Source organism: Rudanella lutea DSM 19387 (assembly GCF_000383955.1).
In the GTDB taxonomy this organism is placed as follows: Bacteria; Bacteroidota; Bacteroidia; order Cytophagales; family Spirosomataceae; genus Rudanella; species Rudanella lutea.
The window spans coordinates 2742394-2796845 of record NZ_KB913013.1 but is presented as its reverse complement, the minus strand read 5'-3'; the positions used below and the strand labels follow the sequence as shown (position 1 = coordinate 2796845).

At 53.3% G+C, this 54452-nt stretch carries 68 protein-coding genes and 1 tRNA gene (2 of these 69 only partly in view); 23 read left to right on the top strand and 46 right to left on the bottom strand.

Annotation, left to right across the window (positions count from 1 at the left end; genetic code table 11):
- The 8 genes from RUDLU_RS0111635 to RUDLU_RS0111600 form a co-directional block, all read left to right on the top strand.
- Nucleotides 1–155, top strand: the 3' end of a protein-coding gene (locus RUDLU_RS0111635) for a peptidylprolyl isomerase (RefSeq protein ID WP_019988560.1). 286 nt of this gene lie to the left of the window's left edge; the window shows 155 of its 441 coding nt (coding positions 287–441); the start codon falls outside the window, past its left edge; its stop codon occupies nt 153–155.
- Between the two features lie 100 nt (nt 156–255).
- A complete protein-coding gene (locus RUDLU_RS0111630; protein WP_019988559.1) occupies nt 256–1458 on the top strand; it encodes an O-antigen ligase family protein in 1203 nt (400 codons plus the stop codon).
- Complete coding sequence (asnB, locus tag RUDLU_RS0111625) at nt 1386–3290, top strand: asparagine synthase (glutamine-hydrolyzing) (RefSeq protein ID WP_169578042.1); 1905 nt, start codon at nt 1386–1388, stop codon at nt 3288–3290. Before RUDLU_RS0111630 ends, asnB begins: the two co-directional genes overlap by 73 nt.
- Nucleotides 3283–4428, top strand: coding sequence for a glycosyltransferase family 4 protein (locus RUDLU_RS0111620; protein WP_019988557.1), 1146 nt, complete (start codon nt 3283–3285; stop codon nt 4426–4428). Before asnB ends, RUDLU_RS0111620 begins: the two co-directional genes overlap by 8 nt.
- 5 nt (nt 4429–4433) lie before the next feature.
- Nucleotides 4434–5678 carry a glycosyltransferase family 4 protein gene (locus tag RUDLU_RS0111615; protein WP_019988556.1) on the top strand — a complete coding sequence of 415 codons (1245 nt, stop codon included), beginning with the start codon at nt 4434–4436 and terminating at the stop codon, nt 5676–5678.
- Nucleotides 5647–6246, top strand: coding sequence for a sugar transferase (locus tag RUDLU_RS0111610; RefSeq protein WP_169578041.1), 600 nt, complete (start codon nt 5647–5649; stop codon nt 6244–6246). The genes RUDLU_RS0111615 and RUDLU_RS0111610 overlap by 32 nt, the downstream gene beginning before the upstream one ends.
- A complete protein-coding gene (locus RUDLU_RS0111605; protein WP_019988554.1) occupies nt 6246–6857 on the top strand; it encodes an acetyltransferase in 612 nt (203 codons plus the stop codon). The genes RUDLU_RS0111610 and RUDLU_RS0111605 overlap by 1 nt, the downstream gene beginning before the upstream one ends.
- A gap of 130 nt (nt 6858–6987) precedes the next feature.
- Nucleotides 6988–8127 carry a DegT/DnrJ/EryC1/StrS family aminotransferase gene (locus RUDLU_RS0111600; protein WP_019988553.1) on the top strand — a complete coding sequence of 380 codons (1140 nt, stop codon included), beginning with the start codon at nt 6988–6990 and terminating at the stop codon, nt 8125–8127.
- Between the two features lie 34 nt (nt 8128–8161).
- Here the strand turns inward: RUDLU_RS0111600 and RUDLU_RS0111595 are convergent, their stop codons facing one another.
- Nucleotides 8162–8605, bottom strand: coding sequence for a thioredoxin family protein (locus RUDLU_RS0111595; RefSeq protein WP_019988552.1), 444 nt, complete (start codon nt 8603–8605; stop codon nt 8162–8164).
- A 257-nt stretch (nt 8606–8862) separates the two neighbouring features.
- Here RUDLU_RS0111595 and RUDLU_RS0111590 point away from each other — a divergent pair, with 257 nt between their 5' ends.
- From RUDLU_RS0111590 to RUDLU_RS0111575, 4 genes are all read left to right on the top strand, one after another.
- On the top strand, nt 8863–9690 hold the full coding sequence (locus RUDLU_RS0111590) for an SDR family NAD(P)-dependent oxidoreductase (protein WP_019988551.1): 828 nt from the start codon (nt 8863–8865) through the stop codon (nt 9688–9690).
- A gap of 62 nt (nt 9691–9752) precedes the next feature.
- Nucleotides 9753–10907, top strand: coding sequence for an acyltransferase family protein (locus RUDLU_RS0111585; RefSeq protein ID WP_044129420.1), 1155 nt, complete (start codon nt 9753–9755; stop codon nt 10905–10907).
- Between the two features lie 116 nt (nt 10908–11023).
- A complete protein-coding gene (locus RUDLU_RS0111580) occupies nt 11024–12337 on the top strand; it encodes a DUF2851 family protein (RefSeq protein ID WP_019988549.1) in 1314 nt (437 codons plus the stop codon).
- Nucleotides 12338–12399: 62 nt separating this feature from the next.
- Entirely contained in the window at nt 12400–12747 is a 348-nt protein-coding gene (locus RUDLU_RS0111575; protein WP_019988548.1) for a DoxX family protein, read from the top strand.
- A gap of 15 nt (nt 12748–12762) precedes the next feature.
- Here RUDLU_RS0111575 and RUDLU_RS0111570 read toward each other — a convergent pair whose 3' ends face one another.
- The gene (locus RUDLU_RS0111570) at nt 12763–13827 is read right to left on the bottom strand and encodes a spore photoproduct lyase family protein (protein ID WP_019988547.1); all 1065 of its coding nucleotides are present in this window, start codon (nt 13825–13827) and stop codon (nt 12763–12765) included.
- Nucleotides 13828–14168: 341 nt separating this feature from the next.
- Here RUDLU_RS0111570 and RUDLU_RS0111565 point away from each other — a divergent pair, with 341 nt between their 5' ends.
- Nucleotides 14169–14891 carry a pyridoxine 5'-phosphate synthase gene (locus RUDLU_RS0111565; RefSeq protein ID WP_027302983.1) on the top strand — a complete coding sequence of 241 codons (723 nt, stop codon included), beginning with the start codon at nt 14169–14171 and terminating at the stop codon, nt 14889–14891.
- A gap of 36 nt (nt 14892–14927) precedes the next feature.
- Nucleotides 14928–15971: a tRNA 2-selenouridine(34) synthase MnmH gene (gene mnmH, locus RUDLU_RS0111560; protein WP_019988545.1), complete on the top strand. Its 1044-nt coding sequence runs from the start codon at nt 14928–14930 to the stop codon at nt 15969–15971.
- Here mnmH and RUDLU_RS0111555 read toward each other — a convergent pair.
- Both RUDLU_RS0111555 and RUDLU_RS0111550 read right to left on the bottom strand, forming a co-directional pair.
- Entirely contained in the window at nt 15952–16584 is a 633-nt protein-coding gene (locus RUDLU_RS0111555; protein ID WP_245581665.1) for a hypothetical protein, read from the bottom strand. The genes mnmH and RUDLU_RS0111555 overlap by 20 nt on opposite strands.
- Before the next feature lie 92 nt (nt 16585–16676).
- Nucleotides 16677–17318 carry a Uma2 family endonuclease gene (locus tag RUDLU_RS0111550; protein ID WP_019988543.1) on the bottom strand — a complete coding sequence of 214 codons (642 nt, stop codon included), beginning with the start codon at nt 17316–17318 and terminating at the stop codon, nt 16677–16679.
- 134 nt (nt 17319–17452) lie between these two features.
- Here RUDLU_RS0111550 and prfA point away from each other — a divergent pair, with 134 nt between their 5' ends.
- Together prfA and RUDLU_RS0111540 are read left to right on the top strand one after the other, a co-directional pair.
- Nucleotides 17453–18523, top strand: a complete 1071-nt coding sequence (gene prfA / locus RUDLU_RS0111545) for a peptide chain release factor 1 (protein WP_019988542.1) — start codon at nt 17453–17455, stop codon at nt 18521–18523.
- 212 nt (nt 18524–18735) lie between these two features.
- Entirely contained in the window at nt 18736–19707 is a 972-nt protein-coding gene (locus RUDLU_RS0111540) for an NAD-dependent epimerase/dehydratase family protein (RefSeq protein WP_019988541.1), read from the top strand.
- Nucleotides 19708–19730: 23 nt separating this feature from the next.
- On the opposite strand, the gene RUDLU_RS0111535 is transcribed toward RUDLU_RS0111540, so the two are convergent.
- Nucleotides 19731–20519: an SDR family oxidoreductase gene (locus tag RUDLU_RS0111535; protein ID WP_019988540.1), complete on the bottom strand. Its 789-nt coding sequence runs from the start codon at nt 20517–20519 to the stop codon at nt 19731–19733.
- A gap of 105 nt (nt 20520–20624) precedes the next feature.
- Between RUDLU_RS0111535 and RUDLU_RS0111530 the strand changes: the two genes are divergently transcribed.
- From RUDLU_RS0111530 to RUDLU_RS0111510, 5 genes are all read left to right on the top strand, one after another.
- Nucleotides 20625–21362: a DUF547 domain-containing protein gene (locus tag RUDLU_RS0111530; RefSeq protein WP_044130257.1), complete on the top strand. Its 738-nt coding sequence runs from the start codon at nt 20625–20627 to the stop codon at nt 21360–21362.
- A gap of 154 nt (nt 21363–21516) precedes the next feature.
- Nucleotides 21517–22980: a DASH family cryptochrome gene (locus RUDLU_RS0111525; RefSeq protein WP_019988538.1), complete on the top strand. Its 1464-nt coding sequence runs from the start codon at nt 21517–21519 to the stop codon at nt 22978–22980.
- Between the two features lie 205 nt (nt 22981–23185).
- A complete protein-coding gene (locus tag RUDLU_RS0111520) occupies nt 23186–23770 on the top strand; it encodes a LemA family protein (protein WP_027302981.1) in 585 nt (194 codons plus the stop codon).
- A gap of 92 nt (nt 23771–23862) precedes the next feature.
- Complete coding sequence (locus RUDLU_RS0111515) at nt 23863–24288, top strand: TPM domain-containing protein (RefSeq protein ID WP_019988536.1); 426 nt, start codon at nt 23863–23865, stop codon at nt 24286–24288.
- Nucleotides 24289–24294: 6 nt separating this feature from the next.
- On the top strand, nt 24295–25104 hold the full coding sequence (locus RUDLU_RS0111510; RefSeq protein ID WP_044130256.1) for a TPM domain-containing protein: 810 nt from the start codon (nt 24295–24297) through the stop codon (nt 25102–25104).
- Nucleotides 25105–25189: 85 nt separating this feature from the next.
- On the opposite strand, the gene RUDLU_RS0111505 is transcribed toward RUDLU_RS0111510, so the two are convergent.
- From RUDLU_RS0111505 to eno, 6 genes are all read right to left on the bottom strand, one after another.
- Complete coding sequence (locus RUDLU_RS0111505) at nt 25190–25783, bottom strand: YceI family protein (protein ID WP_027302979.1); 594 nt, start codon at nt 25781–25783, stop codon at nt 25190–25192.
- Nucleotides 25784–26016: 233 nt separating this feature from the next.
- On the bottom strand, nt 26017–26586 hold the full coding sequence (locus RUDLU_RS0111500; RefSeq protein ID WP_027302978.1) for a hypothetical protein: 570 nt from the start codon (nt 26584–26586) through the stop codon (nt 26017–26019).
- 80 nt (nt 26587–26666) lie between these two features.
- The gene (gpmI, locus tag RUDLU_RS0111495) at nt 26667–28247 is read right to left on the bottom strand and encodes a 2,3-bisphosphoglycerate-independent phosphoglycerate mutase (RefSeq protein WP_019988532.1); all 1581 of its coding nucleotides are present in this window, start codon (nt 28245–28247) and stop codon (nt 26667–26669) included.
- A 90-nt stretch (nt 28248–28337) separates the two neighbouring features.
- Nucleotides 28338–28835: a low molecular weight protein-tyrosine-phosphatase gene (locus RUDLU_RS0111490; protein ID WP_019988531.1), complete on the bottom strand. Its 498-nt coding sequence runs from the start codon at nt 28833–28835 to the stop codon at nt 28338–28340.
- Between the two features lie 102 nt (nt 28836–28937).
- Nucleotides 28938–29249, bottom strand: coding sequence for a hypothetical protein (locus tag RUDLU_RS0111485; protein ID WP_019988530.1), 312 nt, complete (start codon nt 29247–29249; stop codon nt 28938–28940).
- Between the two features lie 102 nt (nt 29250–29351).
- Nucleotides 29352–30629: a phosphopyruvate hydratase gene (gene eno / locus RUDLU_RS0111480; RefSeq protein ID WP_019988529.1), complete on the bottom strand. Its 1278-nt coding sequence runs from the start codon at nt 30627–30629 to the stop codon at nt 29352–29354.
- Nucleotides 30630–30953: 324 nt separating this feature from the next.
- Between eno and RUDLU_RS0111475 the strand changes: the two genes are divergently transcribed.
- Both RUDLU_RS0111475 and RUDLU_RS0111470 read left to right on the top strand, forming a co-directional pair.
- The gene (locus RUDLU_RS0111475; protein WP_157580163.1) at nt 30954–31724 is read left to right on the top strand and encodes a hypothetical protein; all 771 of its coding nucleotides are present in this window, start codon (nt 30954–30956) and stop codon (nt 31722–31724) included.
- Between the two features lie 18 nt (nt 31725–31742).
- The gene (locus RUDLU_RS0111470; protein ID WP_019988527.1) at nt 31743–33347 is read left to right on the top strand and encodes a hypothetical protein; all 1605 of its coding nucleotides are present in this window, start codon (nt 31743–31745) and stop codon (nt 33345–33347) included.
- Nucleotides 33348–33413: 66 nt separating this feature from the next.
- Here RUDLU_RS0111470 and carA read toward each other — a convergent pair whose 3' ends face one another.
- The 35 genes from carA to porT form a co-directional block, all read right to left on the bottom strand.
- Nucleotides 33414–34514: a glutamine-hydrolyzing carbamoyl-phosphate synthase small subunit gene (gene carA, locus RUDLU_RS0111465; protein ID WP_019988526.1), complete on the bottom strand. Its 1101-nt coding sequence runs from the start codon at nt 34512–34514 to the stop codon at nt 33414–33416.
- 103 nt (nt 34515–34617) lie between these two features.
- Entirely contained in the window at nt 34618–35229 is a 612-nt protein-coding gene (rplQ, locus tag RUDLU_RS0111460; RefSeq protein ID WP_027302975.1) for a 50S ribosomal protein L17, read from the bottom strand.
- An 84-nt stretch (nt 35230–35313) separates the two neighbouring features.
- Nucleotides 35314–36303 (bottom strand): DNA-directed RNA polymerase subunit alpha, encoded by a 990-nt coding sequence (locus RUDLU_RS0111455; RefSeq protein ID WP_027302974.1) that lies wholly within the window; start codon nt 36301–36303, stop codon nt 35314–35316.
- Between the two features lie 146 nt (nt 36304–36449).
- Nucleotides 36450–37055 (bottom strand): 30S ribosomal protein S4, encoded by a 606-nt coding sequence (gene rpsD, locus RUDLU_RS0111450; protein ID WP_019988523.1) that lies wholly within the window; start codon nt 37053–37055, stop codon nt 36450–36452.
- A gap of 75 nt (nt 37056–37130) precedes the next feature.
- Nucleotides 37131–37526 carry a 30S ribosomal protein S11 gene (gene rpsK / locus RUDLU_RS0111445; protein WP_019988522.1) on the bottom strand — a complete coding sequence of 132 codons (396 nt, stop codon included), beginning with the start codon at nt 37524–37526 and terminating at the stop codon, nt 37131–37133.
- Nucleotides 37527–37598: 72 nt separating this feature from the next.
- The gene (rpsM, locus tag RUDLU_RS0111440) at nt 37599–37976 is read right to left on the bottom strand and encodes a 30S ribosomal protein S13 (RefSeq protein ID WP_019988521.1); all 378 of its coding nucleotides are present in this window, start codon (nt 37974–37976) and stop codon (nt 37599–37601) included.
- A 6-nt stretch (nt 37977–37982) separates the two neighbouring features.
- Nucleotides 37983–38099 carry a type B 50S ribosomal protein L36 gene (gene ykgO, locus RUDLU_RS0111435; protein WP_009284800.1) on the bottom strand — a complete coding sequence of 39 codons (117 nt, stop codon included), beginning with the start codon at nt 38097–38099 and terminating at the stop codon, nt 37983–37985.
- A gap of 89 nt (nt 38100–38188) precedes the next feature.
- Nucleotides 38189–38407, bottom strand: coding sequence for a translation initiation factor IF-1 (gene infA, locus RUDLU_RS0111430; protein ID WP_019988520.1), 219 nt, complete (start codon nt 38405–38407; stop codon nt 38189–38191).
- 8 nt (nt 38408–38415) lie between these two features.
- Nucleotides 38416–39243 carry a type I methionyl aminopeptidase gene (gene map / locus RUDLU_RS0111425; RefSeq protein WP_027302973.1) on the bottom strand — a complete coding sequence of 276 codons (828 nt, stop codon included), beginning with the start codon at nt 39241–39243 and terminating at the stop codon, nt 38416–38418.
- Nucleotides 39244–39260: 17 nt separating this feature from the next.
- Nucleotides 39261–40574: a preprotein translocase subunit SecY gene (secY, locus tag RUDLU_RS0111420; protein ID WP_019988518.1), complete on the bottom strand. Its 1314-nt coding sequence runs from the start codon at nt 40572–40574 to the stop codon at nt 39261–39263.
- A gap of 30 nt (nt 40575–40604) precedes the next feature.
- Nucleotides 40605–41093, bottom strand: a complete 489-nt coding sequence (gene rplO / locus RUDLU_RS0111415; protein WP_027302972.1) for a 50S ribosomal protein L15 — start codon at nt 41091–41093, stop codon at nt 40605–40607.
- 188 nt (nt 41094–41281) lie between these two features.
- Nucleotides 41282–41461 carry a 50S ribosomal protein L30 gene (rpmD, locus tag RUDLU_RS0111410; RefSeq protein ID WP_019988516.1) on the bottom strand — a complete coding sequence of 60 codons (180 nt, stop codon included), beginning with the start codon at nt 41459–41461 and terminating at the stop codon, nt 41282–41284.
- Nucleotides 41462–41473: 12 nt separating this feature from the next.
- Nucleotides 41474–41989, bottom strand: a complete 516-nt coding sequence (gene rpsE, locus RUDLU_RS0111405) for a 30S ribosomal protein S5 (protein WP_019988515.1) — start codon at nt 41987–41989, stop codon at nt 41474–41476.
- 7 nt (nt 41990–41996) lie between these two features.
- Nucleotides 41997–42350, bottom strand: coding sequence for a 50S ribosomal protein L18 (rplR, locus tag RUDLU_RS0111400; protein WP_019988514.1), 354 nt, complete (start codon nt 42348–42350; stop codon nt 41997–41999).
- Nucleotides 42351–42476: 126 nt separating this feature from the next.
- Nucleotides 42477–43034 (bottom strand): 50S ribosomal protein L6, encoded by a 558-nt coding sequence (gene rplF / locus RUDLU_RS0111395; protein WP_019988513.1) that lies wholly within the window; start codon nt 43032–43034, stop codon nt 42477–42479.
- A 15-nt stretch (nt 43035–43049) separates the two neighbouring features.
- Nucleotides 43050–43448 (bottom strand): 30S ribosomal protein S8, encoded by a 399-nt coding sequence (gene rpsH / locus RUDLU_RS0111390; RefSeq protein WP_019988512.1) that lies wholly within the window; start codon nt 43446–43448, stop codon nt 43050–43052.
- A 99-nt stretch (nt 43449–43547) separates the two neighbouring features.
- Nucleotides 43548–43817: a 30S ribosomal protein S14 gene (gene rpsN / locus RUDLU_RS0111385; protein WP_019988511.1), complete on the bottom strand. Its 270-nt coding sequence runs from the start codon at nt 43815–43817 to the stop codon at nt 43548–43550.
- Between the two features lie 31 nt (nt 43818–43848).
- Entirely contained in the window at nt 43849–44403 is a 555-nt protein-coding gene (gene rplE, locus RUDLU_RS0111380) for a 50S ribosomal protein L5 (protein ID WP_027302971.1), read from the bottom strand.
- A gap of 39 nt (nt 44404–44442) precedes the next feature.
- Nucleotides 44443–44772: a 50S ribosomal protein L24 gene (rplX, locus tag RUDLU_RS0111375; protein ID WP_019988509.1), complete on the bottom strand. Its 330-nt coding sequence runs from the start codon at nt 44770–44772 to the stop codon at nt 44443–44445.
- Between the two features lies 1 nt (nt 44773).
- On the bottom strand, nt 44774–45142 hold the full coding sequence (gene rplN, locus RUDLU_RS0111370; RefSeq protein WP_019988508.1) for a 50S ribosomal protein L14: 369 nt from the start codon (nt 45140–45142) through the stop codon (nt 44774–44776).
- Nucleotides 45143–45145: 3 nt separating this feature from the next.
- Nucleotides 45146–45448 carry a 30S ribosomal protein S17 gene (gene rpsQ / locus RUDLU_RS0111365; protein ID WP_019988507.1) on the bottom strand — a complete coding sequence of 101 codons (303 nt, stop codon included), beginning with the start codon at nt 45446–45448 and terminating at the stop codon, nt 45146–45148.
- A gap of 13 nt (nt 45449–45461) precedes the next feature.
- A complete protein-coding gene (rpmC, locus tag RUDLU_RS0111360) occupies nt 45462–45659 on the bottom strand; it encodes a 50S ribosomal protein L29 (RefSeq protein ID WP_019988506.1) in 198 nt (65 codons plus the stop codon).
- 80 nt (nt 45660–45739) lie between these two features.
- A complete protein-coding gene (gene rplP, locus RUDLU_RS0111355) occupies nt 45740–46165 on the bottom strand; it encodes a 50S ribosomal protein L16 (protein ID WP_027302970.1) in 426 nt (141 codons plus the stop codon).
- Between the two features lie 99 nt (nt 46166–46264).
- Nucleotides 46265–47125 carry a 30S ribosomal protein S3 gene (gene rpsC / locus RUDLU_RS0111350; protein WP_019988504.1) on the bottom strand — a complete coding sequence of 287 codons (861 nt, stop codon included), beginning with the start codon at nt 47123–47125 and terminating at the stop codon, nt 46265–46267.
- A 6-nt stretch (nt 47126–47131) separates the two neighbouring features.
- Nucleotides 47132–47521 (bottom strand): 50S ribosomal protein L22, encoded by a 390-nt coding sequence (gene rplV, locus RUDLU_RS0111345; protein ID WP_019988503.1) that lies wholly within the window; start codon nt 47519–47521, stop codon nt 47132–47134.
- 90 nt (nt 47522–47611) lie between these two features.
- Nucleotides 47612–47890 carry a 30S ribosomal protein S19 gene (gene rpsS / locus RUDLU_RS0111340; RefSeq protein WP_019988502.1) on the bottom strand — a complete coding sequence of 93 codons (279 nt, stop codon included), beginning with the start codon at nt 47888–47890 and terminating at the stop codon, nt 47612–47614.
- 7 nt (nt 47891–47897) lie between these two features.
- Complete coding sequence (gene rplB / locus RUDLU_RS0111335) at nt 47898–48722, bottom strand: 50S ribosomal protein L2 (RefSeq protein WP_019988501.1); 825 nt, start codon at nt 48720–48722, stop codon at nt 47898–47900.
- Nucleotides 48723–48754: 32 nt separating this feature from the next.
- Nucleotides 48755–49042 carry a 50S ribosomal protein L23 gene (gene rplW, locus RUDLU_RS0111330; protein WP_019988500.1) on the bottom strand — a complete coding sequence of 96 codons (288 nt, stop codon included), beginning with the start codon at nt 49040–49042 and terminating at the stop codon, nt 48755–48757.
- On the bottom strand, nt 49039–49674 hold the full coding sequence (gene rplD / locus RUDLU_RS0111325) for a 50S ribosomal protein L4 (RefSeq protein ID WP_019988499.1): 636 nt from the start codon (nt 49672–49674) through the stop codon (nt 49039–49041). Before rplD ends, rplW begins: the two co-directional genes overlap by 4 nt.
- 4 nt (nt 49675–49678) lie before the next feature.
- The gene (gene rplC, locus RUDLU_RS0111320) at nt 49679–50299 is read right to left on the bottom strand and encodes a 50S ribosomal protein L3 (protein ID WP_027302969.1); all 621 of its coding nucleotides are present in this window, start codon (nt 50297–50299) and stop codon (nt 49679–49681) included.
- A 264-nt stretch (nt 50300–50563) separates the two neighbouring features.
- Nucleotides 50564–50869, bottom strand: coding sequence for a 30S ribosomal protein S10 (gene rpsJ, locus RUDLU_RS0111315; RefSeq protein ID WP_019988497.1), 306 nt, complete (start codon nt 50867–50869; stop codon nt 50564–50566).
- A gap of 168 nt (nt 50870–51037) precedes the next feature.
- On the bottom strand, nt 51038–53161 hold the full coding sequence (fusA, locus tag RUDLU_RS0111310; protein ID WP_019988496.1) for an elongation factor G: 2124 nt from the start codon (nt 53159–53161) through the stop codon (nt 51038–51040).
- Between the two features lie 226 nt (nt 53162–53387).
- Nucleotides 53388–53513, bottom strand: a complete 126-nt coding sequence (locus RUDLU_RS30415; protein ID WP_019988495.1) for a hypothetical protein — start codon at nt 53511–53513, stop codon at nt 53388–53390.
- 199 nt (nt 53514–53712) lie between these two features.
- Nucleotides 53713–53787 (bottom strand) — tRNA-Val (locus tag RUDLU_RS0111300).
- 175 nt (nt 53788–53962) lie between these two features.
- Nucleotides 53963–54452, bottom strand: the 3' portion of a protein-coding gene (gene porT / locus RUDLU_RS0111295) for a type IX secretion/gliding motility protein PorT/SprT (protein WP_019988494.1). The gene runs 269 nt beyond the window's last position; only the last 490 of its 759 coding nucleotides appear in the window; the start codon falls outside the window, past its right edge; its stop codon occupies nt 53963–53965.

The window sequence follows — 54452 nt, the reverse complement described above, 5'->3', positions numbered from 1 at the left end:
GTTCGCAGTTTTTTATCTGCCACAACCGTCAGAACACGGCTCACCTCGACCGGAACCATACGGTATTTGGTAAGGTAGTGGAGGGTCTCGATGTGATCGATCAGATTCGTCAGGGCGATATCATTCAGAGCGTTACGATTACTGAAGAAGCGTAAGAAGCTGTTTGAGTTAAAAGTGTATTAAATACACGGAAGTGGGTCGGGCGGTTGCATAAACCGCCCGGCTTTTTTTATAGGTTACGCCAAAACCGTAACCATGCCTACCCGTCGACTTATCAGCTTATTTGCCTGGGCCATTGTTGGTTGTGGGGCTTCGCGTTGGCGGCTGATGGGTGTCGGGCCGGGCGAAGTATTGCTGGGTATTACATCCGCAATGGCCCTGCTGGCGGTGTCGGAACAAGACTCGGCACCGCCCCTGAGCCGGGTTTGGCGGTGGTTTGCGGGGCTCAGTCTGCTTTGTTTGTTCACGGGTACGTTGTGGGCGCTGGCTCTGGGCGTTTGGCGGGCGGGTGATTTTGGGCACGATGCCGTTGCCCTGACGTTTTGCTTCGGAAGCTTGCTCTGTCTCATGCCCTTACTGACCGTGCCCGAGGGGCAACGGCATCTGATACGGCAGTTTTTGCGAGCGGGTGTTGCTTTCGCCTTTGCTAACCTGCTGACCTATATCCTGTTTAGGTGGGTGTTGGGTGAGACTTCGCCCTGGATTGGGCGTCTCAACGGCGTATCGACGAACCCAAACCAGGTAGCCTTGTACGTTTGCTCGCTTCCGTTCTGGCTGATGCACGCTGCATCGGCTCACTCTCGCCTTTTTTCGTGTATTGGGCTGGCGGCCTGCCTGGCGGTCGGGTGGCTCTCGGGCTCCGAAGCGCTACGGCTGGCATGGGCCGTTGGTTTCGGGTTGGCTGGCTTTTGGTCGGTACGTGACTGGGCGCAGCGCAGGCCGACCTACGGGCGTCCTTACCGTTTGGCTCTGGTTACACTCGTCGGTTTGTTGCTCGCCGGTGCGGTGCTGGCCTTTTGCTGGACCTACGCTGCCGACATTTATGCCATTGGCGGGCAGGGTGATTTGCGACTGCTCCGTTGGCGACATGGGCTGACGGCGGTAGGATACTCGCCCCTGTTTGGGCTGGGACCGGGTGCCTTTTCGGGCAATGGCGGGGCCTTTGAGGGGCAGGAGGCTCATAATCTGTACATCGACTGGATGGCGTCGGGTGGGGTACTGGCGGGTTTATTATTGCTCGGTTTTCAATACCACGTTGCCCGTAGTCTGATTCGGGCGGGGCATTACGTATTACTGGCGGGGCTGGTAGCTCTGCTGGTATTCGGCGGCTTTCATTACGTAGCCCGGCACCCTATTTTCTGGCTGAGTCAGCTACTTATGCTGGGGTGCGCTACGCCATCGAAGTTTTCATCATCAGCGAACCAACGGGCTTTATGTGCGGCATCTTCGGTACGTTGAATTACCCGATTCCCGACCCCGCGTCGGTAGCTGCGCATATGCGGCATCGTGGCCCCAATGAGGCTAATTGGCTGCAAATTGGGCCGTTGACGCTTGTGCATACCCGGCTGGCTATTCAGGGCGGGAGTGAGGCCGGGCGGCAACCCATGCAGCGCGGCCGCTGGGTGCTGGCCTTTAACGGGGAAATCTACAACCATCTGGAGCTGCGGAAACGGTACGGTCTGAACTGCCAATCGGGCAACGATACCGAGACACTACTCTGTTTGTGGGAACGGCTGGGTGAACTGATGCTGCCCGAACTCGACGGTATGTTTGCCCTTGTCGTGTTCGATACGTTCGAAAACCGGCTTTGGCTCGCCCGCGACCGCTTTGGCGAGAAGCCCCTGTACATCTGGCAATCGGGCTCGGCATGGGTGTTCTCGTCGGAGCTGCAAACTTTACAGCGGTACGTGCCCGTAGACATACACCAGGGCACCCTTACCCGCTACTGCCGGGCGGGCTATTTTATGCCGGGCGAAACCCCGTTTCGCGATGTACGACTGCTGCAGCCGGGTCATCTGGAGGTGTTCGATGCACACACGCTCCAAAAGAATGTAGTTCACTGGTGGCAACCTACGTTCGGAATGCCGACCCATTATTTGGCTGAGCCAGCACAGAGGGCTTCTGATCTGCTCCCGCAATTCAATGAGGCACTAACCGAATCGGTTAGGCAACGGCTCGACACGGCCGCTGGTGAGGTGGGCGTGCTCCTGAGTGGAGGGCTTGACAGCGGACTGATTACGGCTATGGCCGCCCGGTATCGGCCCGGTATCCCGACGTTTACGCTGACCATGCCTGACAGTACCTACAACGAAGCGCCAATGGCCCGGCAGGTGGCCCGGCAGTATCTGACCCGGCACCACGAAATAAACCCTCCATTTGATAATATGGCTGATGAGGTGCTAAAGGTTTTGCCTCGCTACGGTGAGCCGTTTATGGACAGTTCGGCCCTGCCGATGTACTGGGTAGCCAAAGCCGCTCGTGAAGAGGTGCCGGTGGTGCTTACCGGCGACGGGGCCGACGAGCTTTTCGGAGGCTATCGGCGCTATGTTGCGGCCTGGCTGGGGTTGTATAACCCGCCCAATTGGTTGAGCCGGGGGGCAGGTCGGCTGGCGGCACTAATGCCTTTTCCGGCGTATAAGCAATCGTATTATAGTCACGCTTACCGGCTGGCACAGCAGTTTAACCAGTCGGGAGCGGGACGGTATCTGGCTATGACCACCGACGTGCTGTGTGGCTACGAATCAGAACTGATTTGGCCCTGCAGGCTCACCGAGATGGAAATAAAAGGGGAACAGGTGGCCGTCCAAAGCCCCTGTCGACAGCTTCAGTGGCTGGACATGCAGTTTTTGTTGCCCGCCGATTTGTTGAAGAAAACCGACATTGCCACGATGGCGCACTCGCTGGAGGCTCGTAACCCGTTTTTGGGCAATACCGTAGCCGAACTGGCCCTGAGCCTGCCCGATTCGCTCAAAATAGGTTGGCATAGGCGAGGAGTGCAAACCAAGGTGCTGCTTCGCCAAATGGCCCGAACGTACTTACCCCCAGCCTTGGTAAATGGGCCCAAACGGGGCTTTGAAGTGCCGCTCCGGCAGTGGATCGACCGACCACTTCGGCCGTTGGTTTACGACTACTTAGGCCAACCCGCGCTGGCCCATCAGCTGGTGCGGGGCGCGTTTATCCGGCAATTGCTGGATCGCCCGGCACAATTTGCGCCTGAGAAACGCGCTAAACTGATCTGGATGCTACTGTCGCTCGAAATCTGGTATCGAAATCTGCACCGGCATGGCTAAACTTCTCCGTATAACTACCGTACCCGAATCGCTCCGTACCCTGCTCAAGGGGCAGCTGGCCTACATGCGCGCCAACGGATTTGAGGTGTACGTAGCGAGTGCGCCCGACACGAGCGCGGCCGATCTGGAAGGGTGCCCGCATTTTGCGTTGCCCCTGACCCGGCGCATCACGCCCTTTCAGGATCTGTGGGCTGTCTGGAAAACGTACCGGCTGTTGCGTCGGCTCCGTCCGGACCTGGTGCACACCCATACCCCCAAAGCCGGTTTGGTGGGTATGGTGGCCGCATGGCTGGCGCGGGTACCGGTGCGCATACATACCGTAGCCGGTCTCCCCCTGACGGAGAAAAAGCCCCTTGTGCGGATGCTGCTACGGTGGGTTGAAAAACTAACCTATGGTTGCGCTACGGCCGTATGGCCCAATTCACATGGCCTGGCCACCTACATTGGGCAGCACGTGTACAACGGCCCGAAACTACGGGTGATTGGCAATGGTAGCAGCAACGGCATTGATACCGAATACTTTTCATCGACGCCTGTGCTGGTCAGGCGGGCCGAGGCCCTGCGTCGGCAGTTGACCATCCCGCCCGAAGCGTTTGTGTTTGTGTTCATCGGTCGAATGGTGCGCGACAAAGGCCTTGATGAGCTGGTTGTGGCGTTTCGGTCGCTGGTGTATCTGAATCGCGATGTGCGGCTTCTGTTTGTGGGCGACTATGAAGAGCGGCTCAACCCCGTTCGTTCGGTTACGAAAGAGTTGATCAGCACGCACCCGCACATCAGTTGGGTGGGGTATCAGGCCGATGTTCGCCCTTACCTGCAACTGGCCGACGCGCTGGTGCTCCCCAGCTACCGCGAGGGGTTGCCCAACGTACTGCTACAGGCGGGTTGTATGCAGCGGCCCGTAATCGCTACTGACATTGTGGGTTGCCGCGATGTGGTGGAGCCCGGTAAAACGGGGCTTCTGGTGCCGCCTAAAGACCCAGTGGCCCTGCGCGGAGCCTTGCGTCAGTTGCTGACTAATCCTGAATGGGGGGAGCAGATGGGGCAGAACGCCCGCCATCGGATTGAAACCCTGTACCGGCAGGAAACCCTTTGGCAAACCCTGTTGCAAGCCTATCAAGATGCCCTGGCAGCGACTTAACGCCCATGCATATCCTTCTGATTCATCCGTACTTTCTGCCCGAGGACTCGGCCGGGAGTGGGCGCTGGAACGAAACCGTGCGGTATTGGACAGCTGCTGGCCACCGGGTGACGGTGCTGGCCGGGTCGGTGCATTACCTGAGTGGAAAAACGTTCGCTCGTGCCGACGACACCGAACAAACGGGGCAGGGCTTGCACGTAATCCGGGTGCGTATGTCGCGCTGGTACAACCGCGGGCGCATGGGGCGTTTGTGGGCCTACGCCACCTTTTTCGGGGCGAGCCTCTGGGCGGGCTTGTGGCGGGTACCGGGTCCGGTTGATCTAATACTGGCGACCTCGCCCCCGCTGACCGTCGGGCTGACGGGCTGGTTACTCAGTCGGTTGTACCGCAAGCCGCTGGTGCTCGAACTGCGCGACCTCTGGCCCGATGCCCCGGTTCAGTTGGGCTACCTACACCACCCGTTGGCCAAAAAACTGGCCTACGCGCTCGAAGCTTTTTTGTACCGAAAGGCAACGCATATAGTCACGCTCACGACGGCGTTTGAAGAGGTTTTGATTGGTCAGAAAGGCGCCCCTCGGGCCAACCTTTCGACAGTAACCAACGGGGCCGATCTGGCCTTGACCGAAAGGGTGTTGCAAACCGTTGACCGGCGGGACTTTCGGCAAAAACAGCGACTGGAGGGCTACTTTTGGATAATCTACGCCGGGGCACACGGCCCTGCCAATGGGTTGGCCGTTGTGCTTGATGCGGCCGAAGCATTACACTTGCACCGGGTCGGGTTTTTGCTGCTCGGCGATGGCCCCGAAAAGCCCAGCCTACAGGCCGAGGCCGCCCGGCGCGGGTTGGTCAACGTCCGGTTTCTGGCGGCCTTGCCTAAGCCTGAGGTGATTCGGTGGATAGCCGCAGCCGATGCCGGGCTCGTACTGATGCGCCCGACCCCAATTTTCGACACTATGCTGTCAGCCAAGCTACCCGATTATCTGGCGTGCCGGAAGCCCGTGCTGGTGGGTATCGACGGCCTGTCGCGTCGGCTGGCCGAACAGCATGCGTTTGGGCGGTACGTGGATCCCACAAAGCCGGGGCAATGGATTGATGCGATTCGTTTGTATCTTGAATCGCCTGATTCGGTTACGAGTCACGGCAACAATGGGTATCAATATGTTTGCGCACAAGCTGACCGCCGGGTTTTGGCGCACCGTTACTTAACTATTCTGGATCGTGTACGTTCGTTGCATCAAACCCGCCTTTGACTGGCTGGTGGCTTTGGGAGCCTTGCTGCTGCTTACGCCCGTGTGGCTGGTTATTGCGCTGGCCCTTGTGGCCACAACCGGAGGCTCGCCCCTATTTCGGCAGGCGCGAATCGGTTACCAGGGCCGACTTTTTTATCTGCTTAAGTTTCGGTCGATGACCAACGCTTGCGGACCCAACGGGATGCTGCTCCCCGACGCCGAGCGCACAACCCCGCTGGGTTACTGGCTACGCCGAACGTCGCTTGATGAGCTTCCGCAACTCATCAACGTCCTGATGGGGCAGATGAGCCTCGTGGGGCCGCGCCCGTTACTGGCCCAATACGGCCCTGCCCTGGCCGGTCACCCCCGCCATCGGCTGAGACCCGGCCTCACGGGCTGGGCACAGGTACATGGACGTAATGCACTGAGCTGGAATGAGAAATTTGCGCTCGATAGCTGGTACGTGACCCATTGTTGTTGGCGGGTCGATTGCCAAATCCTTTGGCTGACTCTACCCGTTCTGCTCGACACCTCCCCACCCGCTCAACCGTTGTCATCCGGTGATAATCCCCAAACCCACATTCCCTAATGAACTCTCCCGAATTATTGCTGTACGGAGCTGGCGGTCATGGCCGAGTGTTGTTGAGCGTGCTCAAAGCCCTCGGCTACCGGGTAGCCGGTGTGTTCGACGACGACCCGGAGCGCCGGATTATGGGCGAGTTGCAGGTGTTTGGCCGCTATGAGGCTACCTACCGCCCTGAGTTGCCCCTGGTGCTGGCGGTAGGCGATAATGCGGTACGACGGGAATTGGCAATGGCCGTCCGGCATTCGTTTGCGACGGTGGTTCACCCGTCGGCCGTGGTCGATGCGGGGGCTGAGCTGGGTGCCGGTACAGTGGTGTTGCATCAGGCCGTTGTGCAAACCGGGACCACGCTCGGGCAACACGTGATTGTAAACACCCGCGCTTCGGTGGATCATGACTGTCGACTCGACGATTTTGTACAGATCGCACCGGGGGCCGTCCTGTGCGGAGGGGTACATGTAGGTGAGGGAGCCTTGGTTGCGGCCGGGGCGGTGGTGGTGCCGGGGGTATCTGTTGGCCGTTGGGCGGTAGTCGGGGCGGGGGCAGTAGTCACCCGGCCCGTGCCCGATGGCGCCGTTATGTGGGGTAATCCGGCCCGTCTGATTCGCCAAAATTAAGCTAGTGTATTGGTGGTTTGCGGTGGAGGGTGTGAAGTTAACGTTTGATAATGCACTGAATCAACGGCAATTGACTTGCCCGAATAGTTCCTATAACCCTAAACGATAAACCAAAAACTAAAAACAATTTATGGTCGATACCGCAGCGCTGTCTATACCCTTGTCGGCTCCGCATCTGACAGGCACAGAATCAAACCGTCTGCAAACAACCCCGGCCGATCTGTGGCCGGAGTGGGTGCCGGCGTTTGAGCAGGCGTTGGCGCAGAGGGTCAGCTCTCGCTTTGCCCTGGCTACCCAATCCGGAACAGCCGCGCTCGAACTGGCCCTGCGTGCCCTTGGTATTGGGCCGGGCGATACCGTGATCTGCCCCGCGCTGACGTTTGCGGCCACGGCCAATGCGATTCGGAGCGTTGGGGCGACGCCGGTATTTGTTGGCAGTGAGTCCATATCCTGGGGCCTCGACCCCGACGCCCTCGAAACGGCCCTGCAACGCGAGCAGCAGCGGCCCCGGGCCATTGTGGTAGTCGATTTGTACGGGATGCCTGCCAACTGGCCCGCGTTGCAGGCGATAGCCGACCGGTATGGTCTGCCATTGGTGGCCGACGCGGCCGAGTCGCTGGGATCGGCGCTACATGGACAGGCTTGCGGAACGTTGGGGCTACTCAATGCCGTTTCGTTCAACCTCAACAAAGTGATTACTACATATGGGGGCGGGGCATTGCTCACCAACGCACCACAACTGGCCGCCAAAGCCCGCGTAGTAGCCAATCAGGGTCGCCAAACCGAACCTCCCTTTAGCGTGATCGAGTCGGGTGGCAACTACCGCATGGGGCCGCTCAGTGCTGGTTTGGGCCTGGATCAATTGCCGTTATTGTCGGCAAGGGTGCAGGCCCGGCGGGCTATTTTTGAGCGGTATTTTGCTGCCTTAGGTCAGTGGCCGGGCTTAACATTTCAGCCCGAGCGGTTGGGGGCTTTCTCAAATCGCTGGTTAACGGCCGTGCGGATTGATCCGGTACAGACGGGCATAACCCGCGATGCACTCATCGACAGGCTCCGGTGCGAAATGGTCGAAACCCGGCCGGTATTCATGCCGTTGCATCGTCAGCCGGCGTTTGCGGGCTGTAACGTTTACGGTAGCTCTGAAACAAACAGAATAGCCAACGAGGGGCTCTGCTTACCGTCGGGCTCCGCCCTGACCGATGCCCAGATTGAACGGGTTATTGCCAGTGTACGGTGCGCTCTGGCAAAAAATAAACGCCCTGAATCGTGATCCAGGGCGTTTATCAGACGTATGCGGGATAAGCTTACAGGCCTTTACCCGTAACGCTTTTGGCTACGTTGAGCAGCTCATCGGGGCTCATGTACCCGATGGCCTTTTTTACCACTTTGCCGTTGCCGTTGATGAAAAACAGGGTTGGGTATGCTTCGAGCGGATAGCGCTGTGCAAGCATCGGCCCTTCGCCCCGCTCCATGTCTATTTTTACGTTGATAAACTTCTTGTTGAAGTAATCGCCCACTTCTTTCTGGGTAAACACGTTTTTCTGCAACATTTTGCAGGGGCCACACCAGCTGGCGTAGGCATCCAGGAAAATAAGCCGGTTTTCGGCTTTCGCTTTTTTCAGGACTTCGGCCCACGACGCCGAGTTGAACCGGATTCCTTCATCGGCTTTGGGGTTTTTATTACCAGCCCAGGTAGTACTTGCCACCAGCAACAGCAATGCAAACGGTAGCCAAATCGCTTTTTTCATGTATATCGAGTGGTTTGATGGTATAACGAAACAGGGTATCGCTTTCGTTTCCTTACGATTAAGATAACGAAATTAACGCCTGTTGTATACTCCACAAACACCGGGCCAACTCACTCTTACTGTTCATCGGGCCAACGGCTTTTACCCAAAAAGATTCCGGAATCGAATTAAGCCAACGTTGAGTGACCCCGTAAAACGGCCGGAAGTCGAAAGAAAAGCCGGAACCACTTTCCGGAACCTGTTTGCCCACCGTAGGTATGAGAAAAATAGTTCTGATTACCGGCTCAACGGCCGGAATCGGTAAAGAAACGGCTGTGGGTATTGCCCGTCAACCGGGCTATCTGGTTGTTTTGCACGGTCGGAATGCGGCCCGAGCCCAGGCGGCTGTGCAGGATGTGAAGCGGCAAAGTGGCAACGAAGCGGTTGAGTTTATGCTGGCCGATTTTTCGTCGCCCACCGAAGTGCGGCAGTTAGCTACCGAATTCGCCCGACGGTACAGCCGTCTGGATGTGTTAATTAACAACCTCAGCGGAGTAGCCGCTACAGACCAGCCCGTCTCGACGGATGGGTTTGAGATGCATTTTGCCCGGAATTATCTGGCCTCTTATCGGCTCACGTATCGGCTGTTACCGTTGCTGAAGCAAACACCGGGCGCAAGAGTCATCAACACGACATCGGTTGCCTACGGGTTGGCCCGCCCCGACCTGAACGACCTCCAGTCCGAACGGGTGCCGTATCGGCTGTACGCTTATCTCAACAGCGCCCTGTTTAGCCTGTATTTTACGCTTGATCTGGCCCGGGAGTTACAGCCAACGGGCATTACGGTCAATGCGGTAGGGCGGGGTTGTGAATGGGTTCAATGGATGGCGAGACCATTGCGCGGGCTACTGCGTTGGTTTCGGGTTGGCGCCCAGGGAAGCGCGCCAACGAGTGTTTATTTGGCTACTTCGCCCGATGTAGCGGCCGTGACCGGAACCTATTTTGTGGGGCAGAAACCCCGGAAACTGCTGGCTATTGGCGAGAACCGCGCCAACCGCGCTCGGCTCAAAGCCCAAACCGAACGAATCCTTAACGCACTGGATTAGGCTGGGGGCTTGGGTGAAAATAGGGCAATGGTGTATATTGACCCCGTATTTTTCCATCGCCCATGATCAGTACCTCTACTAACCCACCTGCTTCGGGTCGTTTGCTTTCATTAGATGCCTTTCGGGGCCTCACCGTAGCCGCCATGATTATGGTGAACAATGCCGGTGACTGGACCCATATTTATGCGCCACTCGGTCATGCCGAATGGAATGGCTGGACACCTACCGATCTTATCTTTCCGTTCTTCCTGTTCATCGTGGGGGTATCCATCACGTTTGCGCTCGGTGGCATAAAACAGAAAGGCGATACGGGCGATGCCACCCGAAAAATTGTTCGGCGCGGTCTGACGTTGTTTGCCCTCGGCCTGTTTCTGAACTTCTTCCCCAAATTCGACCCGACCAACGTACGGATTCTGGGCGTGTTGCAGCGCATCGGTATTGTGTACATCGTGTGTTCGTTTGTGTTTTTGCGGACCGATGTCCGTGGGCAGCGCCTGCTTGCGGGGGCCTTGCTGCTGGGGTATTATCTGCTGATGACGCTGGTGCCCGTGCCGGGTGTAGGCTACCCGAATCTGGAGCCAACCACCAACCTGTCGGCCTGGCTCGATAATCTGGTGCTGACCCCGGCGCACGTCTACAAATCGACCAAGGTCTGGGACCCGGAGGGGATTCTGAGCACCCTGCCCGCCATTGCCACCGGCCTGCTGGGCGTGCTGACCGGCACCTGGTTGCGGGGGAACCGGCCAGTGGCCGAAAAAATTGCGTGGCTGTTTTCGGCGGGTGTGCTGCTTACCATCGCCGGTTTGTTTGCCGACGCCTTTTTCCCGATCAACAAAAAAATCTGGACCAGCTCGTTTGTGTTGCTCACGGGTGGTTTGGCTATGCTCGGGCTGGCTACCTGCTACTGGCTGATCGATGTGGTGGGGCCGGAGCGGCCTTTGTACCGGCGTCTGTCGTTGCCGTTTGTAGCCTACGGGGTCAATGCGATTACGGTCTTTTTTCTGTCGGGGCTTATTCCGCGCATCATGAATCTGGTAAAAGTCCCTGGCCCTGATGGGGGCGAGGTGGGCCTTATTGAGTATCTCTACCGCTCGTTTATCGCGCCGTTTTTCAGCAACCCGTACAACGCATCGCTGGCGGGGGCGCTCACGTTTGTCGTGATCTGGGGCGTCATTCTCTGGATTATGTACCGCCGGAACATTATCGTGAAAGTGTAACGGGCCGACAGTCAGAGTATTGGGTAATGGTAAGTTGTCGGTAGAAAATAAAGCGGTTACGTAACGTCTTTGGGCAAAATTGATTTTCTTGTCGAACGATTTACGCACCAACCACCGTGACCGAAGCGTTTCTTTATTTTCTCTGGCAATTTCAGTATTTCGACCATACTGCCCTGACCACCACCGAGGGAGAATCGGTTCAGGTACTGCACCCCGGTTTCAGAAACCCCAATGCCGGACCCGATTTTCTGAATGCCCGGCTCCTGATCAACGATGTGGAGTGGGCGGGCAATGTAGAGGCCCATACTCGTGCGTCGGATTGGGTGGCGCACCGGCACGGCTACGACCGGGCGTACGACAACGTGATTCTGCACCTCGTCTGGACCGACGACCGCCCGGCCCATGACCCACTTCGACCCATGACCTCGCGGCCTACCCGTAGCGACGGGTCGCTACTGCCGACGCTCGAACTGCAAGCCCGCACCGCCCCCGACCTGCTGAACCGCTACACCGCCCTGACGGCCTCGCCCGATCAGATTCCCTGCGCCGGGCAGTTCCGGGCGGTGCAGCCCCTGCGCATCACCTCCATGCTCGACAAGGCACTGCTGCAACGGCTCGAACGCAAAGCGGCCGATGTTCGGGCTATCTACGAAGCCACGCAGGATTGGGAAGAAACCGTGTACCGGTTACTGGCGATCAATTTCGGATTCAAAATCAATGCCGACCCGATGGCGCAGCTGAGCCGGGCGGTTCCGCTCAAAACGCTGCTCAAACACCGCAACTCCCTTCGGCAGGTAGAGGCTATGCTGTTTGGCGGTAGTGGCCTGCTCGACGAGGTGGCCGAATCGGATGGGTACGTCGACGAGCTCCGGCGTGAGTACCGGTTTCTGGGCGCTAAGTTTGGGTTAACCGACAATCAGTTGCCTCCGCACGTCTGGAAATGGGGGCGCTTGCGACCCGCCAATTTTCCCACGCTCCGGCTGGCGCAGTTTGCCCGTTTGGTGAGCAATCACGGGAGTTTGTTTTCGCTCTTTGTGGGTATCGACGATGCGCCCGCTATCCTGAAAAAACTACAGGTGACCCCCTCCGAATACTGGGCGGGTCATTACCGGTTTGGAGTAGCTACCAACAAAGCGGCCCCGGTGGTGGGCATGGCTTCTGCCACGAATATCCTGATCAACACGGTGGCCCCGTTGCTGGCGGCCTACGCCCATCACCGCGACCGGTCGGAGTACATGGAGCGGGCTGTTGTGCTTCTCGAACAGTTGCCCGCCGAAAAAAACACCATCACCGACCATTGGGAAACGCTGGGGCTGGGTGTTCGAACGGCCTTCGACTCGCAGGCTTCTATCGAGTTGTTCAACGCCTTTTGTACGCCCAAGAAATGCCTTAGCTGCCAGATTGGGGCCAGTTTGGTGGGTGCCCGGTAAGGGAGGTATATTCGGCTTCTGGTTGGCTTGTTTACCATCTAAAAATCGTGCCCACGTACACAATGAACGATTTCTGGCTCTACGCTATGGCCGCTATGTATGGCTTTGCGGGCATTATGCACTTTGTAAAACCGGGGGCGTTCAGGGCCATTGTGCCCTCTTACCTGCCTGCGCCCGGTGCTTTGGTGTTCTGGAGCGGGGTGGCCGAGGTCGTGCTTGCTTTGGGGTTACTTTTTACGGCAACCCGGTCGGTGGCGGCTATTGGGATCATTCTATTGTTGATTGCCGTGTTTCCGGCCAACGTCTACATGGCCACCTCCGACAAGTTTGGCAAGCTACCCCGTTGGCTGGTGTGGGGGCGTTTGTCGTTGCAGGGGTTTCTGATCTACTGGGCCTGGCTGTACGTGTAGGAAACGTCCGCCCCACTACGTCCAGTACAGAATGGGCGCCTGCGGAAATCGCCGGATCCATTCGTCGTAGAAAAACGTTTTCAGCGCCTTCATCTCGTCGGGCAGGTACACGTACTTGACACCCCCAAACTTGTTGCGTTTGGCCGCCCGTTCGCCCTCATCCATGTCGAGCGTAGTGTTGGGATACCAGCTTTGAAGCACGGCTTTGGAGCCGGGCGTAAAGCGGTGGCTGATAAACTCCACGTTGACGTCGGCGGGGGGCATACCGGGCCCAAAATCCAGCGCGTTGGCAATACTATCGAGCAGGTGGGTGTAGTGCTCGCGCCAGTCGGGAATCGGCATGATCGGGGCAATGATAACGCCGACCGGATAGCCGCCCCCGCCCAGTTGTTTGGGTAGGGCCAACTGGCGAAGCGCCTGCAACCGGGCTTCGACCGAGGCTGTTCCTCCTTCGAGCCGCCGGGCAATGGGTTCGGCATTCATGCTGACCCGGGCGCGTGTGTGGCCCCGGTGTTCGAGCGGAAGCAGGCTATCGACCTGATTGTATTTGGTCACAAACCGCAGTTGCGCATCGTCGCGTTCGCTGAAATACCGCACACATTCGGCGAGGCTCCCCGTCAGGTGCTCAATCCCGATCACATCGGTATAACAGCTCACCTCAAACGAGGTTGATTCGCCCCGTCGCTCCCCAATACCGACGGCCGAATGGCGTTCATAGGAAGCTGTATTAACCAGCAAAGCCGGTAAGTTAGCATAGGCCCGCACCACCGGCGGCCCTGCCAAACTACCCGCCAGATAACAGTACTGACAGTGAGCCGGGCAGCCTTCGGCAAGGTTCATCTGCCAATCGGCCGAGGGCGGAATAGGCTGTAGCCGGAATGCACTCGGAGGGGCATTGACGATGGCGAGTGTGTTTTTAGCAATCCGGTATGTCTCTCGGTCATTGGTACCACGCAAACCCGTCAGGCGGTTATTCTTCAGCACCTCAATGGGCAGGTCGAGACCGCTCAGGCGTTCGTACATCTGCTGGCCAAACGACTCATTGAGGGCGTCGGGTGTGAAAACAACCCGTTTGGGCATCCATAAACGAGCGGGACGACTATCGACAGCCGTATCGGAAACCGGAGGGTGATTCATCTGAAAACGTTGAGTAGTAAGTTGCCTTTGGGGGCTATTTACACAACGTGATGAGGCCTGGTTGAGTTCGCAATGTCGTGAATGAATACTATGTGTAAGTTATTGACAAACAAGAGTTTATTTTTATTTTTCTCTTCCCTGTATGTGGTGTATCGTCGTCTATTGTCTACGCGGGCCGAACCAACTTTCTGTCCTAAAAGTTACGGATGAGTACATCTGCTAAAGGCGATTGAGACCAGAGGGGGGCTTTCTCCTTGCTGCCTTCCTCCCTTCTCCTTACGATTATGACCCGACTATCTGTCAACATTAATAAAGTAGCTACCCTGCGGAACGCACGCGGAGGTAATAACCCTGATCTGGTGAAAGTTGCACTCGATTGTGAGCGTTTTGGGGCTCAGGGTATTACGGTACACCCCCGGCCCGACGAGCGGCATATTCGGTACAGAGATGTGCTGGATTTGCACGAAGTGGTCACGACCGAATTTAACATCGAAGGCAACCCCGACGATCGGTTCATTGAACTGGTGAAGCGGGTGAAACCGGTGCAGGTGACGCTCGTACCCGACGCACCCGACGCTATCACATCCAATGCCGGTTGGGATACCATTCGCCATGCCGACCACCTGCGCGGGCTTATCGAAACGTTCAGGGCCGAAGGGATTCGAGTGTCGATCTTCGTGGACGCTGACGAGCGCATGGTCGAAGGAGCCAAAGCCGTGGGTACTGACCGGATTGAGTTATACACTGAACCTTACGCGGCCCAGTACCCTACCGACCGGGAGGCTGCTGTTGCGCCCTTTGTGCGGGCGGCTCTGAAAGCGCAGGAGCTTGGCCTGGGCCTCAACGCTGGCCATGACCTGAGTCTCGACAACCTGCGGTTTTTTGCTCAGCAGGTACCTGGCTTGCTGGAGGTTTCTATCGGGCATGCCCTCATCTGTGATGCGCTCTATCTGGGCCTGGAAAATACCATTCAGCTGTACCGGCGTTGCCTGACGGAGGGCGTCTGAACCATTTTATTTCAACCAACTACCCGTAATTGCCCTATGCCGCTTTCCGTCGATGAGTTTCTGAAAAAGGCCCAAACGTTGCCAATCATTGATGTACGGTCGCCGGGGGAGTATGCCCACGCGCACCTGCCCGGTGCGGTAAATATTCCGTTGTTCGATAACGAAGAGCGGGCGTTGGTGGGGACCAAGTACAAGCAGGCCGGTAAAGATGCCGCCGTGCTGTTGGGGCTCGATTACGTCGGTCCCAAAATGTCGGGTTTCGTTCGGAAGGCCCGCAAACTGAACCCGACGGGCAAGGAGGTGCTGGTGCACTGCTGGCGAGGGGGCATGCGGAGCGGGTCGTTTTCGTGGTTGCTCAACACGGCGGGTATTCGGGCGCACACGCTCGAAGGCGGCTACAAGGCATACCGAAATACAGTGCTGGCGGCCTTTGCCGAACCGCGTCAACTACTCATTTTGGGGGGTAAAACGGGCTCGGGCAAAACCGATATTCTAAAGCAACTGGCCGCGCAGGGTGAGCAGATTATTGATCTGGAAGCTCTGGCCAATCACAAAGGCTCGTCGTACGGATCTATCGGGCAGGAGCCGCAAACGTCAACCGAGCAATTCGAAAATCGGGTGTTTGAACACTGGCGTGCGCTCGACCCTACCCGTCGAATCTGGCTCGAAGACGAAAGCCGCAACATCGGTACCTGCTTTATTCCGATGGCCCTTTGGTTGCAGATGCGAGCCGCCCCGGTAGCCTTTGTCGACGTGCCCAAACCCGTCCGGATTGAACGGCTTGTGCGCGAGTACACGGGCATTGATCATAGTTTACTCGTAGAAGCGACCGACCGGATTCGGAAGCGGCTCGGGGGCAAAGCCACGCAGGACGCCTTAGAGGCTCTGGCCCAAAATGATTATGCTACCGTAGCCGATCTGACACTGCATTACTACGACAAGGCGTATCTGCACGGGCTCGGCGGGCGCGACCCCCAAACGGTGTCAGCTATTCCGGTACCGCACGACCACCCCGCCGAAACGGCCCGGCAACTGATTGCCTGGGCGGACACACTTGCCGTTACTTCTTCTTCACAGTGATCCGCCGAATAATCTCGCGTTTAGTAAACGCCAGCCGCCACACAGCCAGGGGCTGTTTCTGATCACCGAAACAGGCTTTGCAAATGGGGCTTTCGGTTGGTACAGCCGTGTTGAACACGTACAGGGTGTCAGCAATGCGCTGAATGTTGGCCTGTTGGGGTAGTTTGTTTTCGGCGTTATACAGATAGGCATCGAGTACTTCGCGCTCTTTGGGGGCCAGTTTGGAGTTTTGGATGTCGGGGGGGCCGAGTAAGTCAATCTCGAGGGCATACCGTTTGGCCAATGCGGCAGTCTTGGGCAGTTGCCGAAGCTCGCAGACCGAATCGGGGGAGATGCCAGCCTTTAGTTTAGTTTCCAGCTCATTTTGGGCCAGTTCAGCAATCTGTTTCCCCCAGGCATCAACGCGTTCGTTGAGGTCGGCATTGGTCACGCGCTTGATCTTTTTGTCGGCCATTTCCTGCTTCAGAGCGTCGGTTTGTTTCAACCGTTCGGGGTTGCAGGAAAGGAACAAAAAAGTGAACGAGTGAAAGACCAAAAGAGTGAGGGCCGTCGCTCCGGCCGGTCCGCCGGTGCGGCACCGGTTCGGCAACGTTTGAACACGTAGCGAAGTCATGATATTCATAGTACAGGTACAAGCCGATAATCGGTTCTATAACCGAGAAAGAGGCTATTGAGTTGCTACCGATCCACCGGAAGTGCGCAACATCATCCCAGAATCTTCCGGTACACCGCGTCTAATTTCAGGTTGAAGCCGTCAATTGCCACTACATCAGACAAAGCATTATACCGGGTGGTAAGCCACTGATTCGGTTGATCGGTGCGGGACGAAATATGAACTTCTACCGTGTGTTGGTCAACCAGCAGAACGTGCTGTAACGACGGAATTTCGGCGTAAGCAAGCAGTTTGCCCCCCAAATCAAAATTCCGCGTGCTCTTCGATAATACTTCTACAACGATGTACGGATTTGTGATTCGCGCAGTCGAGTTACGCCCTGTTTTGGTTGGTCCGTACTCCGATGGCCCCCGGACCACCGATAAGTCGGCATTGAAATCGCCAACCTGACCGGGCGTTACCAGTTTAACATTACTCCCCAGGACCCGGTAGTCCCCATCGAGCTCGTCGAAATAAAGGGCAAACAGTTTACCCAAACGAATAACTAATTGTTCGTGAATGTCGGTGGCTTGACCCATGATAATAATTTCTTCACCCAGAAATTGAATGGTGTACGGCGTTGTCTCCAGCAGGTCGAGGTACTCATCCCAGGAGGCCGGAATCCGAAGAACTTCCCCTTCCTGTATCCCGTCGAGGGTTTCGGGCAGTTTGGGCGCCAGGGCAACTGTTTCCATAGCTGTGGTCAGTCAGGTTTTACCTTAAAGTTACGCAATGCCCTTGGTGCCGCCAAAATGTCTTATTTTTGCACCAGACCGCCGGACGATCCCGGGCGGCCCCGCGCCGGTGCCGCGTCTAATTCCCCAGAATCATGCTTGAACAGTTAGAAGCCATTCGTGAGCGTTTCGATGAGGTTGCCCAACAAATTGTGCAGCCCGAGGTCGTGTCGGACCAGAAACGGTTCATGAAACTGAGCAAAGAATACAAAGACCTCGAAAAAATCGTCAATCAGTACACGGCCTACAAGCAGTTGCTGGCCGAAATTGATAACGCCAAGGAAATCATCGCGACCGAAAAAGATGAAGATTTCCGCGAACTGGCCAAAGCCGAGCTCGACGAATTACTGCCGCAGCGCGAGCCCATGGAGGAGACGCTGAAGGAAATGCTCATTCCTAAAGACCCGAACGACAGTAAGAACATCATCCTCGAAGTTCGGGGGGGGACCGGGGGCGACGAGGCCGCCATTTTTGCCGGGGATATTTTCCGGATGTACCAGCGTTTCTGCGAAAAACAGGGCTGGCGCCTATCCATCGTCGACTTTACCGAAGGCTCGTCGGGCGGCTATAAAGAAATTGTGGCCGAAGTGGAGGGCGAAGATGTGTACGGTAAAATGAAGTTCGAGTCGGGTGTGCATCGCGTGCAGCGTGTACCCGCCACCGAAACCCAGGGCCGGATTCATACCTCGGCGGCCAGCGTGGCCGTACTGCCCGAAGCCGAAGAGGTGGATGTGGAGCTGAATATGAACGACATTCGGAAAGATACGTTCTGTTCGTCGGGGGCCGGTGGGCAGTCGGTAAACACGACGTATTCGGCCGTGCGACTCACGCACATTCCTACGGGTATTGTGGTGCAGTGTCAGGACGAACGTTCGCAGCTCAAAAACTTCGATAAAGCCCTCACCGTACTTCGCTCGCGCCTGTACGAGATTGAGTTACAGAAACACAACGACGCCATTGCCTCGCAGCGCAAAACGATGGTGGGTAGTGGCGACCGGTCCGACAAAATTCGGACGTACAACTACCCCCAAAGCCGCGTAACCGATCACCGCATCGGCCTGACGGTGTACAACCTGCCGTCGGTGATGGATGGCGACATTGGCGAATTTATCGAGCAACTCCGCATTGCCGAAAATGCCGAGCGATTGAAGGAAGGAGCGGTGTAATGGATAATGTGTAATGATGAATGCGTAATGCATAATAGGCTGACGCGTCAATCATTATACATTACGCATTCATCATTACACATTAAACTGCCCTCTCCCGTTTGTGCCCTAAATAGAGCGTCTGTACCGGTGGTTTGCCGTACAGACGCTTTTTGTTTGTAGTCAGCTGTTTAAGTCCGAATATCGACCCCCAAATAACAATAGTACGAGCTATGCAAACGATTCTGGGGGCCGGTGGCGCCATCGGCGTGGAGTTGGCGAAGGCCCTTCCGCATTACACAACGGATATTCGGTTGGTGAGCCGAAATCCCAAAGCCGTTAACCCAACCGATCAGTTACTCCCCGCCGACCTTACCGATGCGTCTCAGGTAGACCGGGCGGTGGCTGGTAGCGAGGTGTGCTACGTGACAGTGGGCTTTGAGTACAACACCAAACGCTGGCAGGAGCGTTGGCCCGCGCTGATTCGGAACGTGGTGGACGCCTGCGCCAAACACCGGGCCAAACTGGTGTTTTTCGATAACGTCTACGCAATCGGGGGCGACAACGTTCGGCACATCACCGAAGCCTCGCCCATGAGCCCTACGAGCAAAAAAGGGGAGGTGCGGGCTGCCGTCGACCGGGCCATTCTGGACGCGGTGGAACAGGGACGCATCGACGCGATCATCGCACGGTCGCCGGATTTCTTCGGGCCGGTTAAGCAAACCAGCATCACCATGACGCTCATTTACGATAATCTGGTGAAGGGGAAATCAGCGCAGTGGCTTTGCAACGCGAAGGTGCCACACTCCACGGGTTACACGCCCGATCTGGCCAAGGGAACGGCCCTGCTGGGCAACACGCCCGATGCCTTCAATCAGATCTGGAACCTGCCCGTAACCCCCGAAGCACCCACCGGCGAGGAGTGGGCAAAGCTGTTTGCAGAGGTCATGAACGCCAAAGCGGGTGTGCAGACACTCCCCAGTTGGGGCCTCTGGACGTTGGGCCTTTTCGTGCCGATCATGAAAGAAATCTACGAAATGCGCTACCAGTACGACCGACCGTATTTCTTCGACTCGGCCAAGTTTAACAGCCGCTTCAACTACACCCCCACCACGAACATAGAGGCCATTCGGCAGACGGTTGGAATGGTGAAAGGGTTAAAGAGCGAAAGAGTGGATGTGACGAGGAAAATGGCAGTTATTTAGCCGCTCTTTCACTCTTTCACTCTTCAAAGTCCTCCCGTTTTACCACCATCAACCGGTACGTTGATACCTGAGATGCTGGCGGCTGCGGGTGTGCACAGGAAAGCCACGGCAGCGGCTACTTCCTCGGCCGTAGCGAAACGGCCGATGGGGATTTCGCGCTCCATTTGGGCGGCTACCTCGTCTTCGGTCTTGCCCGAAGCCCCGGCCCGCATACTCAGCACGGCATCGAGCCGCGCTGTGCGGGTGTAGCCCGGCAGCACGTTGTTGACCGTGATGCCCCAGGGGCCCAGCTCCAGCGAAAGAGTTTTGGCCCATTGCGCCACGGCCCCCCGGATGGTGTTCGACACGCCAAGCCCCACAATGGGCTGCTTAACCGAGGTGCTGATGATGTTGACGATGCGCCCGTAACCGGCCTCGCGCATACCGGGGGCCAGCGCCTGTACCAGCGTTTGGTTGTTGATCAGGTGGTTGTGAAACGTCTGGACAAAAGCCTCGGCGGACGCGTCGATGAGTGGCCCACCAGCCGGTCCGCCCGTATTGTTGATAAGTATGTGGATAACAGGCGTTTTGGCCAGTAAATCACGCAGGGCGTTGGATACACTCCCCGCCTGACTAAAATCGGCGACCACGAACCCGTGCTGCTGCCCCTGACTGGTGTCGAGCTCGGTGATGGTTTGCTGAAGGGCGGCTTCGTTGCGGGCCATCAGAAAGACGCTGGCACCCAGCAGGGCTAACTCGACCGCCGATGCACGGCCGATTCCCTGCGTACTGCCACAAACAAGGGCGGTTTTGCCGGTAAGATTAAGATTCATAACTTCTGTCGGTACAGTGTAAACTTTTGGCCTTTGCAGCGCGTATATGGTTAGAGACAAAAGTAGGGTATTCCCCCGTTCGCGATGTACCAAAAAATCACCTTCATGGTAGCTGCGTGCTGCCTCTTTTTTGCCGTAGCCGTTGGGGCATCGGCCCCGCAGTCGGTTGACCATAGCCTGTTTGACCGGGTCCTGAAAAAATACGTGGATGAAAAAGGAATGGTCAATTATAAAGGCCTCAAAAAAGACCCTAAAGACCTCAACGCGTACCTCGACCTGTTGAGCAAAAACCCACCCGCGGCCAACTGGAGCAAAAACGACCAACTGGCGTACTGGATTAATGCCTACAACGCCTACACGCTTCGGCTGATTCTTGATTATTACCCCGTCAAAAGCATCAAAGACATCGGCAGCAAAATCCAGATCCCGTTTGTGAACACGCCCTGGGCCAAAAGCTTTATCAAGATCGGGAAAGAAACCATGAGCCTCGATAATATCGAGCATGGTACCATCCGCAAGCAGTTCAACGACCCCCGGATTCACTTCGCCCTGGTATGCGCGGCTGTGTCGTGCCCCAAACTGCGGAATGAAGCTTATGTAGGCAGTCGACTCGATGCCCAACTGAATGAACAGGGCGTGGATTTTCTGAACGACCCAGCCAAAAACGCCATTTCGGGTAGCCGGGCGTCGCTCTCGAAAATTCTGGACTGGTACGGCGACGACTTCGAGAAAAGTGGCAAAACACTGGAAAGCTGGATTAACCGGTACTCCAAGACCAAGCTGACCACCGACACCAAAATCTCATATCTCGACTATAACTGGAATCTGAACGAACAGAAGTAGTACAGTGAACAGTTAACAACGAACAACGAGCAGTAGGCAGTGAACAAATCCTTTGTAAAGCGGTTGAGCCTGCATAGCGAATTGTTCAATGTGACGTACGGCGCACGGATTGCTCATTGTTCACTGTTCGTTGATAACTGTTCACTGATTACTGATGAAGCGTATCCTGTACTGGTTCCGTAACGACCTACGATTACACGACAATGAAGCCTTTAGCCGGGCTGTCCGGCAGGCCGACGAAGTGCTTCCCGTTTTTATTTTCAATCCGGCTCTGTTTGCGCCATTACCGCGCTTGGGCTTCCGCAAAACCGAAATCTTTCGGGCTAATTTCCTCATCGAAAGCGTGGCCGACCTCCGGCGCAACCTGCGCAATCGGGGGGCGCACCTGATTATTCGCGTGGGCGACCCGGCCAAAATCCTGGCCGAGCTGGCTGGCGAAATCAAAGCGGAAGCCATCTACGCCAGCAAGGAAGTTACAAGCGAAGAAACCGGCATGGAATCGCGGTTGAGCAAGCTGCTCAAACCGCTAAACATCGACCTAGAGCTGTTCTGGCAATCGACGCTCTATCACGTGCGCGACCTGCCCTTCGATATTTCGCGCCTGCCCGACGTATTCTCGCAATTTCGGAATCAGGTAGAGCGCCGGGCCAAAATCCGCGCGACGGTCGAAGACCCCATGCGGGTGAAGCTCGTGCCCGAAATCGACCCCGGTGATATGCCGTCGCTCGCTTCGTTCGGTTTTTCGGCGGAGCAGATCGAAGCCCTGAACCGGCCCGACTCTCGGCGGGCGGTGGCCTTCAAGGGGGGCGAAACCGTGGCTCTGCAACGGCTCGAACGTTACCTCTGGGAAAAAGACCTGATTAAGACCTATAAAGAAACCCGCAACGGGTTGCTGGGCGAGGACTATTCGAGCAAGTTTTCGGCCTGGTTGGCCCACGGCTGTTTGTCGCCCCGAACCATTTACGAGGAGGTGATGCGCTACGAAGACGAGCGCGTGAAAAACGACCGGCTGGCGCTCCAGTCGACGTACTGGCTCATTTTCGAGTTGATCTGGCGGGATTTCTTCCGGTTTGTGGCTCTACGCTTCGGTGACCGCATTTTTAAGCCGAGCGGTATCAAGCACGACCTCCAGAAACGCTGGCGGCACGATCAGAATTTATTTATTCGCTGGACCGAAGGGCAAACAGGCATTCCGTTTATCGACGCCAACATGCGCGAACTGGCCGCTACGGGCTTCATGAGCAACCGGGGTCGGCAGAACGTGGGCAGTTTTCTGGTCAAAGACCTGGGCATCGACTGGACCTGGGGGGCGGCCTGGTTTGAGAGTATGCTCGTCGACTACGACCCGTGCAGCAACTGGGGGAACTGGAACTACACGGCGGGTGTGGGCAACGACCCCCGCGAAGATCGGTACTTCAATATTTACACACAGGCTACCCGTTACGATGAAGGGGGCGAATACGTAAGGCACTGGCTCCCCGAACTGGCCAAAGTCCCTGCGCCGAAGGTCCATATTGTCTCGAACCTGAGCCCACCTGAGCAACGACAGTACGGTATCGCGCTCGGCGATACGTACCCAATGCCGCTGGTAAACCCCAACAAGTGGCTGAAACGCTAAGGTAAGACAGCAAACCGGGCCGGGAGGTGTATCTTCCGGCCCGGTTCTTTTGGGATAAATTCGTGCCTTTCGTGAGCTAATCGCGTTTTTCGGCCGCTCATCCATTCAAACAACGGTCCCCAAAAAATAGTACTTACAGAACTGATCGGATTTTTTTTAGCTTTACCCCGATTTGACGATCAACCCGTTTATCAAATTAGAAACCATGTCAAGAACCACAATTATCGTCGTCGTTGTCCTCGTCCTGTTAGGTATGTACGGCTGTAGCTCATACAACGGTCTTGTAGAAAAAGATACTGCCGTTGAAAAAACCTGGGGTAACGTCCAGACGCAGTACCAACGCCGGGCCGACCTGATTCCTAACCTGGTACGTACCGTACAGGGAGCTGCCAACTTTGAAAAAAGTACGTTGCAGGCCGTTATTTCGGCGCGGGCCAATGCCACCGGTATTAACCTGAATGCCGATCAGTTGACCCCCGAAAATATCCAGAAGTTCCAGGCCGCGCAGGACCAACTGTCGGGCTCATTGTCGCGCCTGCTGGCGGTAGCCGAAAACTACCCACAACTCCGCGCTACGCAAAACTTCTCTGATTTACAGGCGCAGCTGGAAGGCACTGAGAACCGAATCACGGTGGCCCGTAACGATTTCAATCAGGTTGTAGGCGACTATAACCAGTCGGTACGGTCGTTTCCGAACAACATTTTTGCCGGTATTTTCGGGTTCCAGCGTCGGGGCTTCTTCGAAGCCAGCCAGGCAGCCCAGTCGGCACCAACGGTAGATTTTAAATAATGCGGAATGATGAATGCGTAATGCGTAAGAACGTTCACAACGATTGACCTTCTTTCATTACGCATTCATCATTACACATTACGCATTAAGCCATGCAGATCCCTGCCGAACAGCAACAACAGATCATAGCCGCTATCAAGCAGGCTGAGTTAGCCACATCGGGTGAGGTTCGGGTCCATATTGAAGGCCCTTGCCCGACGGGCGACCCGGTGGCGCGGGCTATTGAGGTGTTTGCGCATTTAGGTATGCACCAAACCCGTGAACAAAACGGCGTACTTTTTTACCTGGCCGTTGATGATCGGAAGTTTGCGGTCATTGGCGATAAGGGAATTGATGCGCGGGTGCCCGCCGGGTTCTGGGACGAAACCAAAGAACTGATGCGTCGGCACTTTGCCCAGGGGCAGTATGCCGAAGGGCTGGCTGGTGGTATAGCCCGGGCCGGTGAGCAACTGAAGCACTATTTTCCCCGGCTGGCCGACGATTCCAATGAACTCTCCGACGATATTTCGTTTAGCTGATTGCTTGTGAACGATCCTATATTCCGTAATCGACGCCTGTTTGGGCTATGCTGGCTACTGGCTTTGCTCCTGACGGTGAGCACGGCGGTGCGTGCGCAAACAGGCAACCCCAACGATGTTATCCCCGACCGGCCCAATCCGCCCCGTCTGGTCAATGACTACGTGGGTATTCTGCAACCCGGCGAACGGGCGACTCTGGAAGAAAAGCTGCGCCGATACAACGATTCTACCTCGACGCAGATCACCCTCGTCATTGTCAAAACGACCGAACCGTATCCCATCGGTGACTTTGCTTTTCAGGTGGGCCGCAAATGGGGGGTAGGGCAGAAAGGTAAAAACAATGGCCTGGTGTTAGCCTGGGCCACTGGCGACCGTAAGATATACATTGCCACGGGTTACGGCCTCGAAGGGGCAATCCCCGACGCGGTAGCCAACCGAATTGTCGATAATATCCTTGCACCGGCGTTTAAGCAGCAGCAATACTTTCAGGGGTTAGACGCAGCTACCACCGAGATTATCAAGCGGGCACAGGGTGAGTACAAGTCCGAACCGGCCAGTGAAGACGATGGGGGTGATATTTTTGTCTGGATTTTCCTGATTCTGGCGGTTATCATTCTCTTTAGCTGGATAAACCGCCGGGGTGGGGGCAACCGCTACCGGGGCGGAGGTGGCGGAGGCTGGTTTATTCCGTACACCACCTACACCGGATGGGGTAGCTCATCGGGTAGCTGGGGCGGAGGTGGCGGAGGTGGCTCCGACTTTGGCGGCTTCGGGGGCGGTAGCTTCGGAGGTGGTGGTGCCGGTGGCGATTACTAGCAACAGCAAGAGCTGACAAGATAAAAAAAGGGGACTCAGTTGAGTCCCCTTTTTTGCGTGTGAGTATAGAAACCGAAATTCACCCTTATTTTTTCTCCGTTACAGCGTTTTGCTTCGCAAACTCGGCCGCACCGCGCAGTTCAACCTCGTCGCTGACAACAGCCGTTGAGCTGGAACCAACACCAAAATCTGACCGCTTCAGGGTACCACTAACTTTAATTCCAACTTTTTCTGATTTACCACGGGGCGTCTCCTGAGTGATAGGCCCGTTCATAACCAGATCGAGCGTAACCGGCTTGGTTACACCATGCATGGTCAGGTCGCCCATGAGTTTGTATTTCTTACCCTCTACTTTCTTCAGCGACGTGCTCTTGAACGTCAGCGTGGGAAACTTCGCCGTGTCGAAGAAGTCAGCGCTTTTCAGGTGGCCATCCCGACGCTCATTCTCGGTGTTGATGCTGTTTACGTCGGCAGTCAGTTCGAAAACGGCGTCCGACAGATCGGGCTTCGACGAGGTCACGGTGGCATCAATGGTTTTGAAGTTACCGTCTACTTCTGTCAGCATCAGGTGGGTAACTGTAAAGCCAAGGCGGCTGTGTGATTTGTCTAAGGTCCAGGTCTGGGCATACGTGCTCAGTGAGCTAAGGGCAACAGCAACAAGAAGCGACAGTCGTTTCATAGGAATGATAGAAAAGGTGAAAAAAAACAGATACACTATCTGGATACGTCGTTACTGCGACATCTTCCAGTCAGGAGCAAATAACTATAGTTCTATTCAACCAATCAAGTAACTATCGATGTAGAAGGGTTTTGCACCGATAGGGTACCAAAACTTGCCGACCAAAGCGTACAGAGATCCTGGGCCCTTCCTAATGGAAGGCCGTGATAATGAGTCAGAAAACAGGTGTTAGGTTACTGGGCGATATGCCCGTTTATCCGGAAATTGTTCCGGTCGAAGTAGGTAAGCTGCTCGAAACCTTCAATCTGGTAACTACGCACACCCCATCCCTGCCCGGCCTCGGAGCCGCTAATCAGCAGGAGTCGGCGCTCCGACATGTACAATGGGTTTTCGGTTTTCAGAATGGCCTGGATCTGAACCGGCTGGCGCGTTGTGGAGTCGAGCCGCACCAGCAGCGACCGTACGGTGAGTTTCTCTTCAGTCGATTTCAGCGTGTACTCGTACGTGAGTGAGTCGGGGCGGGTAATGGTGTAACTGGTTCGAAACGCTGGCTTGTTTATATCGGCTTGCTTAAATAGTTCCAGCTCTTTGGCCCAGTCGATTTGGGCAGTGGTTTGCAGATTCGTTTTTCCGCTGATGAAGGCGTTTTTCTCTACCGTTGGCTTTTGAGCGGCCAGTTTCTCAATTTGCCTCGACACGTACCCGGCTACATCGAAGTACACAGGTTTGGCTACAGTTTGCTCGTTTGAGTTATCACATGAAACCAAAAGTATAGCGGCAAAAACAAGGAGAATACGTGTCATAAAACGGTAAAAAAGGGCCCTCTACTTCAATAGCAGAGGGCCATTTGTATTCGACTAAACGTACTTTAGTGGTAAGACGTTCAAGCTTGTTGGATCAAACTCTGGCCGTTCATTTCACTCGGTTTGGCAATACCCATCAGCTCCAGAATTGTAGGTGCTACATCGGCGAGCTTGCCGTCGTGCAGAGCGGGTTTCAACTGATTGTCGACCAAAATACAAGGTACCAGATTTGTGGTATGCGCCGTGTTGGGTGTACCATCGTCGTTCACCATGTAATCGGCATTCCCGTGGTCGGCAATGATAATGACCGAATAATCGCTGGCTAAAGCGGCCTCGGTAACGGCCTGCGTGCAGGCATCAACGGCCTCGGCTGCCTTCACCACGGCTTCAAATACGCCCGTATGGCCCACCATATCGGTGTTGGCAAAGTTGAGACAGATAAAGTTGGCCGTTTTGTTTTGTAGCTCAGGTACAATGGCGTCGCGAATATCGTAGGCGGCCATTTCGGGTTTCTGATCGTAGGTCTTTACCGGAATAACCGTCGCGTTGCCATCGGCATCATACACCGTCATTTCCTTAGGCGACTGGCACAGCAACCGTTTTTCTCCGGCAAAAGGCTCCTCGCGGCCACCCGAGAAGAAGAAGGTCACGTGCGGGTACTTTTCTGTTTCGGCAATACGAATCTGGGTCCGGCCGGCAGCAGCGATTACCTCGCCAAGGGTATTGTTGAGGTTGTCTTTGTCGTAGATGACATGGACGTTGGTAAAATCGTTATCGTAGTTGGTCAGGGTCAGGTAGTACAAATTCAGTTTTTGCATTTCCTGCTCTGGGATATCACGCTGCGTGAGCGCGATCGTGATTTCGCGGCCCCGGTCGGTGCGGAAGTTGAAGCACAGCACGACGTCGCCTTCGTCGATGGTGGCTACGGGTGAGCCATCTTCCTGCGCGACCACAATTGGCTTAATGAACTCGTCGGTGACCCCTTCGTCGTATGAGGCCTGAATAGCCTGCAATACGTTGGCCGCTCCCACGGGCGTACCCGAACCGCGTACCATCACATCGTATGCCTGCCGTACTCGCTCCCAGCGATTGTCGCGGTCCATGGCGTAGAATCGCCCTGTTACACTGGCCAGTTTTCCCGTTGTTGCGGCTAAGTGTTGTTGCAGATCGCTCAGAAAACCGAGGCCACTCTTAGGATCGGTATCGCGTCCGTCGGTGAAGGCATGCACGTACACGTCGCTCAGTCCTTTAGCATGGGCAATAGATAACAGTCCCTTCAGGTGATCGATGTGCGAGTGAACGCCCCCGTCAGACACCAGGCCGATAAAATGTACCTTTTTGCCGTTTTGCTTAGCGTAATTGAGTGCATCGACCAGCACCGGCTCGGTGTCGAGGGTGTGTTCTTCAACGGCTTTGTTGATCTTAACCAGATCCTGATACACAATACGACCGGCCCCCAGGTTCATATGCCCCACTTCGGAGTTGCCCATTTGACCCGCAGGCAGGCCAACGGCCAGTCCCGACGCTTCGAGTCGGCTATGAGGGTATTGGGTGAAAAGCGAGTCGATAAAAGGCGTTTTGGCGGCTGCCAGCGCCGACCGTTCGAGCTGCGTAGCAATGCCCCAACCGTCGAGAATGAGAAGTATGACGTTTTTTTCCATAAAGCAAAAGAGTGAAAGAGTGAAAGAGTGAAAGAGTGCGGGCCGCGCTCGGCAAAGAGTAAAATATACTACCGCTCTTTCGCCATTCACTCATTCGCCATTTAACTGGTGTATTTCCTGCAAATAATTGAGCAGCTGCTCACAGCAGCGGTAGGTAATCTGGTAAACCTCTTCGAATACCTCGGGGCCCTCGTAGTAAGGGTCGGGCACGTTGGGGTCATCACCAACAACCGGATCAAATTCACGAAGGAGAAAGATGTTTTCGTCGCTCACCAGCCCGAGGCTCCGCTGACTGAGTTTCAGCACCGCGTCGAAATTGGCCTCGTCCATTGCTACGAAATACGTAAACTGAGCGAGGTCTTCGCCGATCATCCGGCGTGCCCGATGGGTGAGGTTCAGGCCGTGTTCCTGTGCGTTTTGGCGGGTTCGCCGGTCGGGTAATTCACCCAGATGATACGAAGAGGTGCCCGCCGAGTCGCAGCTGATTTCGTTTTCCAGTCCTCGCTGAGCTACCAAACTACGGAAGATACCTTCGGCAACCGGTGACCGGCAAATGTTACCCAGACAAACGAAGAGAACGGAAAGCATTTTTCAGTGAACAGTTAACAACGAGCAGCGAACAGTTAGTAACGAACAATTAGCAATATACACTTGCCTACTGTTTACTGTTTACTGTTCACTGATGACTGTTCACTGTTTTTCTATCGGTTCGTTATTTTCGTCAACCAGCACGTACACGTCTTCGGTTGGCTTTTTCATGAGATACCGCTCGCGGGCGTACTTCTCCCGGAGCTGATCGGTACCCAATACAAGTTTACGCTGATTCTGTACCCGTTTGATGGCCGACTGGTAAAAGGCTTTGCTTTCTTCCAGGTCCCGGAGTGTCCACCAGTTGCGAAACTGCGCAAACAAGTCGTTTGCATCAAACGCCAACATCCAGACCAGCAGGCCAACGCCTGTGGCTACGTAAAAGTTACGGCCATATCGGAGGAGACGCTTCATAATGAATACGGTGTAATGCACAATGAATAATGGGCAATGCGTACTGAGTAGGGAGCTCCAACTCAACGTGTGCATTACACACTATTCATTGTGCATTATCCATTAAAACTTCAGACCCGGGAAGTAGGCTACCTCGCCCAGTTCTTCCTCAATCCGGAGCAACTGGTTGTACTTCGCCATCCGGTCCGAACGCGAGGCCGAGCCCGTCTTGATCTGACCCGTGTTCAACGCAACGGCCAAATCAGCGATGGTAGCATCTTCGGTCTCACCCGAACGGTGCGACATGATGTTTTTGTACGAATTACGCTTAGCCAGGCTTACGGTATCGATTGTTTCGGTCAGCGAGCCAATCTGGTTTACTTTAACCAATACGGCGTTGGCGATACCTTGCTCGATACCCTGCGTCAGGCGGGTTACGTTGGTTACAAACAGGTCGTCGCCTACCAGTTGAATTTTGTTCTTCAGCAAATCGGTATGCATTTTCCAGCCTTCCCAATCGTCTTCGGCCATGCCGTCTTCGATGCTCAGGATGGGGTATTTGTTGCACCAGTCGGCCCAGTAGTTAGCCATTTCCTGCGATGTTAGCTTATCACCGCTCGATTTCTTGAAGTGGTACTGCTTGGTTTCGGGGTTATAAAACTCCGACGAAGCGGCATCCATAGCGATCCAAACATCTTCGCCGGGGCGGTAGCCTGCCTTCTCAATGGCTTGCAGGATAGTCTGGATAGCTTCTTCGTTTGAAGTGATGTTGGGTGCAAAACCACCTTCATCACCTACGTTGGTCGACAAGCCTTTGCTCTTCAATACCTTTTTGAGAGTGTGGAAAATCTCGGTTCCCATCCGCAGGGCTTCAGAGAAGCTAGGTGCGTTGGCCGGCATAACCATAAACTCCTGAAAATCGATTGAGTTGTCGGCGTGTGAACCTCCGTTGAGGATGTTCATCATCGGCACGGGCAGCGTGTTGGCGTTTACCCCACCAATGTACCGGTACAGCGGCAAGCCTGCTTCCTGAGCGGCTGCTTTAGCAACAGCCAGCGATACACCCAGGATGGCGTTGGCACCCAGTTTTCCTTTGTTGGGCGTACCATCCAGTTCCAGCATCACCTTGTCGATGAGGCTCTGCTCGAAAACGGAAGCACCCGCCAGCTCGGGGGCAACCAGTTCGTTCACGTTCTGAACGGCTTTCAACACACCTTTGCCTACGTACACGCTCGCGTCGTCGTCGCGTAGCTCTACGGCTTCGTGTGTACCGGTTGAAGCACCCGATGGTACTGCCGCCCGGCCCAGAAAGCCGTTCTCGGTCCGTACATCAACTTCAACGGTTGGGTTGCCTCGTGAATCCAGAATTTGTCTGGCATGAATGCTCTGAATGGTACTCATTGCGATATAAAAAAGGTTAACAACTAAAAATTCTATTTTTTCCCTGTGGACTGATATAATCATTGGTCATCAGCCCTTTTTACAGACAAAGTAACGAAATAAGAAGGAGTTTTTTGGATTGTCCTCAGAAACGACCGTCGAACCGGGTAAACAATCATAGGCTGTGGTATCAGTGCGATACGATTTCTGCTCAAACGGAATAGAAAGTAGTCGGCTTATAATATTATAATTGATAATTTATTCATTTGTATGCACTCTGTTTTCTATATTTGAATTGTCAAGTGAAACACTGGACATAGTAGGCATTTTGTACATCCCCTTACCATGAAATCACTGCTACGTGTCGCCCTGTGTGCTGGCGCCTTGTGGGTAAGCCTGCACACATCTGTAATAGCTGGAAGTCGATTAGTTCATACAGAGGTGAGCGTGGCCGGTAGCATGCATGGCCTTGGGCCCTCGGTTGCACCGGCTGATACTGGCGTTCATCGAGTTGCGCAGTCGGCAAGTATTCAGGCTGGTGTCTTAGGGGTTCGCGGGTTCTACAATCGTTCGTTAGGGTATTCGGGTCGGTTGATGCTGCGCATTGGGGGTCAGTATCTGGCATATCGAAAGCCGAATCGGGTCAATCTGGATAAGAGTGCCTATATCATACTCCAACCCGATTTTATGGTCGGTATGGCTGAGTTGGGTGCGCGCTGGCAGGTTCTCAAGGGCCGTAGCCTGTACGTAGCCACCAGCATTGCGTACAATTGGCATCCATCGCTGAACCTCCGAATTCATGCCGAAGATAAACTGAATTTCGATGGGCTGGAGCTTACACCCGAAGACGTAGGTATTGTTGATTTGGGCTTCCGGTGGCAGCGGTTTATGCCTTACGTGGGCGTGGGGCTCGGCAAGGTAGTGCCTAAACGCAGGCTAAGTGTAGGGGGCGAAATGGGCTTTTTCTACATGGGGAAGCCTCGTGTCTCGCTCGATTATAGCGGGTTTTTGGAAACTACGACGATCGATGAACAAATCCCAACTGTGGAGCGCAATCTGTCGGGTTATCGTTTTCTGCCAACGCTGACTATCTCGCTGACGTATCGGCTTCCTTAATTCATCAAGACATTCGTTATGAATCGCTATCTGTACGTACTCGCCCTGTTTTTACTGAGCTTGTTTCTAGGTCTGGAAGCTTGCCAAAATCCGCTGGAAGGCGTTACAATCGGCCTTAAAGACCCTATTCAGAGTGGGGTTATTGAATGCCGGTTGTACGATCCGGCCGGAAATCCGCTACCGGCCAATAGCCGTATTATTATTAGTGGGCCCGACGCCAATGCGGTAGTTACGACGCTCAATTCAAAAAAGTACAAAATCACGACCGACGGGGTGTTGTTACTGGCCGTTTCGCCCGAAGTGATGCCATCTGCACAACGCCCGTTTCGCTTTACGGTGGCCATTGTTACGCCCGATTATCTGACCGTTGTGCAGCCGTTTGTACTGACCAATGGTAATCGGCAGGTACGCTCGCTTCCGTTGATTAGCCTTTCAAAGCCCCCCGTTGGTATGACTCCTGCCGACCAAAGCGGGCAACCAGCCAATACAGGAACCATACTTTCGCTGCATACCAGCCCAACGGCTCAGGGCGATATGGCGCGGGTACAGATTCCGTCGGGGACGTCGTTTACCGACCGGGAGGGTAAACCTGTAAGCGGAAAACTGACTCTCCAGCTTATTCATACCAACGCGCGAACGGGCAATGCGGCCGGACAATTGCCCGGTGGACCCGTTTTTTCTAATGTGGTTGGGGTAGGGGCTGGCACATCACTCCGGGCTCAATCCGTTGCTGGTTCAATATCGATTAAGGTATTCAACGAAGACTTTCAGCTGGTGCAGCAATTATCACAGCCGGGTGAGTTGAACATGGATCTAAATCCGGGAACAGTAAATCCGCGAGCGGGCCGTACTATTCAGCCCGGCGACAGTATCCCCTTGTTCAGTTACGATGCTGTTACGGGTGTTTGGAAACCCGAAAAAGCAGGTATAGTAGTTCGAGAGGCCAGTACCGGTCGATTGACCTTGCAGGCCCGTTTTACGCAGGCTGTTTCGTACATCGCTGCCTGGACAACCCCTGTATGTTCGCTTGGGCCGGTGTTTAGCGTGCGTAGTAAGCTGACGGGCGTGGATGTGAAATACAAGTGCCAGCTGATTGATGCCCAGACCAAGGCGGTGGTTACTACGTTTTTTGCGGGGGTGAATAACAATGATCGGATCGCGATTGCCAATCAGGAAGCGGGCCGGTCGTTTATACTCCGGGTTTTCGATGAGACCGATGCCTGGGGAAAGGGAGCAAAGGGAGGTCTGATCGGTGAGTCGGCTCCGGCTACTTCCTGCGACCAAACGCCCATACCGCTGCTATTAAACGAATTGCCGGTGCCTCCATCCATGCAGCTTCAGTTTCAGTTTTCGTGCCCACAGGGCAAACTGCTGGATGAGGCCTCCCTGCCCGCTCTTATGCTCACTCAGTACAGCGAAGTGGGAAAAGACAACTGGCGCGATCTGGTCTCGGCCACGCGTACACAGCGGAACGTGACATCGTATAAGCTTCGGGTAGGACAGCGCTACGATTTTCGGGCCAGTACTGATGGGGGGGCATCGTGGCCACTTCGGCAGAATGACTACCTGGTGGATAAGGCTACTTGGGCGCTTAAGATAAAAGCTGAAATGTATTGTAAGTAAGTTCCAGAATAGGTATCGGTGTAGATGAGAAAAGCCCGGTAGATCGTTTCTACCGGGCTTTCTGTATTAATGCATCAGCTGCACAAACTCATCGAACAAATAGCGAGAGTCGTGCGGGCCGGGCGAGGCCTCCGGGTGGTACTGAACCGAGAAAGCGGGTTTGTCTTTCCGCCGAATGCCCTCGATGGTATTATCGTTCAGATTGAGGTGGGTAACCTCCACGTTATTGGTATCCCGAACGTCGTCGCCTTTCACGGCAAAGCCGTGATTCTGCGACGTAATCTCGCAAAGACCCGTAATCAGGTTCTTGACCGGGTGGTTCAATCCACGGTGGCCGTTGTGCATTTTGTACGTCGAGATGCCGCTGGCCAGCGATAGGATCTGGTGACCCAGGCAAATACCAAACAAAGGCTTTTCGGTAGCTAATGCCTGTTTCACCGTTTCAACGGCGTAGGGCATGGCAGCCGGATCGCCAGGGCCATTCGAGATAAAGAAGCCGTCGGGATTCCAGGCGGCCAGTTCTTCAAACGGAGTACGGGCCGGAAAAACCTTGCAGTAAGCGCCCCGGTCGGTGAGGTTGCTCAGGATGCTTTTTTTCACGCCCAGGTCGAGCACGGCCACTTTCAGCCGGGCATCTTCCTGCCCTAGTTCGTACGTTTGCTGCGTACATACCTCCGACGACAGCTCCAGCCCGGCCATGTCGGGCACTTTATTCAACTCGGCTAAGAGCTGAACGGGGTCAAGAATTTCCGACGAGATAATACAGTTCATCACGCCTTTATCCCGGATGTAGCGAACCAGTTGCCGAGTGTCAATGCCGTGGATACCCACGATATTGGCCTTCTCGAAATAGTCCTGCAGCGAACCATCGGCCGTAAACCGGGAGTGCACCTGCGAGAAGAAATTGCACACCATACCGCGTACTTTAACGCCGTTTGATTCTTCTTCCAACTGGTGTTGCACGCCGTAATTACCGATGTGCGAGGTGGTATTGATAATCACCTGGCCGTAGTAAGAAGGGTCGGTATAAATCTCCTGATACCCCGTCATACCCGTGTTGAAGCAGATTTCGCCCCCTGCTGTACCGCGCTTTCCGAGCGCTAATCCCCTGTAAACGGAACCATCCTGCAAAACCAATAAAGCCTCCGGCTGTTGCGTGTGTTTCATCGTCGATTTCTTGCCTTAATCAGGTATATTCGGTTTGTTACTCCAAAAAAAAGGGTTAACCCAGTATGGCTAACCCTCTTTCACTATGTTTAATTCCGTTGCATTAAGCTTGCTTCGGCTCATCGTTCGACTCTTCGGCGGGCGCTTCGCCTTCTGTAGCGGCCGGAGCCTCTGCTACAGGGGCTTCTTCAACAGCGGCTTCGGCTGCAGGTGCCTCTTCAGCAGCTACTGGCTCATCAGCTACCACTTCAGCCGCTGGGATAGCGGCCGTGTCTGCTGCCTGGCGAGCACCGCTGCTCCGACGACCCCGACGGGTCCGGGCAGTAGCTTTCTCCTGAGCAGCTGCGAGCAGCGTTTCGTTAAAGTCAACCAGTTCGATCAGACAAGTTTCGGCGTTATCACCAGCGCGGTTACCCAGCTTGATGATGCGCGTGTACCCTCCCGGACGGTTGGCAATCTTATCGGCTACAGGCCCAAACAGTTCTTTGATCGTTTCTTTGCTCGTGAGCGTCTGGAAAACGATCCGGCGGTTTTGGTGAGTATCATCCTTTGCTTTCGTCAGCAATGGCTCCACAAACTTCCGCAATTCTTTGGCTTTCGCTAAAGTCGTCTCGATCCGCTTCTTCAGAATCAGCGACGACGCCATGTTCGAGAGCATAGCTTCCCGATGCGAGTGCGTACGGCCTAAGTGATTATCTTTCTTACCGTGTCTCATTTTGGTAGAGGGAGGAAGGAGGAGGAAGGTAAAGAGGAAAGCAATCTTTTCTCTTTACTCCTTTTCTCCGTTCTCCTTAGTTTTTTAGTCTTCGTCTAATCTGTATTTCGATACGTCCATGCCGAAATTCAATCCTTTTTCGGCCACCAGTTGTTCCAGTTCCGTAAGCGACTTCTTTCCGAAGTTGCGGAACTTCATCATGTCGGAGATTTCCAGACGAACTAGTTCGCCCAGTGTCCGTACATCGGCTGACTTGAGGCAGTTGTAGGCCCGAACCGACAGGTCCAGGTCCGACAGTGGCGTTTTGAGGAGCTTGCGCATATGGAGCATTTCCTCATCGACCACGTTCTCTTCCTCGGGCTTCGTTGTTTCGAAGGTCATATTCTGATCTGAGAACAGCATAAAGTGCTGGATCAGGATATAAGCTGCTCCTTTCAACGCTTCTTCCGGATGGATAGAGCCGTCGGTCTCAATGTCGAGAATCAGTTTCTCAAAGTCGGTTTTCTGCTCGACCCGCGTGTTCTCAACGCTGTACTTCACATTCTTAATCGGTGTGTAGATTGAGTCGATCGGAATGTGGCCGAAAGGCAATTCATTTGCCCGAGGCTCGTCAGCCGGAACATAGCCACGACCCTTTTCCACAAAGATTTCCATCTCCAGGTCGCGCGTATCGTCAATATGGCAGATGACCAGATCGGGGTTCAGTACTTCAAACGAAGACGTAAACTTTGAAATATCACCAGCCGTCAAGACAGACTGTTTTTTGATATTGACCGTAATTTTGCTGTCGATCATATCAGAGATCTTCTTAAACCGAACCATTTTCAGGTTCAGGATAATCTCTGTTACGTCTTCAACAACCCCCTCGATCGACGAAAATTCGTGCAGTACGCCTGGAAACTTCACGCTCGTAATGGCATACCCTTCGAGTGACGACAGCAGGATTCGCCGTAGTGCGTTTCCGATCGTGACGCCGTACCCTTTTTCGAGGGGCTTAAACTCAAACACTCCGTGAAAATCGTTGGCTTTTTCAACCACGACTTTATCGGGCATTTGGAACGCTAAAATTGACATACCTTTTTATGTTAACAGCAGCTCGCCTGCCAATGGAGTAGAAACCCGTTAGATGCAAAAGGAGGCAGAACTCCAGAAGAGCTCTGCCAAACATCGGACCGCACGGGTGGCCCCGCGCGAAAGCGTCGGAACGCCAAAACGAATAATTACTTCGAATACAATTCGACGATCAACTGCTCGTTTACGTTCTCTGGGATCTGATCGCGCTCAGGGTAGCTGATAAACTTACCTGAGAGTTGCTGAGCATCCCACTCTACCCAGTTGTAACGCTTGGCATTACGGGCTGACAGGCTGGTGCTGATAGCTTCAAGCGACTTCGACTTTTCGCGAACGCTGATGATCTGACCTGGCTTCAACGAGTAAGAAGGGATGTTTACTACCTCGCCATCGACTACGATGTGTTTGTGCGAAACCAGCTGACGGGCTGCCCGACGTGAGGGGGCAATACCTAAACGATACACGGTGTTATCGAGACGAGCTTCGCAGAATTTGAGCAGGTTTTCGCCGGTGATACCATCTTTAACAGCGGCCCGGTGAAACAGGGCGCGGAACTGCCGCTCAAGAATACCGTAGATATATTTTACTTTTTGCTTCTCCAGCAGCTGTACTGCGTATTCAGATTGCTTCCGCTTCCGACCACGCCCGTGCATGCCGGGAGCATAGTTTTTCTTCTGGAGCGCTTTGCTGGGGCCTAAGATAGGCTCGCCAAACTTGCGCGAAATTTTGGCTTTTGGTCCTGTGTAACGTGCCATTTAATGAACGAATAATAAGTTGGAACATGGACAGACACAACCGAATGTCGCCTGGCCTTATTCAATTCACCCGTTTTATACGCGACGGCGTTTGGGTGGCCGACAGCCGTTGTGGGGCATCGGAGTAATGTCGCGGATTGTAGTTACCTCGATACCCGAGTTCTGAATAGTACGGATAGCTGACTCACGGCCTGCACCCGGTCCTTTCACGAACACCTCTGCTTTGCGCATACCCAGATCGTGGGCTACAGCAGCACAGTTTTGAGCGGCAGTCTGAGCGGCATACGGAGTGTTTTTCTTTGAGCCTTTGAAGCCCATCTTACCAGCCGATGCCCATGAGATTACCTGACCGTTCAGGTTGGTGATTGAGATAATGATGTTGTTGAAGGTAGCCTTGATGTGTACCTGGCCAACCGATTCAACCACTACAATGCGCTTCTTCGCCTTGTCTTTGCGTTTTGCTTGTGCCATTTGTTTGAAGTTGGCAGTGGCAGAATGCCAGTGGCAGTTTGTTAATACTGCAACTGCTACTGCTTACTGCTACTATTTAGTCGCTTTCTTCTTGTTAGCAACCGTCTTACGCTTGCCTTTCCGCGTACGAGAGTTGTTCTTCGTATGCTGACCACGAACCGGCAGACCTTTCCGGTGCCGCAGACCCCGGTAGCAACCGATGTCCATTAAACGTTTGATGTTCAACTGAACCTCTGAGCGCAGCGCACCTTCAACTTTAAAATCGTTGCTGATCGCGTTACGGATGGCGCTCGACTCTTCGTCGGTCCATTCGCCTGCTTTCTTATCGAGGCTGATACCAGCACCCGACAGAATTTTCTGTGCGGTACTCCGACCAATTCCGAAGATGTACGTCAGCGCAATTTCGCCACGCTTCTTGTCCGGAATATCAACACCTGCAATACGTGCCATAGAAAATTAACCTTGTCTTTGTTTGTATCGGGGATTCTTCTTGTTGATCACGTACAGTTTCCCTTTCCGACGGATCACGATGCAGTCTTCACTGCGCTTCTTGATGGATGCTTTAACCTTCATTTGAAAGTTTACAGTTTAATGTCGTCAGTCTTCAGTTATAAGCCAGCAGTTTTTGGAAAGCTGAAAGACTCAAACTGAAAACTGAAAACTTACTTGTATCGGTACACAATCCGCGCCTTACTCAAATCGTAAGGCGACATTTCTAACTTCACACGATCACCGGGAAGGATTTTGATGTAATTCATCCGCATCTTTCCCGATATGTGAGCAACTACCTCATGCTTGTTGGCCAGTTCTACCCGGAACATTGCATTCGATAATGCCTCCAAAATAACGCCGTCCTGTTCTATTGAATTCTGCTTCGCCATATTCAGTTTTAAACCGCCACAGAGGTGTCCAGTTCAACGGCCAGACTGGTGTTGGCTGTTACCTCTTCGATGTATTGGAATGTAGTCAGAATTTCTGCCTTACCTTTCCGCACCGCTACGGTATGTTCAAAGTGGGCGGATGGTTTCCGATCGGCTGTCCGGATAGTCCAGCCATCTTTATCCTGAGTGATCGCTTTCTTTCCGAAATTGACCATCGGCTCGATCGCCAGTACCATTCCTTCCCGCAGCTTTACGCCTTGTCCACGCTTGCCATAATTAGGTACTTCGGGGGCTTCGTGCAGGTTTTTACCTACACCATGTCCGACTAACTCCCGAACAACCGAGTACCCAAACCCCTCTACGTACGACTGTACAGCGTAGCCTATGTCGCCAATTCGGTTTCCATCAATCGCTTTCTCCAAGCCGATGTACAAAGATTCTTTCGTGCGGGCCAACAGTTTCCGTACAGAGAGGCTTACTTCGCCTACTGGGTAGGTGTAAGCACTATCAGAATGAAATCCATTGAGTTGAACTCCGCAGTCAACAGAGATAATATCTCCGTCCCGTAACTCGTACTTACTTGGAAAACCGTGCACTACTATGTCGTTGACTGAGATGCAAAGCGCACCTGGAAAACGAGTAGCAGTACCATTGTTAAAGCCCAGAAATGATGGAATACCCCCATTATCTCTAATGAACGTCTGGGCTACCGTATCAAGTTCCTTGGTCGTAATACCCGGACGAATCAGCTTTGCTACTTCTCCATGAGCTTTACCCAGGACCTGAGCACTCTCACGCATCAGCGCAAGTTCTTCATCGCTCCGAAGGTAAATCATGTTACTCTTGGCGGACATTAGGCAGCTACAGTTTCGGCACGTCCTTGTACACGACCTGATTTCATCAAGCCTTCGTACCGACGCATGAGTAAGTAACTTTCTACCTGCTGGAGCGTATCGAGAACTACACCCACCATGATCAGGAGCGATGTGCCACCGAAGAATTGCGCAAAACCAGTGGTCATGCCAAGCAAGTTGGCAATGGCTGGAAGAATTGCAACAATGGCAAGCATAACAGCTCCGGGGAGCGTGATACGGTCGAGTACCATACCAATGTAGTCTGAAGTAGCAATACCCGGCTTAACGCCCGGAATAAAACCGCCACTACGCTTCATGTCATCGGCAATCTGAGTTGGGTTAACGGAGATTGCCGTGTAGAAGAATGTGAAGACGATAATCAACAGGGCGAAAAGTACGTTGTACTGCCAGGTGGTATAGCTTTGAAATGCGTTCTGTACCGAAGCTGCAAAGTCGCTTTTTTCTGCGAAAAGCCCTGCCAGATACGTTGGGATGAACATCAAAGCCTGAGCAAAGATGATTGGCATTACGCCCGCTGCGTTGAGCTTGAGCGGCAAGTATTGACGCTGACCGCCCACTACTTTGTTACCAATAACCTGCTTAGCGTACTGAATCGGGATTCGGCGAACGGCCTGGGTCAGCATAACTGCCCCCATAACCACGAAATACAGTGCCACCAATTCAAGAACAAAAATCAGCAGACCTGATGAACCACGTGATTGGAATTCGCCCAAGATGGCACCCGGAAAACGAGATACAATCCCGATCATGATGATCATGGAAATACCATTGCCGATGCCCTTGTCGGTAATCCGCTCACCCAACCACATGCAGAAAATGGTTCCAGCGGTAAGGATGAACAGTGAAGAGATTGTGAACAGACCCCGGTCGATGAATAGAGCGTCGGCGGGAATCGTCGTACGGATGTACGTCAATGCTTGCACGGCAGTTACCCCGATGGTCAGCACCCGCGTAATCTGATTGAGTTTTTTTCGACCAGATTCGCCTTCCTTCTGCATTTTTTGAAAGTACGGTAGGGCCAGCGTCAACAGCTGAATGGCAATAGAGGCCGAGATGTACGGCATAATACCTAAGGCAAAGATTGACGCTTTGCTGAAGGCACCACCCAAAAAGGTGTCTAACAAACCCAATAGACCCCCGGTATTAATATCCAGGCGCTTGGGATCAACGCCGGGCAGTACAATCGCTGAACCCAGACGGAAGACGGTAATAAACAACAGAGTGTTCAGGATACGAGTCCGTAATTCCTCTATTGAAAAGATGTTTTTGAGCGTGGTGATAAGACGATTCATAAAATTTCAGGCCGTTGCCGTGCTCACAGATTAGTTCTTCTCTCCCTCTTTTTCGTTGGCCCGAACAGGTTGTGCTGGTACTACAGCTTTACCACCTGCCTTTTCAATGGCCTCTTTGGCGCTGGCCGAGAAAGCATGGGCATGCACTTCAACAGATGCCTTCAGCTCACCCCGGTTCAGAACTTTGATCAAATCACCTTTTGCCATCAAACCATTTTGCTGGAGTACGGTCTCATCAATAACGGCAGCGTTTGTTTTTTCAAACAGGATCTGCAGTGTATCGAGGTTGATAGGCTTGTACTCTACGCGGGTCGGGTTTTTAAAGCCAAATTTCGGTACCCGACGCTGAAGGGGCATTTGACCACCTTCGAAGTGTAATTTACGGCTGTAGCCTGAGCGTGATTGCGCCCCTTTGTGGCCACGGGTAGATGTACCACCCATTCCTGAGCCTTGTCCGCGACCGACTCGCTTGCGCTCTCTGACGGAACCCTTAGCCGGTTTAAGGTTGCTTAAATTCATTTTATTATTGTGTTTGTACTTGCAATGATTATTTGCAGCCTGCAAAATTCGTAAAAAGAATTGCAAACCGCAAAAAAGACGTTGGATATTAGACGATAGACGTTAGACATTGATTGTTAGCGAGGTAATCGTCAATGTCTAACGTCTGATGTCCAACATCTAACGTCCACTATCTAACTCCTCAAGGGTTAGATTTCTTCTATCTTAACGAGGTGCTTTACCTTGTTTACTACACCGGCGATAGCGCTGTTATATTCCAGCTCAATGCTCCGGTTGATTTTACCCAAACCAAGCGATTTGATCGCGTTCTTCTGAGTCTGCGGACGGTCGATGATGCTCCGAACCTGTGTGATGCGTACGCGTGCCATGATGCGATCCGTTTAGCCGTTAAATACTTTTGACAATTTCACGCCACGCTGGAAAGCTACCTGGTGAGGAGCGCGCATTTTCTGCAGGGCGTTGATTGTCGCTTTTACCACGTTGTGCGGGTTCGACGAGCCTTTCGACTTCGCCAATACGTCGCGTACGCCAGCGCTCTCCAGAACGGCGCGCATAGCACCACCTGCAATTACACCCGTACCGGGGGCAGCAGGCTTGAGTAGTACAAAACCACCACTGAATTTACCTTCCATCTCGTGAGGCACTGTGTGCTTCAGCAGAGAGATCTGGATCAGGTTCTTCTTGGCGTCTTCCGTACCTTTTGCAATGGCGTCAGTTACTTCGTTGGCCTTACCCAACCCGTAACCTACCACACCATTACCATCGCCAACTACAACGATGGCTGAGAAGCTAAACCGACGACCACCTTTAACAACCTTGGCTACACGGTTGATAGCGACTACGCGCTCTTTCAGATCGGACTCGTTTACTTTTGAAGGTCTTACGTTCGTTACCATGCTTGCCTTAGAATTTGAGGCCACCCTCACGGGCTCCGTCGGCCAATGCTTTTACTTTTCCGTGGTACAGGTAGCCGTTACGGTCGAATACCACAGCCGTGATATTCTTAGAAGCTGCTTTTTCAGCAATCCGCTTTCCAACTTCCTTGGCTACGTCCACCGTAAAGCCACTTGCTTCAGATTTCAGTTCAACTGAAGAAGCTGCCACCAGCGTGTGGCCGGCTGCATCGTCAATCAGTTGGGCGTAGATCGCCTTATTCGACCGAAATACCGACAGGCGAGGGCGTTCTGCCGTACCTGATACTTTGGCGCGAATCGAGTATTTGATTCGTTGACGCCGTTCCGTTTTATTCGTTGCCATCTTATTTGATACCGACCAAATAGGCGATTAATCAAGTTGATAGTCTCCGGTCTCCAGTTTTCAGCAGGTGGGTTCTGATAAGCCAAAGACCCGTCAGCCCGAAACTGAAAACTGTAGACAGAAAACTTATTTTTTAGACGAAGATTTACCTGCTTTCCGGCGAATAACTTCACCCACGAAGCGGATACCTTTGCCTTTGTATGGCTCAACCTTACGGAGTGAGCGAATTTTGGCAGCTACATCGCCGATCAACTGCTTGTCGATACCTTCCAGAATAACCTTTGGGTTCTGACCTTTTTCGGTCACAGCCGATACTTTGATTTCGCTCGGTACAGCAACGTAAACGTTGTGTGAGTAGCCAAGCTGAAGCTCCAGTACGTTGTTGTTAACGGCAGCCTTGTAACCTACACCGACAATTTCCAGGTCAACCTTGTAGCCGGTGCTTACACCTACTACCATGTTGTTGACCAGGGCGCGGTACAGGCCGTGCAGGGCTTTGTGACGCTTCTGTTCGGTGGGGCGGCTTACCTGAATAGTGCCTTCCTCTACTGCGACCGAGATATCTGGGTCGACAGCCTGAGTAAGCGTGCCTTTCGGGCCTTTTACCGTCACGACGTTACCATTGTCGATTGACAACGAAACGCCACTGGGCAGAGCGATGGGTTTTTTACCTACGCGAGACATTGTTCGATCAATGGATTAATAAACGTAACACAACACTTCACCACCTACATTCAGTGTCTTGGCTTCTTTATCGGTCATTACGCCTTTAGAAGTAGACACGATCGCAACGCCAAGACCGTTCAGGATCCGTGGCAGGTTATCGGCACCCCGGTACTGGCGGAGACCTGGGCGGCTGATGCGCTGCAGATCAACGATGGCGGGCTGCTTCGTCACGGCGTTGTACTTCAGAGCGATCTTAATCACACCCTGGGGGCCGTTGTCGTCAAACTTGTAGTTCTGGATGTACCCTTTGTCAAACAGAACTTTGGTGATTTCTTTCTTTATGTTGGATGCAGGGATCTCCACAATCCGGTGCTTAGCGCGGATGGCGTTTCTGATTCGGGTCAGATAGTCTGCAATTGGGTCTGTATTCATTTCTTCCTCGTGTTGCTCACAGCCCTCTCTATTAATCGGGCTGCAAAATTACGGAAACTGAATTACAAATAAAAGTGCTGATTTAGATGCAATTAGCGCTTACCAGCTTGACTTCGTTACGCCCGGAATCTTGCCTGCGCTGGCCATCTCACGGAATGTTACACGTGAGATACCGAATTTGCGCATATAGCCTCTGGGACGGCCGGTCAGTTTGCAACGATTGTGCAACCGAACTGGCGATGCATTGCGGGGCAGTTTATCCAAAGCAGCATAATCGCCAGCTTCTTTGAGGGCTGCCCGCTTCGTAGCATATTTAGCTACCAACGCTTCGCGCTTCCGCTCCCGTGCTTTGATTGATTCTTTTGCCATGTCTTTATGACGTCCTTAGCGTGATTACTGCTTATTTCTTGCTGCTGGCAAAGGGCATTCCGAGGGCCTTCAGCAACTCATAACTTTCGTTATCTGAGTCGGCGGTTGTTACGAACGTAATGTCCATACCCGAAATACGCGATACCTTGTCAATGCTGATCTCCGGGAAGATGATCTGCTCTTTTACACCAAATGTGTAATTGCCACGACCATCAAATCCTTTGTCGCTGATGCCTTTGAAGTCCCGAACGCGGGGCAACGCTACCGTTGTCAGACGATCCAGGAATTCGTACATCCGGTCGCCACGCAGCGTTACTTTTGCACCGATCGGCATGCCTTCCCGAAGTTTGAAGTTCGAAACGGCCTTCTTAGCAACTGTCTGAACGGCTTTCTGACCCGTGATCTGAGTCAGCTCATCCACACCTACGTCTACTAATTTTTTATCAGCAACGGCGGCTCCAATCCCTTTATTGATGACAATCTTGGTCAGACGCGGTACTTGCATAACCGACTTATACTGAAACTTGTCTTTCAACTGGGCGACCACCTCATTGAGATATTTCTCTTTTAATCTTGGGCTTGCCACTTTCTTGACTCGTTTAATGGTGATAAACTCCCCGACCGGTTAGATGAATTCGCCGGTCTTCTTCGAGTACCGCTGCAACTTACCCTTATCATTCACCCGGCGGCCTGTGCGCGTCGGTTGATTGGTGGCCGGATCAATCAGCATCAGGTTACTGATGTGAATCGTTCCCTCCGTTTGTACTAAGCTGCCTTGCGGATTCTGTGCGGTTGGCTTAATGTGTTTGGTGATCATGTTCACACCTTCCACTTTAGCACGCTCTTTCTCTACCAGCACTTCCGTTACTTTTCCTTGCTGACCCTTTGAGTTCCCAGCAATCACCACGACGGTATCACCCGTTTTGATGTGGAATTTAGCTTTCTTCTTTTCCATCTTACAATACCTCCGGGGCTAAAGAAACGATCTTCATAAATTGCTTCTCACGCAGCTCGCGGGCAACAGGTCCGAAGATGCGGGTTCCGCGGGGCTCATCGTTGTTATTGAGCAGAACGGCGGCATTGTCTTCAAACCGGATGTACGATCCGTCTTTCCGGCGTACTTCCTTCTTGGTCCGAACGACAACGGCTTTTGATACCGTTCCCTTCTTAATATTGCTCGACGGAATAGCTGCCTTTACGGTCACAACGATCTTGTCGCCCACCGATGCATACCGCTTGCCCGTACCGCCCAGCACGCGGATAACCAGTACCTCTTTGGCACCACTGTTATCGGCTACACCTAATCTTGATTCTTGCTGTACCATGGCTTACTTGGCCTTTTCGATAATTTCGACTAATCTCCAACGCTTGTTTTTGCTCAGGGGGCGAGTTTCCATGATGCGCACCGTATCACCGATACCGCAGTCATTGTTTTCGTCATGAGCCATGAACTTGGTGGTACGGTTCATAAACTTACCGTACATCGGGTGCTTCACCTTGCGGTCAACGGCAACCGTAATGGTCTTCTGCATTTTGTTGCTGACCACACGCCCGATCCGCTCTTTCCGAGCATTACGCTCTACCGAAGCCTGCTGCTCCGATTGGGGCTGTTCTGTTTGCTGTCCTTCCATTGTGGGTAGCTATTTAGGCCTGCTGGCGCGTTTTGGCGGTCAGTTCCGTGTGTAAACGAGCAATCAGTTTGCGGGCCTCACGGATACGCATCGGGTTTTCGATGGGCGATACAGCGTGAGCGAATTTCAGTTTAAGCAACCGAGCTTCTTCGGCTGTAATCTGCTCTTTCAATTGCTCGGCCGAGAGCGCCTTGATTTCTTCCTTCTTCATGATAAGAGTCTGAACTGTGATTCTTTTGATTGTGGTGACTATTGCGAATCAGTTAAATCAGAAAAATCACAGTTCTGATTTTATGCTTGTTCCTGGTAGTCGCGTCGTACAATGAACTTCGTGCGAACGGGGAGCTTTTGTGCGGCTAACCGCAGGGCTTCCATACCCGTTTCCAAAGGAACACCTGTTGTTTCGAACAGGATCGTGCCGGGCTTGATAACGGCTACCCAATACTCAGGTGCACCTTTACCTTTACCCATCCGCACTTCGGCGGGCTTCTTAGTGATAGGCTTGTCTGGGAAAATCCGAATCCAGACCTGGCCTTCGCGTTTCATAGCCCGGGTTACCGAGATACGAGCTGCTTCTATCTGACGTGCCGTAATCCAGCCCTGCTCCAACGACTTGATCGCAAACGTACCGAATGCAATTTCGTGGCCCCGGGTGGCAAGACCTTTGATCTTGCCTTTGTGCATCTTACGGAACTTGGTTCTTCTTGGCTGTAACATCTTTATTAAGAAGTTATGAGCTATGAGTTAAGAGTTATGAGTAAGCGTTTGACTTAAGTTCTTTCGCTCATCGCTCATAACTCATCACTTATCGCTTAATTATCGACGATTTCCTCCACCCCGGTTGCCACCGCCCCGGTTGTTACCACCGCCCCGGTTATTGCCGCCACGGTCATTACCACCCCGGTCGTTCCGGCCACGGCCACCGCGGTCGTTACCACCATCGCGATCACCGCGCGGACCACGACGGTCGCCACGGTCGTTGCTACGCTCACCAGCGGCACGCTCGCCAGCGGCTGCTGCGCTTGCCATAGCTGCCGGCGACAGGTCACGCTTGCCGTAAACCTCGCCTTTGAAGACCCATACCTTAATACCGATCTTTCCGTAGATGGTTTGGGCTTCAGAGATTGCGTAGTCGATATCGGCACGCAAGGTGTGAAGAGGCACCCGACCTTCTTTGTACTGTTCGGTACGTGCCATCTCGGCACCACCCAGACGGCCCGACAGTTTCAGCTTGATACCCTGTGCGCCTACCCGCATAGCAGCCTGAATGGCTTGCTTCATGGCACGACGGAACGAGATACGAGCCTGCAGTTGCTGAGCAATGGCTTCACCGATGAGCTTCGCGTCGATTTCGGGGCGCTTAATCTCGAAGATGTTGATCTGAACGTCCTTACCGGTGATCTTCTTCAGCTCTTCTTTGATCTTATCAACCTCGCCACCGCCTTTACCGATTACGATACCCGGACGTGCCGTGTGAATCGTAAGGGTAATCCGCTTCAGTGTACGTTCGATAACAACCCGAGAAATGGCTCCTTTCGGAATACGGGCTGCAATGTATTTTCTGATTTTTTCGTCTTCGACCAGTTTGTCGGCAAATTCTTTGCCACCGTACCAGCTTGAGTCCCAACCACGGACGATACCAAGCCGCAAACCAACCGGATTAACTTTCTGTCCCATGCGTTGTTACTCGTTTACTTCTGTTTGAGTCGCTTCTACTAACTCTTCTGGCATTGCCGCGCTGTCGACTACCAACGTAATGTGGTTTGACCGCTTCCGGATCCGATGGCCACGGCCCTGAGGAGCCGGGCGGAGACGCTTCAGCATCGGGCCGCCATCAACAAAAATCGTTTTTACGTACAGATCGGCATCTTCGATGCTGGTGTCAGTATTCTTTTGTTGCCAGTTGGCAACGGCTGACAACAGTACTTTTTGCAACACATCTGCACCCTGCTGGGGTTGGTATTTCAGAATACCGAGTGCCCGGCTCACGCGCTGACCACGAATAAGGTCAGCTATCAACCGCATTTTGCGGGGCGAAGAGGGCACGTTTTTCAGTTTTGCTACTGCTTCCATGTTTACAAGTTTGCAGTTTTCGGTTTTCGGTTTTCAGTTCGTTGTTGGCATTACCCACACTAAACTGTAAACTCTAAACTGAAAACCCCTTTATCGTTTGCCCTTATCTTTCTTCGCTACGTGACCACGGAAGTTCCGGGTTGGGGCAAACTCGCCGAGTTTGTGACCCACCATGTTTTCCGTTACATACACAGGGATAAACTTATTCCCGTTGTGAACGGCAAACGTATGTCCAACGAAATCAGGTGAGATCATTGAACGGCGCGACCAGGTTTTGATAACCGACTTTTTGCCCGACTGATTTTGAGCCTGAACCTTGTTGTCCAGACGGAAATCTATATATGGGCCTTTCTTGAGTGAACGTGCCATTTATTAATTACTTTTTCCGGCGGCTAATGATCAACTTGCTTGATGCTTTCTTCGGCGAACGAGTCTTCTGACCCTTAGCAAACTGCCCGTTCCGTGAACGTGGGTGACCACCAGATGCCCGGCCTTCACCACCACCCATCGGGTGATCAACAGGGTTCATAGCAACACCCCGAACACGCGGACGGCGGCCTAACCAGCGCATCCGACCAGCCTTACCCATTACCACGTTCATGTGGTCTGGGTTAGATACCGAACCAACCGTGGCTACACAGTTGCTCAATACCCGGCGAGTTTCGCCTGAGGGCAAACGCAGAATAGCGTAACGCTCTTCACGACCAACCAACTGAGCATACGTACCAGCTGAGCGAGCCATAGCTCCACCTTTGCCGGGTGTCAGTTCGATGTTGTGAACAATGGTACCGATCGGCATAGCCGACAGTTGCATTGCGTTACCTACGTCGGGGGTAGCCCCCTCGCCTGAACGGATAGTTTGGCCTACCGTCAGACCCTGCGGGGCGATGATATAGCGCTTCTCGCCGTCTTCGTACTGCACCAGGGCAATACGAGCTGAGCGGTTCGGATCGTACTCGATCGTCATTACCTCAGCAGCCATACCGTTTTTATCGCGCTTGAAGTCGATGATACGGTACATCCGCTTGTGACCACCGCCAATGTAGCGCATGGTCCGGCGGCCCTGATCGTTCCGGCCACCCGATTTCTTGATCGGCTCCAGCAAGCTCTTGGTTGGCTTGTCGGTAGTGATCTCGGCAAAGTCCGGAGCCACGCGGAAGCGGGTACCGGGCGTTACTGGTTTTAGTTTCTTAACTCCCATGATTCGTTATGCGTTTCAGTGCAACCGCCTTGTTACAGGTCAGCGTAGATGTCGATTACTTCGCCTTCCGCTACCGTGACAATGGCTTTTTTGGTTGTTGGGGTCATGCCGCTTACAATCCGACCCTGGATGTTCTTGCTCTTCTTTTTTCCGAGCGTAGTCATCGTCCGTACTGACGTCACATTGACGCTGTACATTTTCTCGACAGCCTTACCGATTTCAACTTTATTAGCGGTGCGTGCCACTTCAAAAGCATACTTTCCCTGCTTAGACTGGGCTGTCATTTTTTCCGTGATAATGGGTCTTTTTAGAACGCTCATGATTGTTGCTCAAAAAGAGATTGGATGGTTGACAGCGCTTCTTCGCTGATAAGCAGACGGTCGGCATTCATCAAATCATAGGTGCTGACCTGCGTAGCCGTCATTACTTTTGCTTTTTCTACGTTCCGGCTCGACAAAACCACGTTCGTGTTTACGTCCGGCAGAATAAGCAGTGTTTTACGGTCAGCAACTGAAAGCGCGTTCAGGAATTCGATGTAGCTCTTCGTGCGCGGAGCGTCGAAGGCAACAGAGTCGATTACAGAGATGCTGTTCTCCTGAGCTTTTACGGCGTAAGCAGACTGGCGAGCCAGCGCTTTTACTTTCTTGTTCAGCTTGAAGCTGTAGTCGCGCGGACGGGGACCGAAAATACGACCACCACCTACGAATACAGGTGATTTCATGCTGCCGGCCCGGGCGCCACCCGTTCCTTTTTGCTTCTTGATTTTCTTGGTCGAACGGTTTACTTCAGCCCGCTCTTTCGCTTTGTGCGTTCCCTGACGCTGATTGGCCAGGTACTGCTTTACGTCCAGGTAAATCGCATGTTCGTTGGGTTCGATGCCGAAAATGGTTTCTGGCAACGTAACCTTCTTACCCGTATCCTCGCCCTTGCTGTTATATACGATTGCTTCCATGTCCTTACTTCTCGATAATTACGAATGAATTTTTGGCGCCTGGAATTGATCCACTAACAACGAGGAGGTTTTGCTCAGGCATAACCCGCAACACCCGCAGGTTTTGAACCTTAACGCGGTTGCCACCTGTACGACCTGCCATGCGCAGTCCTTTGAAAACCCGCGAGGGGAACGAGCAGGCACCGATCGAACCCGGGTGCCGCTGACGGTTGTGCTGTCCGTGGGTCTGTCCACCCACACCACCAAAGCCATGACGCTTTACAACGCCCTGGAAGCCTTTACCTTTCGAAGTGCCCACAACGTCAACAAAGTCGCCTTCGACAAATACGTCGGCAACTTGCAGAGTTTGACCCAGTTCAAGCGAGGTTTTGAATTCTTTGAATTCAACCAGCTTGCGCTTAGGGGTGGTGCCAGCCTTCTTGAAGTGACCTTGCAGCGGCTTGTTGGTGTGCTTTTCTTTACGCTCGCCGAAACCCAATTGCACGGCTTCGTAACCGTCTTTATCACCGGTACGAACTTGGGTAACAACACAGGGACCAGTTTCGATGACTGTACATGCCAGAGCCTGCCCGTCCGCATTGTACACGCTGGTCATCCCGATTTTTTTTCCTATTAAACCAGACATTTTTTTTGTTGTAAGCAGGAAAAAGTTTGAAAAATTGTACTTCTCTCCGAAAACGGAGCCGCAAAATTAGTGATTATCAGTCAGGACTACAAGCACCAATTTGCATTTACGCACAGAACATAAGAAAGGTCAGGCGTTGAACACACCTGACCTTTCTGCCAGTGGCTGATACACCCTGTGTATAATCCACCGAAAAATGCCAGATGTGGTTTCCTTTCGGACCTTCACCCGAGTTATGTTCTAACCGCCTGGGGCGGCTGCAACTTAAACTTTGATTTCTACATCAACGCCACTGGGCAATTCAAGCTTCATCAGGGCATCTACCGTTTTAGCACTGGTTGAGTAAATGTCGACCAGACGCTTGTAGGTGCAAAGCTGGAATTGTTCCCGCGACTTCTTGTTCACGTGGGGTGAACGCAGCACGGTGTAGATTTCTTTGTTGGTTGGCAGTGGGATGGGGCCGCTTACGACAGCACCCGTCGACTTTACCGCCTTCACAATCTTCTCAGCTGATTTGTCGACCAGCGTGTGATCGAACGACTTCAGCTTAATGCGAATCTTTTGGCTCATTATACCTGGTTCGTTTTGTTTTATTAAACCTGTCCGAGAAAGAACCATTTACTCCTCAGTCAGGTCGCCATTGCTGGCATTTTGAGGGTGCAAAGGTACGAAAAGAGAGGACAATAAAAAAGGAGCAACCCAAAAGTTGCTCCTTTTTTATCTTTATTTTTCAGCTACTTAGGCGTTTACTGTTCCTTTTGCTTTCGCTACTACGCCTTCAGCCAGGTTAGTTGGCAGAATTTCGTAGTGAGAGAAGGTCAGGTTGGCAGTAGCCCGGCCTGATGACATCGTACGGAGTTCGGTGATGTAGCCGAACAGTTCCGACAGAGGAACATCAGCCTTGATCACTTGTGAACCGGCACGCGTATCCATACCCTTCATGATACCCCGACGACGGTTGAGGTCACCCGTGATCGGACCGGTGTATTCTTCCGGCGTCAGTACCTCTACAGCCATGATTGGCTCAAGGATTTTCGGGCCAGCCTGACGGCCTGCTTCGCGGAAGCCCATCCGAGCTGCCAATTCAAACGAAAGTGAGTCGGAGTCAACGTCGTGGTACGAGCCGTGGAACAACCGAACTTTCATCGAATCGAGTGGGTAGCCAGCAAGCGGACCGTTGGTCATTGACTCGCGGAAACCTTTTTCGATAGCTGGGATGAATTCTTTCGGGATAACACCACCTACAATTGCATTCACAAATTGCAGACCGGGCTTGATCGTTACGCCGTCTTCTTCCGGATCGCGGGGTGAAAGATCAAATACGATGTCGGCAAACTTACCACGACCACCGGTTTGCTTCTTGTAAACCTCACGGTGACCCGCTACCGTTTTCGTCAGAACCTCTTTGTAGGCTACCTGAGGAGCACCCTGGTTTACTTCAACTTTGAATTCACGACGCATACGGTCGATGATGATTTCAAGGTGAAGCTCACCCATACCCCGGATAATGGTTTGTCCGGTTTCTTCGTTTGACTCAACTTTCAGGGTTGGGTCTTCTTCGATCAGCTTCGTGATAGCTTTCGAGAAGTTATCCTGATCGGCTGTTTTCTTAGGCTCGATAGCGTAACCAATAACCGGATCGGGGAAGATCATCGATTCCAGAATGATTGGGCTCTTCTCATCGCACAGGGTATCGCCCGTTTTGATGTCTTTGAAACCAACCACGGCACCAATATCACCAGCACGCAGCTTATCAATCTGATTCTGCTTGTTAGCGTGCATCTGGAAGATCCGTGAGATCCGCTCTTTGTTGCCCGAACGCGTGTTCATGATGTATGAACCCGAGTCGAGGGCACCTGAGTAAACCCGCACGAAACACAGACGACCTACATAGGGGTCAGTCGCAATTTTGAACGCGAGTGCCGTAAACGGATCAGACTCGGTTGGGTGACGAACCACTTCGGCGTCGGTGTCGGGGTTAGTACCCTTAATTTCCGGCTTGTCGAGCGGTGAAGGCAGCAGGGCCATCACGTAATCGAGCATGGTTTGAACTCCTTTGTTCTTGAATGAAGAACCGCAAAGCATCGGAACCACTTTCATGGCGATGGTTGCCTCACGGAGGGCCTTCAGGATTTCGTCTTCGGTGATCGAGTTCGGATCTTCGAAGTACTTCTCCATCAGCGTGTCGTCGAATTCGGCAACGGCTTCGAGGAGTTTCTCGCGCCACTCGGTTGCTTCTTCGAGCATATCGTCCGGAATGGGCACTTCGGTAAAGGTCATGCCTTTATCCTGCTCGTTCCAGATGAGACCCCGGAAGTTAACAAGGTCAACCACGCCTTTGAACTGATCTTCGGCACCGATTGGCAACTGGAGGGGAACAGCATGGCTACCGAGCATTTCGCGAACCTGCTTCACTACGTTGAGGAAGTCGGCACCCGAACGGTCCATTTTGTTCACGAAGCCCAGACGCGCTACGTTATAGTTGTTGGCCAGGCGCCAGTTGGTTTCTGACTGAGGCTCTACACCGTCGACGGCTGAGAACAGGAACACCAGACCATCGAGTACACGCAGCGAACGGTTTACTTCAACGGTGAAGTCAACGTGGCCTGGGGTATCGATGATGTTTACCTGGTACTGCTGATCGCGGTATTTCCAGTTAACGGTAGTAGCAGCCGACGTGATCGTAATACCACGCTCTTGCTCCTGCTCCATCCAGTCCATGGTAGCAGCACCCTCGTGTACCTCGCCGATTTTGTGACTCACACCGGCGTAGTACAGGATCCGCTCGGTCGTTGTGGTCTTACCGGCGTCAATGTGAGCAGCGATACCAATGTTGCGGAGGTATCGGAGATCAGTTGCCATAATAGTATTGGGAAATGAAGTTGTTTAGTACGGAACCGTGATTGACGACTTTGTTATCACAACAAGGCCATTTTCACAATTAGGACGCAAAATTACTGAAAAACAATTTGAAAACAAAGTGTTGAGTTAATTAACTCGCTGTTAAAAGGCAGATTGTTAAGGACTTTGGAGAAAAGACCGTTTGTAATTTTCTCAGTTTAGTGATTCAGTAGAGTGCTATCAAATATCACTTGGCTAAGAATCCTTTGGCAATCAGGTAGGGAATAATGAGCCAAAGGAGCCCTTTGATCAGGAAGAAGAAGAAACCAGCCCAGCCTACGCGCTTAAGCCAGAAGCGGAAACGGTCGTTCATGCGCTAACAACGAACAGGCCATTGGGTTAGTTCGGGAAATAAAAAAAGCGAGTCAAAACGACTCGCTTTTCTCTTGTGGGAGTTGAGGGATTCGAACGGCAGCGGCCGACCGTCCCCGACCCTCTGCTTGTAAGGCAGATGCTCTGAACCAACTGAGCTAAATAAAAAAAGCGAGTCAATTTGACTCGCTTTCCTTTCGTGGGAGTTGAGGGATTCGAACCCCCGACCCTCTGCTTGTAAGGCAGATGCTCTGAACCAACTGAGCTAAACTCCCTTTCTTACCGCCCCGGTGTTTTCCGTTTTGGTGGTGCAAAGATAGGGGCCTGAAAGTGCACTATGCAAGTCTTTGTCCGAAAAAAATTTAAAATACTGGTGTTCTGGTTTGACTGTTTCGTGGTAATCAGACAATTAACGGGTGAAATTTTTTTGCCGAAAAGCACTCCTTCGACCTACTCAAAGTTCAGGTAGAGGGTGACGGTGTGCGAAGTAAGCCGTTGAATACCGGCCGTGTTGGCGGCTATACTGGCATTGGTAGGAGCAAACAGATTAACTACACCATGCGAAAACCGGAGCTCGGGGCTGATTTTGGTGTACTCCAGAAACTGCTCAAAGCCTACCCCATAATCGAGAGTGAGGTCGGCGGTTTTGGTGTTGAGCCGCCCGGCCGACTGGGCCTGCCGTTTCCGAACGTTTGTTTCGAGCGCGGCCGTAGCTCCCGCAATCAGGTACATCCGGCTGTTGCGCCGACGCTCCGACTTGTACTTGAACAGAAACGGAAACTCCATCCAGGTCGATTCGCGTACGTCTTGGGTAGTCGCTTTGTCGGCAAACTCGTACTGTACCGTACGGCCGTACAACGATACGGCCGGGGTAAATCGAAAGTCGAACCGGTCGGTTAGGTACGCATTGACCAGCAAACCAACCCGGAACGACACCTTG

Bases quoted from the DNA above. Each gene is read 5' to 3' on its own strand.
- secY (WP_019988518.1), bottom strand. From the start codon at position 40,574: ATGAATCGTCTTATCACCACGCTCAAAAACATCTTTTCAATAGAGGAA.
- gpmI (WP_019988532.1), bottom strand. From the start codon at position 28,247: ATGGAAAAAAACGTCATACTTCTCATTCTCGACGGTTGGGGCATTGCT.
- rpsC (WP_019988504.1), bottom strand. From the start codon at position 47,125: ATGGGACAGAAAGTTAATCCGGTTGGTTTGCGGCTTGGTATCGTCCGT.
- RUDLU_RS0111570 (WP_019988547.1), bottom strand. From the start codon at position 13,827: ATGCCCAAACGGGTTGTTTTCACACCCGACGCCCTCAATGAGTCGTTT.
- fusA (WP_019988496.1), bottom strand. From the start codon at position 53,161: ATGGCAACTGATCTCCGATACCTCCGCAACATTGGTATCGCTGCTCAC.
- RUDLU_RS0111520 (WP_027302981.1), top strand. From the start codon at position 23,186: ATGTCAAGAACCACAATTATCGTCGTCGTTGTCCTCGTCCTGTTAGGT.
- rplB (WP_019988501.1), bottom strand. From the start codon at position 48,722: ATGGGAGTTAAGAAACTAAAACCAGTAACGCCCGGTACCCGCTTCCGC.
- RUDLU_RS0111590 (WP_019988551.1), top strand. From the start codon at position 8,863: ATGAGAAAAATAGTTCTGATTACCGGCTCAACGGCCGGAATCGGTAAA.
- RUDLU_RS0111565 (WP_027302983.1), top strand. From the start codon at position 14,169: ATGACCCGACTATCTGTCAACATTAATAAAGTAGCTACCCTGCGGAAC.
- rplC (WP_027302969.1), bottom strand. From the start codon at position 50,299: ATGTCTGGTTTAATAGGAAAAAAAATCGGGATGACCAGCGTGTACAAT.
- RUDLU_RS0111475 (WP_157580163.1), top strand. From the start codon at position 30,954: ATGAAATCACTGCTACGTGTCGCCCTGTGTGCTGGCGCCTTGTGGGTA.
- RUDLU_RS0111535 (WP_019988540.1), bottom strand. From the start codon at position 20,519: ATGAATCTTAATCTTACCGGCAAAACCGCCCTTGTTTGTGGCAGTACG.
- RUDLU_RS0111490 (WP_019988531.1), bottom strand. From the start codon at position 28,835: ATGCTTTCCGTTCTCTTCGTTTGTCTGGGTAACATTTGCCGGTCACCG.
- rpsJ (WP_019988497.1), bottom strand. From the start codon at position 50,869: ATGAGCCAAAAGATTCGCATTAAGCTGAAGTCGTTCGATCACACGCTG.
- RUDLU_RS0111575 (WP_019988548.1), top strand. From the start codon at position 12,400: ATGAACGATTTCTGGCTCTACGCTATGGCCGCTATGTATGGCTTTGCG.
- RUDLU_RS0111600 (WP_019988553.1), top strand. From the start codon at position 6,988: ATGGTCGATACCGCAGCGCTGTCTATACCCTTGTCGGCTCCGCATCTG.
- rplX (WP_019988509.1), bottom strand. From the start codon at position 44,772: ATGGAAAAGAAGAAAGCTAAATTCCACATCAAAACGGGTGATACCGTC.
- rplR (WP_019988514.1), bottom strand. From the start codon at position 42,350: ATGGCAACGAATAAAACGGAACGGCGTCAACGAATCAAATACTCGATT.
- RUDLU_RS30415 (WP_019988495.1), bottom strand. From the start codon at position 53,513: ATGAACGACCGTTTCCGCTTCTGGCTTAAGCGCGTAGGCTGGGCTGGT.
- rpsS (WP_019988502.1), bottom strand. From the start codon at position 47,890: ATGGCACGTTCACTCAAGAAAGGCCCATATATAGATTTCCGTCTGGAC.
- RUDLU_RS0111620 (WP_019988557.1), top strand. From the start codon at position 3,283: ATGGCTAAACTTCTCCGTATAACTACCGTACCCGAATCGCTCCGTACC.
- rplP (WP_027302970.1), bottom strand. From the start codon at position 46,165: ATGTTACAGCCAAGAAGAACCAAGTTCCGTAAGATGCACAAAGGCAAG.
- rplN (WP_019988508.1), bottom strand. From the start codon at position 45,142: ATGGTACAGCAAGAATCAAGATTAGGTGTAGCCGATAACAGTGGTGCC.
- rpsE (WP_019988515.1), bottom strand. From the start codon at position 41,989: ATGGTAACGAACGTAAGACCTTCAAAAGTAAACGAGTCCGATCTGAAA.
- RUDLU_RS0111540 (WP_019988541.1), top strand. From the start codon at position 18,736: ATGCAAACGATTCTGGGGGCCGGTGGCGCCATCGGCGTGGAGTTGGCG.
- rplO (WP_027302972.1), bottom strand. From the start codon at position 41,093: ATGAATTTAAGCAACCTTAAACCGGCTAAGGGTTCCGTCAGAGAGCGC.
- rpsQ (WP_019988507.1), bottom strand. From the start codon at position 45,448: ATGGAAGGACAGCAAACAGAACAGCCCCAATCGGAGCAGCAGGCTTCG.
- RUDLU_RS0111605 (WP_019988554.1), top strand. From the start codon at position 6,246: ATGAACTCTCCCGAATTATTGCTGTACGGAGCTGGCGGTCATGGCCGA.
- RUDLU_RS0111630 (WP_019988559.1), top strand. From the start codon at position 256: ATGCCTACCCGTCGACTTATCAGCTTATTTGCCTGGGCCATTGTTGGT.
- carA (WP_019988526.1), bottom strand. From the start codon at position 34,514: ATGAAACACACGCAACAGCCGGAGGCTTTATTGGTTTTGCAGGATGGT.
- RUDLU_RS0111550 (WP_019988543.1), bottom strand. From the start codon at position 17,318: ATGGAAACAGTTGCCCTGGCGCCCAAACTGCCCGAAACCCTCGACGGG.
- rpsH (WP_019988512.1), bottom strand. From the start codon at position 43,448: ATGAATACAGACCCAATTGCAGACTATCTGACCCGAATCAGAAACGCC.
- RUDLU_RS0111505 (WP_027302979.1), bottom strand. From the start codon at position 25,783: ATGAAACGACTGTCGCTTCTTGTTGCTGTTGCCCTTAGCTCACTGAGC.
- rplV (WP_019988503.1), bottom strand. From the start codon at position 47,521: ATGGAAGCAGTAGCAAAACTGAAAAACGTGCCCTCTTCGCCCCGCAAA.
- RUDLU_RS0111500 (WP_027302978.1), bottom strand. From the start codon at position 26,586: ATGACACGTATTCTCCTTGTTTTTGCCGCTATACTTTTGGTTTCATGT.
- rplW (WP_019988500.1), bottom strand. From the start codon at position 49,042: ATGAGCGTTCTAAAAAGACCCATTATCACGGAAAAAATGACAGCCCAG.
- RUDLU_RS0111485 (WP_019988530.1), bottom strand. From the start codon at position 29,249: ATGAAGCGTCTCCTCCGATATGGCCGTAACTTTTACGTAGCCACAGGC.
- RUDLU_RS0111530 (WP_044130257.1), top strand. From the start codon at position 20,625: ATGGTAGCTGCGTGCTGCCTCTTTTTTGCCGTAGCCGTTGGGGCATCG.
- rplQ (WP_027302975.1), bottom strand. From the start codon at position 35,229: ATGAGACACGGTAAGAAAGATAATCACTTAGGCCGTACGCACTCGCAT.
- RUDLU_RS0111455 (WP_027302974.1), bottom strand. From the start codon at position 36,303: ATGTCAATTTTAGCGTTCCAAATGCCCGATAAAGTCGTGGTTGAAAAA.
- rpsM (WP_019988521.1), bottom strand. From the start codon at position 37,976: ATGGCACGTATTGCAGGTGTTGATATTCCGGACAAGAAGCGTGGCGAA.
- map (WP_027302973.1), bottom strand. From the start codon at position 39,243: ATGATTTACCTTCGGAGCGATGAAGAACTTGCGCTGATGCGTGAGAGT.
- RUDLU_RS0111595 (WP_019988552.1), bottom strand. From the start codon at position 8,605: ATGAAAAAAGCGATTTGGCTACCGTTTGCATTGCTGTTGCTGGTGGCA.
- RUDLU_RS0111470 (WP_019988527.1), top strand. From the start codon at position 31,743: ATGAATCGCTATCTGTACGTACTCGCCCTGTTTTTACTGAGCTTGTTT.
- prfA (WP_019988542.1), top strand. From the start codon at position 17,453: ATGCTTGAACAGTTAGAAGCCATTCGTGAGCGTTTCGATGAGGTTGCC.
- rplD (WP_019988499.1), bottom strand. From the start codon at position 49,674: ATGGAAGCAATCGTATATAACAGCAAGGGCGAGGATACGGGTAAGAAG.
- rpsD (WP_019988523.1), bottom strand. From the start codon at position 37,055: ATGGCACGTTACACAGGACCAAAAGCCAAAATTTCGCGCAAGTTTGGC.
- mnmH (WP_019988545.1), top strand. From the start codon at position 14,928: ATGCCGCTTTCCGTCGATGAGTTTCTGAAAAAGGCCCAAACGTTGCCA.
- RUDLU_RS0111525 (WP_019988538.1), top strand. From the start codon at position 21,517: ATGAAGCGTATCCTGTACTGGTTCCGTAACGACCTACGATTACACGAC.
- eno (WP_019988529.1), bottom strand. From the start codon at position 30,629: ATGAGTACCATTCAGAGCATTCATGCCAGACAAATTCTGGATTCACGA.
- RUDLU_RS0111555 (WP_245581665.1), bottom strand. From the start codon at position 16,584: ATGACTTCGCTACGTGTTCAAACGTTGCCGAACCGGTGCCGCACCGGC.
- RUDLU_RS0111615 (WP_019988556.1), top strand. From the start codon at position 4,434: ATGCATATCCTTCTGATTCATCCGTACTTTCTGCCCGAGGACTCGGCC.
- rpmD (WP_019988516.1), bottom strand. From the start codon at position 41,461: ATGGCACGCGTACGCATCACACAGGTTCGGAGCATCATCGACCGTCCG.
- rplF (WP_019988513.1), bottom strand. From the start codon at position 43,034: ATGTCTCGCGTAGGTAAAAAACCCATCGCTCTGCCCAGTGGCGTTTCG.
- ykgO (WP_009284800.1), bottom strand. From the start codon at position 38,099: ATGAAGGTTAAAGCATCCATCAAGAAGCGCAGTGAAGACTGCATCGTG.
- infA (WP_019988520.1), bottom strand. From the start codon at position 38,407: ATGGCGAAGCAGAATTCAATAGAACAGGACGGCGTTATTTTGGAGGCA.
- RUDLU_RS0111585 (WP_044129420.1), top strand. From the start codon at position 9,753: ATGATCAGTACCTCTACTAACCCACCTGCTTCGGGTCGTTTGCTTTCA.
- rpsN (WP_019988511.1), bottom strand. From the start codon at position 43,817: ATGGCAAAAGAATCAATCAAAGCACGGGAGCGGAAGCGCGAAGCGTTG.
- rpsK (WP_019988522.1), bottom strand. From the start codon at position 37,526: ATGGCACAAGCAAAACGCAAAGACAAGGCGAAGAAGCGCATTGTAGTG.
- RUDLU_RS0111515 (WP_019988536.1), top strand. From the start codon at position 23,863: ATGCAGATCCCTGCCGAACAGCAACAACAGATCATAGCCGCTATCAAG.
- rpmC (WP_019988506.1), bottom strand. From the start codon at position 45,659: ATGAAGAAGGAAGAAATCAAGGCGCTCTCGGCCGAGCAATTGAAAGAG.